The sequence below is a fragment of the Streptomyces sp. CNP082 genome (assembly GCF_059570535.1).
In genome coordinates, this window is record NZ_JCANSZ010000058.1 from 1 (window position 1) to 44767 (window position 44767).

Here is a 44767-nt window from a genome sequence, read left to right on the forward strand (position 1 = left end):
CCTACCTGCGCAGGCGAGGCATCAAGGCAGTGATTCCGGAGCGGATCGACCAGATCAACGGCCGTGTCCGCCGAGGTGAGAGCCTTTGCCGCCTCGACCGGGCCACCTACCGCCGCCGCAACCTCGTCGAACGCTGCTTCAACAAGCTCAAGCACAACAAGGCCCTGGCCACCCGCTACGACAAACGAGCCCGCCACTACGAAGCCCTGGTCACCATCGCCTGCCTACAACTCTGGCTCCCCTGACATTGCGGACACAACCTAGGGCCTCGCGGTCGGCGGCGGAAAGCGGCTCCGAGAGCTCGAACCGGCCCAGGTCCGGTCCGGTCCAGCCCTTGAAACGCCGGCAGGACGCGCACCACATGTAGCTGATGAACGAGGGCGTGGCCCGCTGGAAACTGCGGTAGGCGTACGTGCGGACCGCGACCTTCCCGCAGGCGGGACAGCGCCGCTCCGACTGGTCCTCAAGGAAGTCGGGCCCCTGCAGCAGTTGCCGTTCCTGCTCGTGATCGAAAGGCCGCATCGTCACCTCACTGCCGACCCCGGCTGTGGAACTGGTCGAGCATCTGCCTGCCGCAGCGCATCCCCCACAACGTCCGCGACGTCGTGCAACTCCCGCGCCGGTTGCCCGACCGGCTGCGGGTCACCCGGCGTCGGATCGTCATCGCGGGTCAGACGGTCTCGGAGGCGGGTTCCAGCACGGCGTCGAGGCAGCTCGGGTCCAGCCGTACAGCGAGGGAGAGCGGTCCGCTGCCGTCCTGGAAGATCCAGTGGATCTCGGTCCAGACCTCCAGGGCGAGTGCCTCGGCCGCACGTCGGCGGGCCCGTTGGCCGTACTGCTCGCGTACGGAGGGATCCGCGCCGCGGTTCTCGTCCCGCTCCAGAAGCCGCAGGTCAGTCTCCGCCAGCTCGACGAGCGCCGTCGCCCGCTCGTTCCGCGAGTGCAGCGTGAAGACGAAGTCCTCTGCCCGGCGGTGCTCGCCGACGCGGTCGGCGGCCGTCGCCAGCGCCCGGTACGCCTCGCCCGGATAGGGCACCGTCCCCGCCTCAAGTGCGGCCTCGGCCTGAGCCAGCAGCGAGCGGGCCCGGCCGGTGTCCCCCGTCTCGGCCAGCGCGGTGGCGAGTTCGGCGAGCGCGTACGCCCGCTCGTGCCCGGCGACCACCATGTGGGCCAGCTCTTCGGCGAGGTCGTGTTCGCCCAGCCGTCCCACCTCGCGGGCGAGGAAGGCGAGTTCCTGGCCCCGGCCGCCGGCGATCGCAGCATCCTCGATCATCACCGCGAGTTCGTCTCGCTCACAGACAGCCGCGGCGACCCTCAGGAGCTCCCTGATGTTCATGCTCCGGGTCGCTCCGTTGTCATCCTCTGCCGCCAGGTCCAAGGCATCGTCCACGAAGGACCGCGCCAACTCATCCTCGCCGAGCTGCGCCGCCGTCTTGATCAGCTCCTCCAGAAGCAGCTTGTACTCCACGGCCGGACTGATCCGGTCGAGCGGGTCGGTGACCGCCTGGAGCCGTTCCGCGCAGACACGGGCCGAGCGCTCCGCGGCATAAAGCAGCAGCCGGGCGCGGTCGGGTTCACCGCCGCGTGCCGCCGCTGCCGCCAAAGCGGTGAACGCCATGCCGTGCTGGTAGGCGTCGGCGATGGCGTGGGCGAACCGCTCCAGCCGGCTGAGGCTGAGGCCGGTGGTGGCGGGTACCAGCTTGGCGAGCCCGGAGACCGCTGCGCACTGCTGCGCCGGGTCGTCGATGGCGGCGAACGCCTCCCGCGCTTCGGCGTGTTCCGCGGCCAGCGTGGCGGCACGGACAAGCTGAGCCACGGCCCGATCGTGGTCGCGCGTTCTCCGCACGGTGTGGATGGCCGGGCTGGCAGCGCGGATCAGCTCCCCGGCGCGTTTGTGATCTCCGGCCAGGGCGGCTTCCTCGGCGAGGGCGCTGAGACCTCGTGCCTGGCCGTCCGGCGTGGCCAGCGACCGCAGCACCGCCTCGGCTCGTCCGCCGTGGCACGCCGCGGACACGGCCGGTACGAGGCCGTCGAGTACGGCTCCCCGCTGGCCACGATCGGGGATCCTGGCCGTCTTCTCCGCCAGGAGATCGATCAGTCCCGCCAGGCGCGCCGCGTCTTCAACTGTGTCCGGCATATTCATGACGCGCAAGGCGGCGACAAGACTGCCGGCCTGCAACGCGGGATCGGTGTCCGAGCCCATCGAGTCCTCGCAGGCCATGACGTACAGCCGAGCCCTGTCGCGCTCGCCCGCGTCGGTGGCGGTCCTCGCCATCTCGGCGAACGCCGCCGCTGTGCTCCCCGGCAGCGGGAGCGCGCGGGCCAGCCGCTCCGCGTCCCGGTAGTCGCCGTTGGCGGCCATGGCCATGACGATGACGATGTGGTCCCAGGCCGGTGGAATGGTCCTCCCCGGCATGGGGTGGGCCCGGGCCAGGGCCTCGGCCCGATCGTAGTCGCCTGCCTGCGCGACGCGCTCCACCAGCCAGTCGAACTCCGAGATACCCGCGGCATCGTCTGCCGCGCACTGGTGCTGCTCGGCGAGGTCCCAGTCGCCGTCGTACGCCGCGAGCAGGGCCAGGAGGTGGGAGTGTTGTTCCTCGTCCCCGACCGACCGGCTGAGTCGGGCGGCGGCGGCCCGCAGGGAGCGCGCCTGGTCCCGGTCGCCGCGGTCGGCCGCGACCGTCGCCACATTGATCAGCACCTCCGCCTGGTACGCGGCGGCGTCTTCGTCGCTGCCGGAACGGGCGTGAGCCTGCGCCCGCTCATAGTCGCCCCGCTCCGCCGCGGCCACGGCGCACCGCCCGAACACACCGTCCGGGCCGTCGAGATACGCCGGATGCAGGTGGGAGGCGAGCCTTTCCGCTCTTTTGTGGTCCCCTTGGGATTCGGCTCTCACGGCAAGGCTCGTGATCAGCTCCCCGGGCAGATGCTCGCCCAGGGCCAGGGCCTCGGCCCGCTCGTGGTCACCGGAGAACTCGGCGATCCACGCGAGTGTTCGGTTGCGGGTCTCCTCGTACGTGATCAGCTCCGCCACTGCTTCGGCGCGCGCCCGGTCGCCGTGCTCGGCGATGGTCCACGCGAGTTCGCTGAGCGCCTGGAGTTGCCGGCGGTCGTCGTCGACCGAGCGGGCCAGCGCCTCCGCGTGGGTGCTTTCGCCGAGCCGCTCCCACACGGCGGGCAGCGACGCGGGCATGTGGGCGTACCGGCGGGCGAGTTCGTCGCGGCGTAACGCCAGGCGGAGCGCCAGCGTCAGGTCCGGGGCGGGCTGGCGCACGTTGAGGTCGTGTGCCATGCCGAGTTCGGTGAGGGTCAGGAAGTCGTTCCCCGTACGCAGCCGCAGCCGCTCGTTGCGGCGCCGGTCACCCGCGCAGCGGGCCAGCCGCCGCACGTCGTCCGTGGCGACGAGGAGGTGCGGGTAGTCGTGCAGCAGGTAGCCGGGGGTGTCCTCCGGCCAGCCGCTCGCGTGGCAGGCGTCGGCCCACGCGTGCAGCCGGGCGCGGCCCTCGTCCAGTTCGGCGCCGAGGCTTTGTTCTGCCGTGGCGCGCAGCGTGTCGTGGCTGAAGAAGTAGACGGGAGGCTGCCCGTCAGGACCCGGCCGGCTGGCGAGGCTGCGGCCGAGGTCGCGTTCCAGCAGGTCGGTGATCTCCAGCGGGGAGCGCCCGGTGAGGTGTGCCAGGTCGGGGCGGGTCAGACCGCCGCCGGCGGCGGTGATCAGCCCCATCACCTCCCGCCGCGCGCCCGGTTCGCCCAGCACCTGCCGGAGTTCGCGGCGGGCGCCGCGCTCCAGGCTGCGGGCGTGCGGGGAGGCGGACAGCTCCCGTACCGGGCACGAGAAGAGCGGGTGGTCGTCTCGTACGTCGTCCGGCAGCGGCGGGTGCGGTCTGCTGGAGACCAGCACCCGCATGTTCTCCGGGGGGTTGAACGGCAGCAGGGAGGCGATGCTGGCCAGGCCCGTCTCGGCGGCGGTGTCCTCGTCCAGGCCGTCCACGACCAGCAGCAGCGTACGGCCCGAGGCGCGCGCCTGGCCGGCCGCCGCCTCCAGCATCGGGGGCAGCAGCCTGTGCGGCGGGGTCGTGGCCGGGTCCGCGTCCCGGTCGGCCAGGTGGGGCAGTTGGCGGGTGACGGCGGTGAAGAACGCCCCGCTGTGGTCCTCGCCGCGCAGGCGGCGGGTGACGAAGAACGACACCACGTCCACGCCGCCCGGCGGGTGCAGCGCGAACCAGGACAGCAGCGCGGTCTCTCCTGACCATGGCGCCGCCTGCCACCACAGGTAGGGCTCGTCGCCCGCGCAGAACTCCGCGAGACCGGCCAGTTCCTCCTCCCGGTCCAGCAGCCGCGCCGGGGCGAACGTGTCCCGGACGTGCGACAGATGGCGTACGACGGAGTCGGGCCCGGCGGGCGGTAGGACGTCCGGCAGGATGCCCGACAGCGCCGGCCCCAGCAGCTCCGCCAGCCGTTTCCGGTCGTCCGGCTCCAGGGAGGCGACGCAGCGGTCCACCCTGCGGGCCGTCAGGCTGCCGAGACCGCCGGGGTGGTGATGGTTCGTCAGTACGCCGATGATCCGGTCCCCGCACCAGAGGGCGGCGCCGGACATCCCCTCCCAGGGCGAGACCGGCCCGGCCGGACCGTCCGGCGGACGGTCCGGGGGTGCGGCCACGGTGACCTCCAGGGTGCCCTCCCGCCGGTTGGATCCCACCGCCACCCGGCCGTCCACCTGGTGGGAGTCGCGGTACCAGCCCCCTGCGCCGTCACGGGCCTTCAGCTTGAACCTGGGAAAGCCGACCGCCCGGACCTCCAGCGTGCCCGTACGGTCGCCGACGCTGCCGAAACGTACGCCGGGAAGCGCGTCGTCCTCGCCGCCCGCGCGGGATTCGATGACCAGGACCGCGATATCGTGTGCGGCCGACGCCCACCCCACGGTGGCGTGCGTGCTCCACTCCGACGGCCGGTCGGCGTCGAACCGCACCCGTACCGCCCGCGCCCCGGCGACGACGTGCGCGGCGGTCAGCACCGCCGCCGCAGTCACCCGGTATCCGGAACCGCGCCGTTCGGGGCCCTCGCCCGGATCCACGATGATCTCGGCAACCCGATGGGGATCCACCACTGAGTCCACGCCCGTCTTCTTGATTTCTGCCAGAACCCTCGAACTCGGGCCAAGCACTCTACCGGCGCCGCGGCTCCGGGACGCCGGGAACGAGCCGGAACCGTCCGCACGCAATCCCCCACCCGGGTTACGCCTGCGCCGCCGTCGCCTTGACGGGTGAATCGAACGTACGGAAGCGCCGACCGCACTTGCCTACCGCGCCCCCATTCGCACCTGTGCTCGACCTGTCGCCCGGCCCGTCCCGTATCGGCCCGGTGACCATCCACGTTGTCCCGGGTGCTCGACCCGGTCCCTACCTGAGGAGCAAGCCGTGAATCCCGTACGTCCCTGTCCCGCCGCCCACCCCGCGTTCGAAAATCCTCCCGCTCAGCACGTCAAGCCCGCGGTGCCCCCGCGCCCCGCCGCCGCACGCCGCGCCCCGTTCGCGTCCGCATCACGACCGTCAACGAGGTGGGGCGCTTGAGCGGCGCGAAAGCCCCGACCCCGACGGCGGACACAGCGGCGGACACGGCGGCCGTTCCCGCCGCCCGCCCGTCGGCTCCCCGGCCCTCGGCCCCGCCCGAGCTGGACTACCACGGGCGCAAGCACGGCCGGGCCCTGGACGACGCCACCTTGTGGGACATGGCCCGCCGGATCCCGACAGCGCTCGCCCAGTCGGCCCGGCTGGCGTGGTCCGTGGACCGCCGTATGACGCTCACGGTCCTCGTGTGCCAGGTGCTGTCCGGCCTGGGCACCGCCGTCATGCTCACCGCGGTCTCCAAGGCGCTGCCCCACCTCACCACTGCCGACGCCCGCACCGGGCTGAGCCGGGCCTGGCCGGCGCTGACCGTCGCGGTCGTTGCGATGGCGCTCGGCGCCGCGATGTGGATCCTCGCGGACTGGGCCACCCGCCGCCTCAACCCGCAGATCGCCTCCGCCGTCGACCTCACCCTGGTCGACCTCCATATGAAGGCCGAGCTGTCCGCGTACGACACCGCGGGCTTCACCGACCGCAGCCGGGCCGCGGAGATCGGCGCCCTGCGCGCGGTCGACCTCGCGGACGACGCCAAGACGATGACCAACGGCCTCATCCAGCTCCTGTCTGCCGCGACCGTCCTCACCTCCCTCCACCCGCTGCTCCTGGGCGTGCTGCTGCTGTCCGTCCTCCCCCGGGGCATGGGCGGGGTGATCGCCGCGCGCATCGACTACCGGGTGCACGACCGCACCATCTCCGCCCGGAACGTACGCGGAATGATGCGCTGGTGGCTGACCACCCCCGACCTCGCCGACGAACTGCGCGCCAACACCATGCGCCCCTACCTGTACTCCTGGTACCGGGTGATGTGCGACAGGGTCGAGGGCCGCGAACTCCAAGGGGCGCGCCCGTACCTGCTGGTGACGCTCCTCGCGTCATCCCTGGCGGGCCTGTTCACGCTCGGCATGTGGACGGCGCTGGCCGCGCTCGCCCTCTCGGGAGCCATGTCCACCGCCATCGCCGGCACCGCCGTCGTCGCCTCGCAGACCGCCGGACGCGCCCTCAACTCGATCGTCCGGTACGGGGCCGTGCTGTTCCACCACGGCCTCTACCTCAGCGACTACTACGCTTTCACCGGCGAGGTCCGCGCCATGACCACGGCCCGCGGCACCGTTCGGGCCGGGGCGCCGCGGCGGATCCGCCTGCGCGAGGCCGCGTACACCTACCCCGGCAGGGACACCCCCGCGCTGCACCCGGTCACCCTCACCCTCAACCGCGGCGAGGTCGTCGCCCTGGTCGGCGAGAACGGCGCCGGCAAGTCGACCCTGATCCGCATGCTCACCGGACTGACCGTGCCGACCGGCGGCACCGTCCTGTGGGACGACACCGACCTCGCCACCGCCGACGCGGAGTCGGTCTGGCGGCACGTCGGCCTCGTCCCGCAGAAGAACGGGCACTGGCCGCTCGCCGCCCGCGAGAACATCACCCTGGGCCAGCCCCGCGAGCACTCCGACGACCGCGTCTGGGACGCCGCGGACCACGTCGGCATGACCCCGGCGCTCCGCGCCCTCCCGGACCGGCTCGACACCCTGCTGGCCCGCTCGGTGTGGGGCGGGCACGAACTGTCCGGCGGGCAGTGGCAGCGCCTGGCCTGCGCCCGGGCGATGTACCGGGAGCCGGCGGTGCTCGTCCTGGACGAGCCCACCAGCGAGATGGACGCCCGCGGCGAGCACCTGATCTTCCGCAGGCTCCGCGAGCTGGCCCCCGACCGGATCACGGTGGTCGTCACGCACCGCCTGGACAACGCCCGGATGGCCGACCGCGTCATCGTCCTCGACGGAGGCCGCCTCCGCGAGGAGGGCACGTTCGACGCCCTCGTCGCCACGGAGGACAGCCTCCTGCGCGAACTGCACGACCTCGCCCAGGACCGCTGACCCCCCTCCCGCCCCCCGCCGCGGCCACGTACGCAGCCGCGCACGTCAGCGGGCGTGCGGGTCCGCGGTGTTGAGGGTGGCGACGACCTGGTCGTAGTCGCCGCGAACCTCGCCGTAGCGGAGGAACTTCACGCGCTCGACGAGGATCTCGCGGGCCCCGGGGCCGGCTTCGAGCAGCGCCATGGCCTCGTCGGCGAACTCGTCGAGCGGCATGGCGAAGTCCGACGTCTCCTGGCCCGGCATCAGCGCCGTCCGGACCGACGGCGGGACCAGCTCGACCACCTGCACGCCGGTGTCCGCGAGCTGCAGGCGCAGGGTCTCGCTGAGCATGTGGATGGCGGCCTTGGTCGCGTTGTACGTGGGCGTGATGCGCAGCGGGGCGTGCGCCAGGCCGGAGGAGACCGTGACGATCGCGGCCCCGGGGCGGGTCTGCAGGTGCTCGGTGAGGGCGGCGATCAGCCGGATCGGGCCGAGCACGTTGGTGACGACGGTCTCTTCCGCGTCGGCCAGGAAGCCGGGGGTGCGCCAGTCTTCCGCGCGCATGATGCCGGCCATGGCGACCAGCACGTTCAGGTCGGGGTAGCGGTGCAGGACGTCCTGGACGGCGGAGGTGATCGAGGCGGCGTCGGCGGTGTCGATACGTACCGTGCCGAAGCCGTGCCCGGCCGCCAGCTTCTCCAGCAGCTCGGTGCGCCGCCCGCCGATGACGACGGTGTTGCCCTTCGCCTGGAGCCGCAGGGCGAGGGCGAGGCCGATCCCGGAGGTGGCGCCGGGGATGAAGATCGTGTTGTCGGTGGTGTTCATGCAGCCACCGTGCGCCCGCGGCGGCGGGGGCGGGAGAGACCTCCGGATCGGGGGACCGGCGATCCCTGGATACGCGGGCTGCCGGAGGAACAATGGAGGGGTGAACCGTGCTGCCCTCGCCGACTTCCTGCGCCGCCACCGTGAGGCGCTGCGCCCGGCCGACGTCGGTCTCGTGCCCGGGGTACGCCGCCGGACCCCCGGGCTGCGGCGCGAGGAGGTGGCGGCGCTGGCCGGGATGTCCGTGGACTACTACGTGCGGCTGGAGCAGCAGCGCGGTCCCCGGCCGTCGGACCAGATGCTGGCCGCGCTCGCCCGGGCGCTCCGGCTCACCGCCGACGAGCGCGACTACCTGTACCGGCTGGCGGGGCAGAACGTGCCGCGGTCGGTGTCGCTGGACACCCATGTGGCGCCGGCGCTGCTGCGGGTCCTGGACCGGCTGGAGGACTGTCCGGCGCTGATCCTGTCGGCGCTGGGCGAGACGCTCGTGGCGAACCGGCTGGCGACGGCGATCTTCGGCGACCGCTCGCGGCTCACGGGCTGGGCGCGCAGCGACGTGTACCGGTGGTTCACCGACCCGGCGACCCGCGAGGTCTACCCGCCCGAGGACCGGGCGGGCCAGGCGCGCAGCCTGGTCGCGTCGCTGCGCGCCGCCCACGGCGTGTCGGGGCCGCGGTCACGCGCGGGCGAGCTGGTGCGGGTGCTGCTGGCGGAGTCGGACGAGTTCCGGGAGCTGTGGGAGCGGCACGAGGTGGCCCAGCGGTTCGCGGACCACAAGGTGCTGGTGCATCCCGAGGCCGGGGCGATCGAGGTGGACTGCCAGGCGCTGTTCACCGAGGACCAGTCCCAGGCGCTGCTGGTCCTCACGCCCGCACCGGGCAGCGAGGCCGAGGAGAAGATCCGCCTGCTGGCGGTGCTGGGGCACGAGGAGTCCTCGGCGACCGCGGGCGAGTAGGACCGGGCGGCGTACGCGCTGGTCAGCGGTGTACGCGCCGACCGGCGGGCTTCGGCGACCAGGCGTCAGCCGGCGGCCCGCTCCCCGGACGCCGCCGGTGTGCAGACGAGAATGCTCAGCGGGCTCGGTGTCGCGATGATCTCGTCGAGCCGGAGGCCGGCCTTCCCGAGGAGCTCGCGGAACTCGTCGGCCGTACGCTCCGCGCCGTTGAGGTTGATCAGCATGTTCAGGTCCTGGAACTTGCTGAGGTCGGGTTCGTTCGCGGGCCGGACCACGCGCGTGATGACCAGCAGCGTCGTGCGGTCGGCCATCGCGTCCCGGCAGGTGCGCAGCAGCCGCGTGGCGCTTTCGTCGTCCCAGTCGTGCAGCACCGACTTCATGATGTAGCAGTCGGCTCCGGGCGGGATCGTGGAGAACATGTCCCCCGCTATCGCCTGGCACCGGTGTCCAAGACCGTTCGCCACGAACTGGTCGCGGGCCTCGCGGGTCACCTCAGGGCGTTCGAAGAGGATGCCTTCGACGTGCGGATACCTGTCGACGATCGCGGCCAGGAGGTTCCCCTGCCCGCCGGCGACGTCGACGACCGTGACGGCGCCCGAGAAGTCGTAGCTGCCGAGGATGGCGCGGACCTCCGCGGTGGAGAACGCGCTCATCGACGACTGGAACAGGGCGTGCGCGTCCGCATTCGTGGCCAGGTACTCCCACATCGGCATCCCGAAGACGTGGTCGAACGCCGGCTCGCCGGTCCTGACCGTGTGGCCCAGGTTGCCGAGCGTGGGCCACTGGAGTTCCGAGCCGACCAGCCGTGCGATCGGCTGCAGCGACCCGGGAACGTCGGAGCGCAGCAGCTCGCCTGCGGCGGTGAGTTCGAAGGAGCCGTCGTCACGTTCGCGGAACACTCCGATGCCGGCCAGAGCGCGCAGCAGCCGGCGCAGCGCCTGGGCGTCACACTGGGTGGACCGGGCGAGGTCGGACGGCTGCCGTGGCGCCCCGTGCAGGTGGTCGGCGATCCTCAGATCGGCGGCGACCGCGATGCACTGCGACGCGTAACACCCCATCAGCAGCGAGAACATCTGCTGCCGGGGACCTGCGGCAGGAGCGGTCGGGCCGCCCGCGCGCGCCGCCGGCGGGGATTCCTTGAGGCCACCGTGCTCTGAGGTCATGGTGTTGTTCCGATCACTGATCCGGTCGTCGTCACAGGTCCGCAGAACAGTTCCGGGAGAGAGAGCGGCTGCGCGGCACGTCTTCCCGCGGGGGCGGGCGGGCCGCGCCGGACTGACTGCCGGCGGGGTGATGCCGCGCAGCCGCGTCGGTCTCGCTTGCTCGTCTTGCTCGTCTTGCTGGTCTTGCTCGTCTTGCTCGGTTCCCCGTCTTGGCGCCGGCGGGTCAGGCGGAACGCTGATCCCACAGGCCGATGGCGTTTCCGTCCGGGTCGGCGAACACGGCGATGTTGCCGAATCCGGGCAACTCGGTGGGCTCCATGACCCTCGACCCGCCAAGCTCCTCGGCCCGCTTCAGCGCGGCACCGAGATCGGTCGCATGGAAGTACACCCGGATACCGGGCTCGCCCATGGCCGGGCCGATCCCGCCGGTCACGGAGCCCTCGCCGGACTGGGTGTCGACGAGGGCGTATCCCCCCATATCGGGAATCTGGTTGACGTTCCAGCCGAACATGTCGGCGTAGAACGACTGGAGACGCCCCGCGTCCTCGGACGAGGTGATCTCGAAGTACGCGAGCGGCTGGCCCATTTCTCATCCCTCCCAGATTACTATTTTTTCTTAAGTCAGTCTGAACTTACCTTACGGCCCTGCGATCCGTCAACGCTCCCCGGGCTCAGGGGAGTCAGCGTGAGCCGGCCGGAGTCCGTATCGGTGTCGACTCTGACGGTGTGGCCTGGCTTGACGTGCTCGGCGAGCACCAGCTCGGTGAGCGGATCCTCGATGTGTGTCTGGATCACCCGGCGCAGTTGCCGCGCCCCTTCCCTCGGGTCGTGCCCGCGGTCCGCCAGGTGCTCGCGCGCAGCCGCGGTGACCTCGATCGAGATGCTGTTGGCGCGCAGGCGCTGGTCCAGGCCGTTCAGCAGCAGGCCGACGATGGCCAGGACGTCGGCACGCGACAGCTCGGGGAAGACGATGACGTCGTCGAGCCGGTTGAGGAATTCGGGTCTGAAGTGCTGTTTGAGTTCGACGGTCACCACGTCCTTCAGATGCTCGTAGCGATGGCTGCCGTCGCCGTCGGCGAAGCCGAGACGGCCTCTGGCGAGGTCGCGCGAGCCGAGGTTGGTGGTCAGGATGATGACCGTGTTGGTGAAGTCCACGCGCCGGCCGGCCGAGTCCGTGAGGTGGCCGTCGTCGAGCACCTGCAGCAGCGTGTTGAACACGTCGGTGTGGGCCTTCTCCACCTCGTCGAACAGCACCACCGAGAACGGCTTGCGGCGGACCCGCTCGGTCAGTTGCCCGCCCTCGTCGTGGCCCACGTACCCGGGTGGCGAACCGACGAGGCGTGACGCCGTGTGGCTCTCGCCGAACTCGGACATGTCGAACCGGACCAGGCTGTCCTGGTCGTCGAAGAGGAACTCGGCCAGCGCCTTGGCCAGTTCGGTCTTACCCACGCCCGTCGGGCCGGCGAAGATGAAGGAGCCGACCGGCCGGTGCGGGTCCCGGATTCCCGTGCGGGTGCGTTTGACCGCTTTGCTGACGGCCTGGATCGCCTCGTCCATGCCGACGACCCGCCGGTGCAGCCGGTCCGCCATCTGCCCGAGCTTCTGCGACTCGTACCGGGACATCGCCGACACCGGCACACCGGTCTGCTGCGACACGACGATTGCCACGTCGTGGGCCGCCACCTCGGCCGACGCCGGATCGAGCCGGAGCGCGACCTCCGCCGCGGCCTCGTCGATCAGGTCGATCGCCTTGTCGGGCAGGAACCGCGTGGACAGATAGCGGCAGGACAGGTCGACCGCGGCCTGGACCGCCTCATCGGCGATCGTCACCTGATGGTGCGTTTCGAACAGCGGCTTCAGTCCGTTCAGGATCTCGACGGCGTGGGCCGGGGTGGGCTCGTCCACGCTGATGCGCTGGAAACGCCGGTCGAGAGCCGAGTCCTTCTCCAGCGACTTGCGGTATTCGCTGTGCGTGGTCGCCCCGATGAGCTTCATCTCGCCGCGGCTGAGCATGGGTTTGAGGATGTTCGCGGCATCGATCGACCCCTCCGCGGCACCCGCGCCGACCAGCATGTGTATCTCGTCGATGAACACGATGATGTCGCCGCGGCCCAGCACCTCCTTGAGGACGTCCTTGAGGCGTTCCTCGAAGTCGCCCCGGTAGCGCGAACCGGCGACCATCGACGCCAGGTCGATCGCGTAGAGCTGTTTGCCGGCGAGCGAGGGGGGAACCGCGCGGTCGACGATATTGCGGGCCAGCCCTTCCACGATGGCCGTCTTTCCGACGCCGGCGTCCCCGAGCAGCACGGGATTGTTCTTCATACGCCGCGAAAGCACCTGAGTCAGCCGGCGGATTTCCGCGTCGCGGCCGATGACGGGGTCGAGTCTGCCGTCGGCGGCCTCCCGGGTGAGATTGACGCCGAACTTGTCCAGGAGCTGCGATCCCGCCGGCCTGAACGCGGCCGGTTCGGCCGCGGCGGGCTGGAGTTCCGCCGGTGCCTCCGCCGCCATCGCAGCCATCGCCTCCAGGAGTTCGGAACGCAGGTCCACGGGGTCGAGACCGAGGCTGAGCAGAATGTCAACGCTGAGGTTCTTCGACGTCTCGGCGAGGAGGGCGAGCAGGATGTGGGCGGGCTCGACCACGGCGTCACCGCGGCGCCCGGCCTGCCGCGCCGCGGCGCGGAGCACCTCGGCGGCCTGCGGGGTCGTGGGCAGCTCCGCCGCCGGACGGGGCTCGGATTCCCCGAGGATGAAATGGACCCGCTCATGGAGGGTCTCCACGGACGCGCCGTTGTCGCGGAGCACACGTGCGGCCGGCCCGTGCGCGTGATCGGCCAGGCCGAGGAGCAGGTGTTCGGGGCCGACGTAGGGATGGTTGAACCGTTGCGCCTGGCCTTCGGCCAGGCTGAGCACGTGGTCGGCGGCGCTGCTGAACGTGTCGTCCACAGGTCCTCCCCGGCTACTGGTCGATAAGGCTGGACATGATGTAAGGAGCGGCCTCGATCTGGAAGTCCATATGGGGTGCCAGTTCATTGACGGTTCCCTCAAGGGCGATCAGGCACAGCAGCGGGAACGTCATCTCAGGCTCGGCGTAATAGCCGTTGCTCTGCTGGATCTGGAACAGCCGCGCGGCGAAACGGGGCACCGAGAACTGCGCGACATCGAGTTCCGCGGACTCCTCCACGAGCCGGACGACCTCCGCTTCGAACCGGGCCAGGTTCTGATCGTGGCGGCCGGCCCCTTTCGTCGTACTGAGCAGGATCCCTGCGCACTCCTGCCCGCGGCCGGTCACCATGCCGCCGAAGAACCGGGTGAAGCGCTCCCGGGAGAATCCGCTGAGCATGTGCGCGAACCCGACGTCGAGCAGTACGAGTCGCCCGTCCGGGAGCAGGTACGCGTTTCCCTGATGCAGGTCGATATGCACGAAGCCGTGCACGAACACGAGCTCGTACATCGCGCGGACCAGCGTGGTGATGCCCTCGTCGCGCAGGTCCGGTGCCGCGGTCGCGAACGTCTGGCGGTCCAGGCCGTCGATGAACTCCATGGCGAGCAGTTCGGAGGTGGAGTACTCGTCGACCGGCGCCGGAATCACGACCTGTGCCTCGTCCGCCAGGAACCCCCGGAGCTGCGCCAGCATGGTGCGTTCCCGTTCCAGGTCGAGCTGGTTGAGCACGGCGGCGCACAGATCGTCGACGATGGCGACGACCGGGCTGGAGCGCATCCACGGGGTCTTGGCGATCAGCCTCGCGCACCAGCGCAGCATGGCTGTGTCGACCGGCACCGTCTCAGCCGCGTCGGGCCGCCGTATCTTCAGCGCCACGGGAGCGCCGGGCTCGGGCTCCCACCGGTACACGCAGGCGATCGACCCGCTCGCCACGGGTCCCTTCGCCACCGCCGCACGGGCGCTCGCCGGCAACGGCCGGTGGGAACGTGCCAGCACGGCAAGCGCGTCGGCGGCGCTCATCGCGGCGACGTTGTCCTGCAGCCGCGACAGCCGCCGCGCGAGCCGCGGACCGATGAGGTCGGACCGGGTGGCCAGCAGTTGGCCGACCTTGATGTAGGCGCCGCCGAGCGACTCGACGGCCCGTACGAGGGAGTCGGCAGCCGCGTCCCGCGCCCGTCGCGGATGGATGAGCGCGGCGCCGGCCACCCTCGCCGTCGCGGTCGCCACAGCCGCCAGCCGGGCCGTGGCACGCACGGCGTTGCGGCCCCGTACCGCGCGCTTCATGCCGGCCCCGTGCCGGAGAGCTGCCGGTCCGCCTCGTCCAGGAGCGGAGGGGCGTCCTTGATGCCGGGGTGCCGCGCCAGCGCCAGCACCGGGGTGACCCGTTCGAAGACCGTCGGCTTCCTGACGCCGGCCCGGCCCACCCGGATCCGTACGGGCATGCCGTGGTCGGCGTCGCTGCCGAACTCCTCGACCTGCCAGGAGCGTTCGAGGACGTCGTTCCTGTGCACCGTCCGGCCCACCGGCGTCGACCGGTCGGCCACGTGGAACTCGGTGACCGCCACGCCGTCCGTCCGGTAGACCACCTGGTCCGACGCGCCGAGCGACGCCGCCCACGCGGACTCGTCAGACGCCGCCTGGGCACAGGTCTTCGGGAGCAGGCTGGGGCAGACCGTGCGCATGAGGTCCAGATAGCTGATGTCGGTCAGCGGGAGGCAGTCGAACATCTGCGGGCGGTCGATGGCTCTGGGGGCGCGCATCGTCGGGATGAAGGTACGGATGCGGCAGCCCCCGGGCCGCGTCAGGTCTTCCCAGATCGCCACCTCGGTGCCGCTCAGGGTCTGCGGGGCGTCGATCCGCACGGCGGTCAGGAACCGGTGGCCGGCCGCGGCGCGGGCGAAGGTGTACCGCATCACGCGATGACCTATCGAGGAGGAAACGCCGAATGTGTACGCCGTGAGCGGGCCCGCGTCGAGGTTGGCGCGGGCCCGTCCACTGTCTTTCACCGCCGGTCGTTCCTGGCTCAGGCGGTGATGGTCGCGAACTCGACCGGCTGGGTCGCGTTCTTCACCGGGATGTGGTGAAGCAGGGCGCCGATCTCAAGGTCCGCCGCCAGCAGCGTGCCGACCCGGCGGTCGCCGTCGTACAGCGCGTACGACGTCGACGTGCGGGACACGTCGCCGATCGGGGGAACCATGTTGACGCGCGACTCGACGTCGACGCGGGTCTCGCCCGTGTCGATGATCGTGCCGAGGTTCTCGATGTCGAACCGCGGGTACAGCGCGGTCACGCAGTTCTTCATCGGGGTGATCTCGGGGTCCACCGGGCCGGGGACGAGGTTCGGCGACACGGTCGCGCCTTCGCTCTTCGACGGGGTGTTGGTCACCCTGACCTGCCCGAACACGTCGCTCTCGCCCACGACCTGCAGCGAGAGGAACTGTGCGCCGATGGTTGCCGTACGCCACGTGAGCTCGGTCTCGCCCTCGGCGCCGATCCGCGGCTCGTGCCGGCGGTAGACGCCGATGCCGTGCAGGTCGACCAGGTCCTCGCCGAGGCCGTCGATCGACACGTGGATGCGCTCGCGGACGGTGAACGCCTCAAGCGCGGCCGGACCCAGGGTGTAGGGACGGATGGTGTACAGGTCGCCGCCCCACGCGAGGTCGTGACCCTTGACCACGTCGGCGTTGTGGAGCGCAGCCGCGCCGTCGCGCAGCTCGTTCATGAGGCTCATCAGATCCTCCAGGTGAAGTTCTTCGCGGACTGGTTGAACCTGTTGTGTTGTGTCTGGGGCCGAGCGTGGATCAGGACTTGTCCGCCAGCGACTGCATCAAGCCCTCCAGGGCGTCGATGACGTAGGCGAGGTCGATGATCCGCTCAGGCAGTGCGGTCGCGTTCGCGGTCCGGTCCTCGAGTTCGATCGCGAGTACGTCGACGAGTCGCTCAAGGTTGTTGTGCGCGATGGTCACCGGGAAGTAGCGGAGCTGGTCGGCGTACTTCGGGTCGGCCATCGGCGGGCCCGGCTCGATGCCCTGGTCAGGTCCGTAGGCGGCACGCCAGGCTTCCTGGACGGCCCTCTCGTAGGTGAGGAAGGAGCCTCGGAAGTAGGGGAGCCAGATCTCGCGGAGATCGCGTGCCGGCATGCGGCCCCTGACGAATTCGGTGGCCGCGGGCACCACCTTGGCACGGTATTCCTCAAGCAGAGCCGTGGTGTCGAGATCGTGAGGAGCGACGATGTCGGTCATGGCGCTTCCTTCCGCGGTCGTCAGGCGGCAGCTACGCACCACTCACTAGATCACTGTTTTTTTCTATAGTCAACAGGTAACTACTGACGATTTGCCGCGACTTGCGGACGATCAGCTCGCCGGCGGTGGCGCACTGGCGCCCCCCTTCACCCGGCTCCCCCGGCACGCTGATCGCTGAGCAGGCAGAACCGATCAAGCGGCGGTCAGCGCAGATCGTGGAAGAGGGCTGGTCACCGGGGTTCTTCGAGGTTGCTGAATGTTCCGGTGAGCCCTGTCTGCGCACTCTTTGAGGTTCCGAAGGCCCCGCACAGTCGGTAGAACATAACGTAGCGACCCGAGGGGAGGCTTGCGTTGCGCTCATCCCAGCACCGGCTCGCCGCAGGCACCGTGTCAGCCGTCGAACGGCATACCTTCACCCGCGCGCTCGGTCACTTCGTCACCGGGCTGACCATCGTGACCGGAGCGACGCCGATAGGCCCCGTCGGCATGACGTGCCAGGCATTCTGCTCGGTATCGCTCGACCCGCCGCTGGTCCTGTTCTGCGCCCGGAACGGCTCGACGACCGGCCAGGTGATCGGCGACCTCGGTGCGTACAGCGTGAACCTGCTCGGCAGGGACCAGCAGTGGATCGCCGAGCGCATGGCCGCCTTCGACGCCAGCGGGGACCGGTTCAGAGGCATCGACTGGCAGCCGAGCGAGCTCACGGGATGCCCGCTCCTCGCCGGCACGCTCGCCTACGTCGACTGCGTGCTGCGCGACGTCCATCCCGCCGGCGACCACAGCGTCTACGTCGGGCAGGTCATCGGCGCGGGAAGCAGCGAAGCCGACGCCCACCCGCTGACCTACTACCGCGGCAGCTACGGGTAGGCGGGTTGACTCGGCCAGACAGCCGCACTACGGTCTCAATAACTAAACATATAGCTATCTACGGACAGGCAACGGCCGGAGTTCCGGCAGAGCTCGGAGTGGCAGATGACCAACATCGCCGAGTCGGCCAAGCAGAGGTTCGGTGAGATGAGCGCGCTGTTCGCCGACCCGTACCCGCTGTACCGGCACCTTCGTGACGAGGAGCCGGTCAAGTTCTCGCCCGAACTCAACGCCTGGGTGGTCAGCCGGTACCACGACATCAGAACGGTGTGCGGTGACCCGGAGACGTTCTCCTCCCGGGGGCTGACGCACCCCTTCGACGATCCGCACCCCGAAGTCGCGAAAGTGCTGGCGACCGGCTACCCGATGGTGCCGATCGCGATCAGCACCGACGGCGAGGCGCACACCCGGTTCCGCCACCCGTACCTGCAGGCCATGGCCCTGTCCCGGACCGGCGAATTCGGCTCGGCCGTCGACGGCGTCATCGGCAGGCACCTGGACCGCATCGCCCCGTGGGGAAAGTGCGATCTGATCGCCGATCTCGCCCGGCCCGTCACCGTCGAGGTCATCCTGCGCTTCATGGGCATCTCGGCGGACCACATCGAGGACGCCGCCCGGTGGAGCAGGGACCTCGTCTCGTTCCTCTTCTCCCCCGCCGAGCTGGACGAACGCGTGCGGCAGGCCCGCAGTCTGGTCGCCTTCCAGCACTTCATCGCCGACGAGATCGAGGAGCGCCGGGCCCGGCCCGCCTCCGACGTCATCAGCGTCATGGTCCGCGAGCAGCTCCCCGACGCCGTACCCCTGTCGATGAACGAGCTGGTCAGCGCCCTGTGCGGGCTGGTGATGGCGGGGCACAAGACGACCATCGACACCGTGGGCAACGGCATGGCCGTCCTCCTGTCCGAGCCCGCCCGGTGGGCACGCCTGCGTGCCCACCCGTCGACCATTCCGGCCGTCGTCGAGGAGATCCTGCGCTACGACGCCCCCCTGCAGGGTCTGTGGCGTACGACGACCCGGGACACCGCCCTCAGCGGCGTACCGATACCGGCCGGCAGCAGACTGTTCATCCTGTTCGGCTCCGGCAACCGTGACGAGGATGCGTTCGAGGCCCCCGACCAGGTACGCGTCGATCGCACGCCGAACCGGCACCTGTCCTTCGGGCACGGCGCGCACTTCTGCATCGGGGCGCCGCTGGCGCGGACCGAGGTGCAAAAGCTCCTCGCGGGCCTGGCGGACCGGCTCCCGGACCTGTCGCTCTCGCCGGAGTTCACCGGCGAGCGGCACACGCCCGTCCTCGGCTTCCACGGATACACCCGACTGCCGGTCGAATGGTAAAGCCCCCCTTTTGCCGACGAGGCTAGGAGCACGTCATGCCACACATCACCATCGACGCCCGCATGCCCGGCATCTTCGGGCTGTTCAACTACCGCCCCGAAACCGCCAAGCCGCTCCTGGAGTTCTGCGAGGCGCTGCTGCGCGACGACAACTCCCTCTCCCGCGGCGAGCGTGAGCTTATCGCGGGCCACGCGTCCAACCTCAACGCCAGCCCGTTCTGCGCCAACGGGCACTTCGCGATCGCCGCAGCCCAACTGGACGACGGCGAAGCCGTCGCCGATGCGGTCAGGTCACGTTCGGCCGACGCGGCGGTCAGCCCGAAGATGAAGGCGCTGCTCGACATCGCGACAAAGGTGACCGCCGACGGCAAGACCGTCCAGGACGCGGACGTCGCCAGGGCACGCGAGGCCGGCGCCACGGAACGCGAAGTGCACGACACTGTCCTCATCGCCGCCGCCTTCGCCATGTTCAACCGCTACGTCGACGGACTGGGCGCCGTGGTGCCCGAGGACCCGGACTTCTACACGTCCATGGCCGCGGGACTCATCAGCCAGGGGTACGCCTCCGGTACCCACTCCAGGACCGAGCGCGCACCGGTCTAGCACCACCTCGCTTCGTACGCCGCACGGCTCACGCGCGGCGGCGGCATCGAACGGATCAGAGTGGGAGATCACCAATGTGCGGAATCACCGGCTGGGTCTCGTTCGATGCGGACTTCGGTGACCGGCGGGACGACGTCATCGAGTCCATGACGTCGACCATGGCGCGCCGTGGCCCGGACGCGGCCGGAACGTTCGTCCGCGACCACGTCGCTCTCGGCCACCGGCGGCTGGCCGTGATCGATCCGGCGGGCGGCCGGCAGCCGATGGCGGCAACCGAGGACGGCCGTGAAGTCGCGCTCGTCTACAGCGGGGAGATCTACAACTACACCGAGCTGCGGGCCGAACTGCGGGCCCGCGGGCACAGGTTCGGGACGAGCAGCGACACCGAAGTGCTCCTCCGGGGCTACCTGGAGTGGGGAGAGGCGGTCGTCGAGCGGCTCAACGGGATGTTCGCGTTCGCGGTCTGGGACCAGCGGCGGGAGCGGCTGGTCCTCGCGCGGGACCGCTTCGGCATCAAGCCCCTGTACGTCTACCGCATCCCCTCGGGGATCGTCTTCGGGTCCGAGCCGAAGGCGATCCTCGCCCATCCGCTGGCCGACCGCACAGTCACCACCGACGGGCTGCGTGAGCTGTTCGCGATGACCGGCAAGCCCGGCTGGTCGCTGTGGCGCGGCATGGACCAGGTCCGGCCGGGCACGACGCTCACCGTCGAGCGCAATCGCGTGACCCCGCACACGTACTGGAGCCTTGAGACCCGGCAGCACACCGACGACGCACCGGCCACGGTCGCGCACGTACGCGAACTGCTCGACGACATCGTCGAGCGGCAGCTCGTCGCGGACGTCCCCCTGTGCGTGCTGCTGTCCGGCGGTCTGGACTCCAGCGCCCTCACCGGCCTCGCCACGGCGACCGACGCGGCGAAGCGCCGGGCGCTGCGGACCTTCTCCGTCGACTTCGAGGACCAGGAGTCGACGTTCACGCCCGACGAGATCCGCGACACCCCCGACGCGCCGTTCGTCCGGGAGGTCGTCGATCTCGTCAGGACGAACCACCGCAGCGTCGTTCTCGACCAGCGCACCCTCTCGGATCCGGGTGTGCGCCGCGCCGTCGTCGGCGCCCGCGACATCCCCGCCGGTCTCGGTGACATGGACAACTCGCTGTATCTGCTCTTCCGCGCGATACGCGAGCAGTCCACCGTCGCCCTTTCCGGCGAGTCCGCGGACGAGATCTTCGGGGGGTACATCTGGTTCCATCACCCGGGCGCGGTCAACGCCGACAACTTCCCCTGGCTCGCTTTCCGCAGCGCCTTCACCGCCGACCGGTTCGCCCTGCTGAACCGTGACCTGAGGGCGAAGCTGGAGCTTGAGGACTTCATCGCCGACCAGTACGCCGTCTCCCGCAAGGAAGTCGACCACCTGCCCGGAGACGACGACCGCGAACGGCGGATGCGGCTCATCAGCCACCAGCACCTCACCCGGTTCCTTCCCATGCTGCTCGACCGCAAGGACCGTGCCTCCATGGCGGTCGGCCTGGAAGTCCGCGTTCCGTACTGCGACCACCGCCTGGTGGAATACGTCTACAACGCGCCGTGGTCGCTCAAGACCTTCGACGGCCGCGAGAAGAGCCTGCTGCGCGGGGCCTCCAGCGCCGTCGTGCCCCGGGCGGTCCGCGACCGGGTGAAGAGCCCGTATCCGACGAGCCAGGACCCCGGGTACGCCGCAAGCCTCGTCAGCCAGTTGTCCGAGATCCTCGCGCATCCTGACGACCCCGTCTTCGCGATCGTCGACCGGCAGTGGGCACAGGCGGCCACCGAGATCCCGCCGGAGACGATGCCCTCAGACGTCCGGGCGGGTCTGGACCGGATACTGGACGTGTACCACTGGCTCGACATGTACGCGCCCGACCTGCTGCTGTAGACCCCGTCAGGGCGTGATCGGCCGGTGGCTCCGCACGGGCCCCCGCCTGGAATAGCGCACCGTTTTCGCGAGCGCGGACGGGCTCAGCAGCGCCGCGGGGGACTTCACCATGTTGGCCACGTCCCACAGGCTCGTCGCGAGGGTCCGGTCATGCTGGCCGGCCACCACGCATCTGGTGACGTACCGATTGATCATGTTCGTCGGCCAGGGCCGGTGGCCGCGGGTCTCGGGATAGACGAAATCGGCTCCGGTGGCCGTCGCCCACGCCGGCGACACCGCGCGTGCGGACAGCCGGTAGAAGGTACGGGCGAACTCCGGATCCGTGACGTCGGACCGCGCCAGGGCCTGCCGCAGCGCTGCCGCCTGCACCGCGGCGGACGTCATGCCCTGCCCGTACAGGGCGTTGAGGCAGCACACGGAGTCGCCGACGCACACGAAGCCGCGCGGATGGGCCGCGAGCCGGTGGAACATCCGCCACTCGTTTCCGCGCAGCCGGTAGCGGACCGCCCCGCCGACAGGCCGTTCGTCCTCGATGATGGACGCGATTCTGTCGGTGGGCAGGGTCCGGGCCCAGCGGAGGTATCCGGCAAGGTCGGCCGGCGCTCCCTCGCCGTGCAGCCCGGCGAGGGTGATGATCCATCTGCCGTCCTCGATCGGCATCGCCGTGCCGAACCGTCTCCTGGCCTTCGGGTCGCTGATGACGAAGTATCCGGCGGCGCCGTCGGTCCGTACGCTCGCCGGCCTCTCGAATACGCGGGTGGTGTACCGCACATGGGACTCGACGCGCTGTATCCCGGGGCTGGGGTATCCGAGCCCGTTCAGCCAGTGGTCGGCTCGTGACCGCCGCCCGGAGCAGTCGACGACGAGATCGGCGTCGACCGCCGTTTCCCTGCCGGACGGGTCGCGCACGCGGACCCCGGTGACGGCGCCGCCGCTGCTGACCAGACCGACCGTTTCACCGGTGCGGAGTCCGACCGCCTTGCTGCCCCTGACCCGCTCGCGTACCAGGGACTCCAGCAGCGGGCGTGAGCAGGAGATGATCGGGGCCGCGTCCGGGACCGCCGCGCGGTAGCCCCTGTGCTGCCACCACCACACCCGGTCCATGGGCATCACGACCGCGCCGTGGCGGACCAGGTCGTCCGTGAGGCCGGGGAAGAGGGCGCCCAGGATCTGCTCACCGCGGCGCAGCAGCGTATGGGGGTGTCTGGCCTGCGGGACGCCGCGCCGGACGCTGCCCGCGGTGTCCAGGTCGTCGCGGTCGATCACGACGACCTCGTCGCATTCGCCGGAGAGTACCTGCGCTGTCAGCAGGCCGGCGACGCTGCCGCCGATGACCACTGCTCTGTGCACGGTGACCCGCCTCCCGTCTCAGCAGCGCTCACGTGCGGGCAGGCCGGCGAGACTCCCGGTGGTCTGGATGAAGTTCTGCCAGCTCAGCATGAAGGAGTCAAAACGGGAAAGGTCGCGGAAATTGGAGACCGGTCCGAGGGAGATACGCAGCGCACCGCCGGTCTGAATGCCGACCTCGTGCCGGTAGTGGTCGACCGAGTACTGGCCGCTGCTGAGCCGGCCGGCGCGCAGCAGGTCGTCGGTATGGAGGCCGAACGCGGTCTCGCCGACGCCGGGATTGCAGAAGCAGCCGGTTCTCAGCGCGATGTTCATGTCGACCGACCGGCTCTCGACGAGGCGTTCGTCGACCACGCGGCCGTTGCCGTCGAGGATGTTGAACGCGATGGTGGGGCCCCTGTCGACGACGTCGCCCGGGCCGTAGACGACACACAGCGGCATACCGTTGTCATGCTTCAGTTCGGCGAGCCGATTCAGCGTGTACTGCAGCAGGCTCGTCATGCGTGCCCGCGCCAAAGACCGTTTGACGACGTTCGTGACGTAGTCAAGGCCGATGTCCACACCGACGGCGCCGAGGAAGTCCGGCGTGCCGTCCTCGAACCCCTCCGCGTCCGGCGCGAGCGCGTGCCAGCCGCCCATCGCGCTGGATGCGATCACCGTGCCGCCGGAGAACCAGGGGCGCCGCAGGCCGGCCAGCGCCTCCCTTCTGGCGACGAGGCAGCCGATACCGGTGGGCCAGCCGAAGACCTTGTAGAACGACAGCGGCACGAAGTCGGGTTTGTGCCGGGCCAGGTCGAGGTCGTGCGACAGCACGAGGGCCGCCGCGTCGAGCAGCACCCGCCAGCCGTGGGCGTGGGCCACGTCTATCCAGTCGAGCGAATGGCGTACCCCGGAGAAGTTGCTCTGGGCCGGGTACGCGAAGAGCGACGGGCCGTCCGTACCGCCGGCGAGCACCCGGGTCGTCTCCTCGGCGTCGGCTCTCAGGTCCGCGCCGAGCGGTACGGTCGTGATCTCGGCGCCCAGCCGCCCGGCGTACTCGCGGATGCCGAGTACGGAGTTGTGGTTGTCCTGGAGGAGGCCGAGCCGGGATTCCGCGGTGAAGGGGAACGCCTCCGCGACCAGCCGGATCGCGGCGGAGGCGTTCGCGCAGAACACCACGGTGTATTCGTCGGGCGGCCCGTTCAGGAAGTCGAGCACCGCCCGCCGCGCCGCCTCGATCGCTTCCGTCGAGCGCCGCGAGGGCAGATTCACCGAGTGCGGATTGCCCCAGATGCCGTCGCAGACGTAGTCGCGGTATCTGTCCAACTGGTACCGGCCGGGAAGCGCGCTGCCGGTGTAGTCCAGGTACACCTGGTCGAGACGGTCCAGTTGGGAGAAGTCCCGGGCGCGCACCTCGTCGAGATGGTCCGCGGCGGCATACTGCCCGTAATGGTGCGCGAAGTCCGCGTAACTCAGCTCGGTGGCCGGCATGACGGGCTCCTCTCAGTTCTCGTTGGCTCGGCTGTCCTTCGCACCGCCGGCAGCTCAGCCCGGTGACCGAGGGTCTCCGGTGCGGCGGATGAACCGGAGCGAAGGAAGTTCGAGGTCGGTATGGGGCAGAGTTCCCGGCGGCGGGTCCGGGCGCCGGCGCGCGAACAGCCAGGGCTGCATGAGCGCGGCGGTGTCGGTCCCGCTGACCGACGCGGCCACCGCGAGGAACTGCGGCAGCGATCCGTGGCGGTGGCGGTGGTCGGCACACCAGGTGCGCAGGCAGCGCATGAACGCCTCGTCGCCGATCGACCGGCGGAGCACGTGCGCCGCCATCGCGCCGCGTTCGTAGACCTGCGTCGACAGGAGGTGGGCGGGTGAGGGATCGCCGGGCGGAATCCGCCAGTAGTCCGGGTTTGCGGCCCGCAGGTGATAGAAGCTGCTGAACAGCTCGTCGGTGGTGCCCTCGCCGTTCTCCTCCGACCACATCCAGGACAGGTAGGTGGCGATGCCCTCGCTGATCCAGATGTCCTTCCAGGTCGAAACGCTGACGGAGTTGCCGAACCAGTGGTGGGCCAGCTCGTGCGCCACGACGTACGAGTCGGGGCTCTGGCGGAAGAAGTGGTCGCCGTAGATCGGATGGGTCTGGGTTTCCAGCGCGTGGGGGCCGGCCATGCGTGTCACCACGCCGCCGACGGCGTCGAACGGGTAGGGGCCGAGGAGCGTTTCGAGCCACCCGCACACCGCCGGCGTGGTCTCGACGGCGGCGCGGGCCGACGGTGCGACGTCGTCGACCCCGGCGCCGTAGGCGGACACCCACTGCAGGCCGCGGTCGTCGAGGGTGCCGGTCTCGATCCGCATCCTGTCGATCAGCAGCGAGTAGAGGTACGAGGCCACGGGCTCGGCCGCCACCCAGCGGAAGCGGCTCCCCTGTGCGGTGTGTGCGTACTCGACGAGGCGGCCCGGGGCGACGGCGGTGAACCCGCGCGGCACGGTGATCGTGAGATCGTAGGTCGCCTTGCGGGACGGGTGGTCGTTGGTGGGATACCAGAACGCGGCCGCGTGCGGTTCCCTCGCGGCGAGCGCACCCAGGGGGCTGTTCAGCCAGGATCGTTCGCCCCGGATCTCCACCTCTCCGGGCGCGCCCGCGTACGTGATCTCGATGCGGTGGCTGCCGGCGCTGAGACCGCCGCCGGGCTCGATGACGAGCTTTCCGGGGACCGCCTTGGGGGCCAGTGCGGCGCCGTCGACGACGACCTCACGGGCCGGCAGTCCGAAGTCGAGCGCGATCGCCGGCACGTCCATGCTGACGGCGATCTCCAGGCGGGCCAGTCCGTGCAGCACGCCGCCGGCGACGTCGAAGCCGGCTTCGAGCGTGTGGTGGCTGATGGTGAACAGGTCGGATCCGTCGACCGGGAAGTAGGGGTCTCCCACGCCCGCCAGGTCCGAGCCGGCCAGTTGCGAGGAGTCGGCGTGCCGGGCCGCTTCGGCCAGCACCTGGTCCACTTCTGTCTGGTCGGTCATGGCCGGGATCCCTCGATCGTGGTGGTCTGTGCTCCGGCACGTACCGCGGCCTCACAGACGGGCGACTGCTTCGACCGCGTTGTCGACGTCGGTTTCGGAGTTCGCGATGGTGGCGGCGAGCCGGGCGTACGACCGCGGGTACGGGGTCGCGGCGGCCCGGATGTGCCGTGCCGCCAGCCCGGTGACGATGTCGCGGGGGTCGGCCCCGGCGACCTCGAAGCAGACGATGCCTGCGCTCATGTGCTCGGGCAGGGGGGTGATCAGCCGGACTCCGGGAAGCGCGGCAAGACCTTCGCGGAGGCGGGTGTTCAGGCTGAGGACGCGGCGGCAGATCTCCGTCTTCCCGATGCTGTTCAGGAAGTCGATCGCCGCGGGAACGGCGTACAGGTACTCGTAGGCGACGAAGCCCCCGGGAGAGACGAACGAGGCCCGCGTCGGCGGCAGGTGTCCCCGGCCGGCCCAGGTGCCGAACACGTCCGCGTCGAGTTCGAAGGTGGGGATCGTCGGCTCCACGTACCGCCAGCTTGCGGTCTCACCCCAGATGAAGCCCGTGCCGCGGGGGCCGTGCAGCCACTTGTGGACTCCCGACACGAAGAAGTCCGCGCCCAGGCCGTCGACCGGCTCGTCGAGGACCCCGCAGCCGTGGACGCCGTCGACCACGATCAGCGGATTCGGGCGCGCTCCGTACCAGGAGCGGATCGCATCTGCCGCCTTGCGTACCGGCATCCGCACCCCGCTGCCGGAGTACACCCAGCTCAGTCCGACGACGCGGGTGCGGGCGGTGAGTGCACCGAGCACGCGGTCGGTCAGCTCGTCCTCGGTGACCTCGGCGCCGTCCTCGTAGAGCGAGACGAAGCGCACGACGGCGCCGCATTTCTCGGCTTTGCGCCGGGCCGCCTCGTGATGGGAGTAGTGGTCGTGTTCGGAGAGCAGGATCTCGTCGCCCGGGTGGAGTTGCAGTCCGGCGTAGAGCAGGCCCAGTCCGGCCGTTGTGCTCTGTACGAGGGCGAATTCGTCCGGCCGCGCCCCCACGTACGCGGCGAGGGCGGACTTCACCTGGAAGATCCTGTTCGCTTCGCCGGATTCCAGCGCGGCGAGTTCGGCCCACTCCGGCCGCGCGTCGATGCGGCGGGCCAGCTCCGTGATCGCGTCGCGCACCGGCTTCGGATGCGAGGACAGCATGAACGAGGTGAAATCGGCCCAGCCCGGCTGGAGACCGAAGTTCGCCCGCACCCCCGCCCAGTCGATGCACTCGGTTGTTGTGCTCTCTCGCATCGTGAGGTCGGTGTGTTTCTGCATAGGCAGACCCTTCCTCCGCGAGCACGGACCTTGGTAGGTCACTATATGTTAGATATAGTGGCATGCCATGGTGTCGCCCGCAAGACATGGGGCGCAGCGGCCTGCCCCGTGCAGGAGGGAGCCGGAAGTGCGTAATCAGCCGACGGAACCGAAAGCAGACACCTCCGCCGCGGAAGTCCGCGAACACGTCACCCGTCTCGATGCGGCCCTGGGGTTCATGGCGGCGACGCTGCCGCCCGCGCCGCCCCGGCCGGCCGCACCCTTCGCCGGCGAGCCGCTGCTGGTCAAGGATCTCGACCTCAAGCTGGCCGGTGCGCCGCTGTGGCGCGGGAACCATGCCCTGCACAAGCACGGCGCCGTCTCGCGCCACGACGACGGCATGGGACGGCGGCTGCGGGAGCTGGGGTTCGACATCCTCGGGCGCACCAAGGCCGCCGAGTTCGGGCTGGCGGTGACCACCGAGCCGCTCGCCTACGGTCCGGTGCACAACCCGTGGGATCACGAGCGCAGCGCCGGGGGATCGTCCGGCGGCTCGGCCTGCGCGGTGGCGGCGAGAGCGGTGCGGGTCGCCCACGGGACGGACCTGGGCGGGTCTCTGCGCATTCCGGCGGCTCACTGCGGGGTCTTCGCGCTGAAGCCCGGTCTCACGGGGCCTGCGACGACGCCGGCGTTCTCGGCGTGGAACCAGCACGGGTTCCTGACCAGCAGGGTCGACGACCTGCGCCGGATGCTCCCGGTGCTGGGCCGCGGCAAGGCGTCTGACGCCGGCGGTTCCCGTACGGCTGATGCGCCGCGGCGCGTGCGGGTCGGCGTACTCGCGTCGGCGGTCAGCGCCGCGGTCGGACTCGGCGGCGGCTGCGCCGAGGTGGTCCAGCGAGTGGCGGACAGGCTGAGTGACCTGGGGCATCACGTGGTCCCGGCCCATCCCGGCGCCCTGGAGCAGTTCGACCAGTTCACGACGAAGACCACCCCGGTGCTTGCGGGTTGGCTCAAGAAGGAGGTGGCGGACGCGTCGAAGGATCTCGGCCGGCCGCTGACCGAAGCCGACATGGAGCCCGCCACCGCCCACATGCTGGCCATGGCGACCGTGGCGGCGCCCGCCGCCGTCAGGGACACGGCGCGGTGGCTGGGCGGGCTGGTCACGGACCTCACGGCCTGGTGGGACCGGTTCGACGTCCTGCTCAGCCCCACGGTCCCCGTGCAGGCACCGCGGCTCGGGTGGATGAACGATCCCGCCACGGCGATGCACCGCACCTTCGGCATGATGCAGTACACCGCGATGTTCAACGCGAGCGGACACCCGGCCGTCAGCGTTCCCTGCGCCGGGCCGGGAGGCATGCCGTACGGCGTGCAGCTCGTCGGGAGGCACGGAGCCGAGGCGGACCTGCTGGACCTCGCGGGGCAGCTGAGCCCCGGCGAGGCACCGGCGCCGCCGGCCGCGTAGCCGCCTCCCGCGCCCCACCCGCCAGGGCTTCCCCACCTCACCCAGCCGAGGTCGCTACCATAAAAGGACCTGACGTCGACTGACAGTTACACGGTAAAGTCCGCTGCGCGGAGGTGAGGGTATATGGGAACGAAGCGATATCGGCAGCTATGCGCTGTCGCGGCGGCGCTCGACGTCGTCGGGGAGCGCTGGACCCTGCTGATCATTCGTGACCTGGTCACCGGGCCGAAGAGATACAACCAGCTCCTCGGCGAGACCCTGGTGGGTATCGGTCCTAACCTCCTCGCCTCGCGGCTGCAGATGCTGACCGATGAGGGACTGATCGAACGGGTGCCGGTGCCCGGCGACGGCCGTGGCGTCGAGTACCGGCTGACGGAGAGCGGCAAGGCGCTCAGACCCGTCATCCTCGGTCTGGCGTCATGGGGTCTGTCGCACATCACCTCGTATCAGCCCGCCGATCTGGTACGCGCCGAGTGGGGCATGCTGGCGGTGGAGGCGATGGTGGCGGCCGGGCCGGCACCGGAGGTTGACGAGGCGTACGAGTTCCACATCGGCGACCACGTCTTCTCCGTGCAGTGCGAGAACGGCACCGCCAGCGTCGTGGAAGGACCCGCCCCGCAGGAGGCGTCGCTTGTCGTCCACTCCGATCCCGAGACGTTCATACGGATCGGGACCGAACAGGTCAGCCCGCTCGACGCGGTGCTGTCCGGGAAGATGTCGATCATCGGCGACTCGATGGCGCTGTCGCGCTGTCTGAGGCTCCTCGGGCTCAGTCTCAGCCCGGGCGGGGACAAGCCGCCCGCCGGCGAGGGTCTTGTCGAGGCGGTGTCCTGACTACGCTGAGTTGTAGGGGCTGTACGGTTCGAGCGCCCGGCGCAGGCACTCGGGGACACGGGCCGGCCTGGCCTGGTCGCCGTCGCCGCGCATGCACGCGACCCGTTGCCGGCCCTTGGCGACCAGGTGCTCGGTGTCGTCCTTCTCATCGATCCTGACGTAGGCGAACTCAAACTCGATCTGGGTCTGGGTGAGGTCGACGAGCGTCATGCGGATGGACAGTTGGTCGAACGCCGTCACTTCGGCGAAGTACTCGCATGCGCACTTGATGGTGAAGAGCTTGAGATCGTGTGCGATCTCGTCCAGGACCCCCGGGGCCTTCTCCTTGAGGAACATCTCCCGGCAGCGGCCCTGCCAGCGGAAGTAGTTCACGAAGTAGACGTTGCCCACGAGGTTGGTCTCCTCGAAGCCGACGAGGTGCGGGATGTCGAAGCTCTGCCGCACGGTTCAGCCCTTCTCGGTCACGGCGATCACGATCACCTCGTCCGGGGTGGGCGCCGCCAGCGTGGCGGCGAACGTCCACACCGAGTCGCGGCCATGGCGCAGCACGAGCCAGCCGTCGTCGAGCGCCCGCCCGTCCAGGATCAGCTTGGGCCGCGTCACGGTCACACCGAGCTTCATGACCGCCTCGCGGGCGCTCCAGACCCTGGTCGCGGCGACGGCGAACGACTCGTTTCCCGCGGTGCTGCACATTTCCGCGAGCGCGACGCCGGACAGCCCGAGAAGCTCGCGCCACTGCGCCATGGTGCGGCCCTGGACCGCTTCGATGTCGCAGCCGACGGGACGGGAGGAGGCGACGGCGGCGGTGAGACCGGGGCCGTGGGTCGCGCTCATCGGTTCGGACGTCTCGGGGCGGCCGTCGGGGCGGTGCTGCAACGCCACCGGATGTCCGAACGCGGCTGCCAGGGCCCGCTCCGTGGCCTCTCTGCGGCTCGGCATGCGCCGGGCCCCGCCAGGGCTGTCGGCCGTCCCCGCCGGGCGGTCCCTGACGACGGCGAGACGCAGCGGTTCGGGAAGCACGTTGTCGAGATAGCGCTGCAGGTACGGACCCAGCAGCTCCGGTGTCCAGGAGCGGCCCGCGTGCGGTGACGGGACGGCGGTCAGTTCAAGCGACTCCCAGATCGCGACCGGTGCGCCCTGCGTGTCGCGTACGACGACGTCGTAGACGTACGTACTCCCCTCGTGGGCGCGTTCGGCCGCCACCAGGGTGACCTCCCCGGCCCCCTCCCGGAGGGGGAAGGACCGTACTCGGCCGGCCTTCGAGGGCAGCAGGGTGGAGTCGGGGACGCACACCTGCAGCGCATGCATGAACGCGTCCCGCGCGGCCGGGTCCGCAAGCAGCAGCTCGCCCGGCAGCACGGGAGAGAACCACCGGCTCTCGGAGCAGCGGATCCGCGCGACGCACCGCCGCGCCGCCACCAGCCGGAAGTCGGTCACCGAGCGGAACCGGGGGCCGTGGAACATGATCCGGTCGTAGTAGTCGGCTTCGATGTCCATCGTCACCGGAGCGAGGTCCGCGGCCCGGTCGGCCGTCTTGAGCAGCGGATCCCAGCGCCGCGTCCCGGCGGTCGTCTCCGGCACCCGGCGCAGGCACCGCCCGCGGAAGTGGTCGACGTGGAAGAGCGTTTCGGCCGACCGGATCGCCACCTGGACCTCGTCGCCGGTCCGCAGTGCGGCGAGCCGGATCGTGGTCGGCTCCTCCGCGGAGACCGTGATCGGGCGGTTGAACTCCATGTCGCGGAACTCGACCGGGCCGGTGTCCCCGAACAGCGCGGCTGCGGCCTGGGCCATCGCCTCCATGCCCATGACCGCCGGGAACAGCGCCTGCCCGGACAGCCGGTGGTCGTCGAGGTACGGGTCGGCCGTCACGGAGAGATCGGCCTCGGCGATCAGCTCGATTCCGGGGAAGTGCAGCACCGGACGTTCGAGGAAGCGCAGCAGCGGCAGCTCGGCCTTGTCGAACGCAAGGGTCGGGAGGCCGCCGGCCCTGCCGAGCACCACCACGTTCGACGGGGAGGACCGGGTGCGCAGCAGCTCCAGCAGGACGGCGACCCCGGCGTCCGTGGGGATCGGCTCGATCCCTTCCCGGGTCAGTGCACCGAGCACCCCGAGCCGTTCGCCCATCCCGGTGCCGGACCACACCGACCACTCGATGTTCAGGCAGCGGCAGTGCGGCAGCCGTTCACCGAGCGACTCGACCGCCCCGCGCAGCCAGTCGTTCGCGGTGGCGTAGTGCCCTTCGCCGCGCAGCCCCGCGCGTCCGATGATGCTGCCGAACCCGACGACGAGCCGCAGGCCGGAGAGGTTCACGTGGTCCAGGAGATGGCGGAATCCGTCGACCTTGGTGGCCACGGTCTGCTGGAGTTCGCCGCTGGTCAGCGAACCGATGGCGACCGGCGTGTTGATGCCGGCGCCGTGGAGGACGCCGGTGATCTCGCCCAGTTCCTTGCGGATCGCCGCCGTGGCGGCGGCCACCTGCTCCGCGTCGGTGACGTCGGCGGAGTAGTAGCCCACCTTGGTGCCCGAGTCGCGCAGCCGGGCCAGGTTCGCCGCGACCTCCTCGTCTGCCGCGGCATCGGCCCGCCCGATCAACGCCAGCGTGCAGCCCGTCTCGCCGGCCAGGGCGGCGGCGCACTCGACGGTGATGCCGCGCGCGCCTCCGGTGACGACGACGACGTCGCCGGCACCGAGCGGACAGTCGTCGTGCCCGGTGGCCAGTTCGCGCAGTACGGGTTCGGTACGGCGGGCCTGCTCGTCGTACGAGACCTCGCGGAAGGAAGCCGTGGCGGCGGCCTCGGCGCAGACCAGACGCGCCGCTTGAGCGGGCACGACGCCGCCGGCGAGGTCCACGATCGTCGTGCGCACCGCCGGTGCCTCCAGATGGACCGTCTTCGCCAGCGCGGAGGCGCTGTGGTCCCGGTTGACGACGACGAGCCGGGTACCGCGCTCGACCGCCAGCCTGGCCGCGTTCACCATGCGGGCGTACATGACGGCGGGCTCCTCATCCCCGGACGCGCCGCTGACGAGCAGGACCCCGTCGCCGACAGGTGCGGCCTCCAGCCGCTGCCGAACCGTGTCCGCAAGCCGTTCACCGGGAGGAGCGAACACCTCCCAGGTTCCCGGCTGTTCCTCCTGCGAGCCCGGCGGCAGCGGGGAGGGCACGTGCTCGACCGCGAACGGCCGGACCCAGGTGCCGACACCCGCCAGGTCGTCCCCGGCTCCACTGTCCGCTCCGTCACCGGCCGTGCGGGCGACGTCCTCGATCGCGTCCGCAAGCTCCGCGATGGTGGCCGTCGCCACACTGGTGCTCGGCTCCAGCATCGGCACGCCCAGCGTCTTGACGGCTTCGCCCATCAGCTGAGTGATCGTGATGCTGCTCAGATGCAGATCGTCGAGCGGGCGGGTCCCGGGCTGGATCTCGGCCATCGGCAGCTCGACCCGCGCGGCTATCAGGTGCCGCAGTGTTTCCAGCGGGCTCTGCGCGTCGGTGGAGACGCCGGTGCGGTCGGCAGCCTCGGGGGGCCGGGCCCCCGCCGCGGGGATGTGCGAGACGTCCGGCGCCTGTTCGCAGGGGCTCTCGATGAAGGTGAAGTGCTTGTCCAGCGGGAGGGGCCGGTGGAACCGCTCGGCCGCGAGGGCCGCCACGTCGGGTCCGGCGCCCAGCACGTAGCACGCCGCGAGCGTCCGCAGGATGCCGGCGACCGACCCGTCGTCGGTGTCCATCGGGACCACCGGCACGGCCGGGCACACCTCGCTCGCCAGCCCGGACAGGATCGTGCCCGGACCCACCTCGATGAGCAGCTCGCAGGTCGCGGCGAGCTGCCCGAGGGCGTCGGCGTACCGCACCGGCGCCACGACCTGCCGTTCCAGCAGCTCGACGACGCTCGATCCGGGCTCTACGGGTCCGGCGGTGACCGTCGAGAACACGCCGGCCCGCTTGACCTCACCGACGTGGACCTCGTCGAGGTACCCGCGCAGCTTCTGCGCGGCCGGGGCGACCAGCGGCGAGTGGAAGGCGTGGGAGACGGCGAGCTTGGCGCAGTGCAGCCCGGCTTCCCGCGCCGCGTCGACCACCGCGTCCACGGCGTCCACGGGGCCCGCGACGACGGTCTGCTTCGGCCCGTTGTAGCCGACGATGGTGGCCCGGGTTCCGGTGAGCAACGGCTCCACCTGCGCCGCGGAGGCGCGGAGGGAGGCCATCGAGCCGGTCTCGGACGGCGCCGCTGCGGATGTGGTTTCCGCAGGTCCCGAGGTGGCGTTGCGCATGGCTTCGCCGCGGAACGCCGCGACCTCGACGACGGACGTCTCGTCGAAGACTCCCGCCCAGTACAGGCAGGTGAGTTCGCCGAGGCTGTGTCCGACACAGCCGGAGGCCAGCACTCCGGCACGGTCGAGGATCCGCAGTCCGGCGAGGGAGGCGGTGACGATGCGCGGTTGTGCGTCCTCGGTGGCGGCGCCCGGGGGACGCGTGCCCACCTGCCGGTAGAGGTCCCCGACGACTTCGAACCTGCGCGCGGCGGCGCCGCCGTCGCCCCGTCCCGGGGCGCCCTGGCCCGGGAAGAGGAACCCGATCCGGGGGGCTGCCGCGGGGTGGGCCAGGAACTGGCCGCGCTCTGGCGCGAACACGTATGTCTCGCCTGCCGCGACGGCGTCGGCGAGGGCGCGGAGACTGGACGCCGCCGCCGCGGGCTCGGATGCGACGACCGCGGCTTTGAACGGGAGTTCGGCGTCGGTGCGGGTGAGTTCGGCGGACAGGTCGCCGAGTTCGGCGTAGGAGCACACCGCCGCCACGTCTGCGGTGCGGCGGAGGCCGGCCTGGAGGTCGTCGAAGCCGGCCGCCGACAGCACCAGCAGCTCGGCGTCCTGGGCCGTGTGCGTCAGATGCCTGTTGACGGCGGCGGGAAGGGAGGCCGCCGGCGTGGTGGACTCCAGCACGACGTGGGCGTTGATCCCGCCGAACCCCAGCGACGAGGTGCTCGCGCGGCGCGGCGGATCGCCTGCGCCGTTGCCCGGCGGGCCGGACGGCTGCGGTGCCGGCCACGGCTGCGCGGTGCGGGGAAGCCGCAGCCGGGTGCCGGGGGCGGCGAGTGCCGGGTGCGCCTCGGCGTTGCCGGCCACGGGCGGGATGGTGCCGTGGTGCAGGGCGAGGGCGGCCTTCATCAGACCGGCGACGCCGGCGGCTGCCTTCGTGTGCCCGATGTTGCCTTTGACCGTGCCGAGGTAGACGGGCTCGCGGGTGGCGGGCCTGTCGGCGATCACGCGGTTGAACACGTCGAGTTCGGTCTGGTCGCCCAGCGCGGTGCCGGTGCCGTGGCCCTCGAAGTAGTCGACGGTCTCGACACCGAATCCGGCCATCTGGTAGGCGCGTTCTATGGCGAGCAGATGGCCGTCGGCCTCGGGCCGGGAGATTCCGCCGTGGCCGTCGGAGGACACGCCCCAGCCCGCGATGGTCGCGTAGACGCGCAGGCCGCGGGCGATTGCGTCTTCTTCGCGTACGAGCACGAGGATGCCGCAGCCTTCGCCCGGCCAGAATCCGTTGGATTTCCGGTCGTAGACCTTCATCTCCGAGGTGGCGAGTGCGCCGGTCTTGGCGAAGCCGACGAGTTCGAACGGGTCGATGGAGGTGTCGACTCCACCGACGACGGCGGTGTCGATCTGCCCCGCGGAAAGGGCGTTGCCGGCGTTCGCCACGGCGAGCAGAGACGACGAGCAGGCGCCGTCCACGATGAAGCCGCCGCCGCCGAAATCGAAGTGGTTGCAGATGCGTCCCGCGATGGTGTTCGCCAGGCCGCCGGCGAGGCTGTCCTCGTTGATGCCGGGATAGGGGGCCTTGTACCGGGTCTCGTATTCGTCGAGGAATCCGGCGATCTCGTCGACCGTCCAGTTCTTGGCCTCCAGCGCTTTCGCCAGGGTACGCCGCACATAGGGCCACCTGAGTCTCATACCGGTGGCGCGGGTCATGTCCCCGGTCAGGGTGTTGCCGAGGACGACGCCGGTACGGGCACGGTCGAGCCTCGCGCCTTCGGGGAAACCGGCGTCTTCCAGTGCTGCCGCGGCGGTGTCCAGGGCCAGCCAGTGCGCGATGTCGGTGGACCGGTACACGCTCGCGGCGACGCGGTGTTTCGTACGGTCGAATTCCCAGCCCTCGATGACCGCGGCGTGTGTGGCGTAATGCCGGTCCGGCGCGGCTGGGTCGGCCGCGTAATAGTCGGCGGGGTTCAGCCGCACGTCCGGGAGGCGCCGGAAAGCGCGGCGTCCGGCGAGGACGTTCTCCCAGAGCTGTCTCGGGTTCTCCGCATCGGGGAATCTGCAGGCCATCCCGACGATCGCCAGCCGTGCCATGGTGCTACGCCTCCCGCGCGCCGGGCTGACCGGCCGGGGCTGCGGACGATGCGGTCGCGGCTTTGCGCTTCGCGATGAGTGCGCCGATCCACGCGGAGATTCCGCGGATTGCGCACACGATCGTGAGAGCGAAGAACAGCGTGTAGACCACGTTCAGCGCCAGCAGCACTCCGTAGACCATCGCCACCGAGGCACCGAACATGAACTGGGCCCGCGGCTTGAACGGCGTGGTGCCGGGGTCGGTGATCATGTAGTTGGTGAACAGGAGGAAGGCTGTGCCGGTCATGGTGCCGAGTGCGGCCATCAGCGCGACGTCGAGCACTTCGTGCCGCACGATCGCCTGGATCACGAATCCGCCGAGCCACCCTATGATCAGCGGCACCTTGCGGGTGAGTTTCGCGTTCAGGACCGTGCCGGCGGTGGCGAGGATGACGGGAACCGCGATCCGGAACAGCGAGTTGATGTTCTCACCGAACTGATACGGCGGCGCCACGCTGACCCAGGAGCCGAAGCACAGCAGCGTGACGCTGATGCCGAGGTTCGACGGGTTCAGGTAGTGGCGCATGCGGCCGCCGATCGGCGCCTGGAACACGTACTTGCCGGTGACGGCGACGGCGACGCCGAAGAGGACCGGCCAGAACTGGTTGTTCGCGTACAGCAGCATGTTGACCGCGAGCGCCGTGATGTGCGCGGGAAGCAGGAACTCGTACACTCCGCGGAATCCCCGGCCGAGGAAGCGGGGTGTGCGGCGCTGCGCCCACGCGCTGAGCGTCTCGAAGGCCATGTCGATGGCGTACGCGCTGGCGACGGCCAGTATCGGCCACAGGGGCGGCTGTTCAAATCCCAGCAGGGTGTAGCCGACGATGTTGAAGACCGTGATGGAGATGGCGAAGTTGCGCAGCGCGAGATAGCGCGGGTCCTTTGCGGGCGCCTGGGCTGCCGGCGGTTTGGCCTCGGGGCGGGGCGGCTGGGCGGGCGGCGGTGCCGGTGACGGTGCGGTCTCTTCGGGGAGGGGCGGGTGTTCGCGGACGTTCCGGCCGAGGCGCTTGGAGATATGGGTGGTCATCGGACGCTGACCTCCTCGGCCGTGTCGGTGAGCATGAAGGTGTGCGTGCCCGGGTCGAGCCGGAGGTTCTGCTGGTGGCGCTCGCCCTGATTGTCGAGCCACGCGACGGTGGCGGTCACCGGCCGGTCGTCGGCGCCCAGGCCGAAGTGCACGTCGAAGCCCCGCTTGCCGCTGTGCCCGCTGCCGCCGTCGAGCTGGCTCTGCATCGTGCGGCCGTCGGCCGTCCGCACGGTGACCTTCGCGTTGTAGGCGGGTGTTCCGGCTGCTGACAGGTCGCCCGCAGGCTCGTCGGCGGGCCGGTACAGGTGGAGTTCGAGATAGCTCCCCATCTGCGGAGAATCGTTCCTGTAGAAGGCCGGCGCGCCCCACTGCCGGGCGACGGCGAAGTCCAGCGTTCCCGTTCCGCGGGTGTCGCCGAGGGCGATGCCGCGCGTCGGGGTCTCGGAGTCGATGCCGACCTGATCGGCGATGTCGACGTACTCGCCGGAGTCGGCCGGTGCGTACACCGCCATCGGCTGGTGGCCCGCGATGTCGTCGCCGGGGCCCACCTTGGGCCACATGCCGGGCTCGCGCAGCAGGACGTCGTTGCTGGTCGCCAGCTCCTGCAGCCACGCCCAGCGGTTGTGCTCGTCGCCCTGGACGAAGCCGGCGGTCTGCAGGACGTTCAGCTTGCCGGAGTTCCGCAGGTCGGCGCCCTTGATGTCCCAGGTCCACCCGGTCCAGGCCAGGCCGAGCTCCTGGGCCCGCTGGGAGAAGGGGGCATGTCCGGCGTCGAGTTCGGCAGCCATGTCGTCGGGGGTGTCGGCGTCGTTGCGCCACACGTAGTTGCTCTCTTCGAGGCCCCACGCCGTCGTGATGTTGCTGGCGATCATGTCGAACTTGCCGCGCCGGTAGAGGTCGACGAAGTCCACGCCCATTCCCTTGAAGGAGTCGCTGCCCAGCACGAACGACTTCGGTGTGGTCCAGCCGCGGTCCCCGGTCGCGGTGCTGAACCGGATGTCGCCGCGCGTCGACTCGTTGGAGAACAAGTGGTCGTGGCCGAAGTCGTTGGCGGCATAGACCTCGGGCAGGAGATCGCCGGTGAGGTCGCCGCCGCCCAGGGCGAGGGTCCATCCGGTCGCGTCGTCGTACGGGATGGCCTTCTTGTCCTCGGCGTACACCGGTTTCCCGCTGTCGTTGCGTACCCACCGCAGCATCCGCAGGCCGCCGCCGTTCTTCGCGTTCGACATGGAGTCGTTCATGACGACGTCGTCCTGGCCGTCGGGGTCGAGAACGGCGGAGTTCGGGAAGTAGTTGCCGATCAGCAGATCGGGGTGGCCGTCGCCGTCGTAGTCCGCGACCGATACGGCGTTGGTGTTCCACTGTTCGCCCGTGTAGCCGTCGACACCCTGGGTGGAGGGCACGACCTCGGTCGGGCGGTACGCCGGTGCGGGACCGGACGCCGATGCGTCGGCCATGAACAGGATGGGTGTGCGTCCCCAGTAGTAGACCAGCAGGTCCATGCGCCCGTCGCTGTCGAAGTCGCCGGGCGCACAGCCCATCGGCGCCATCGTGGAGTCGACCCGGAGCGGGGCGGCGTCGAGGACGTACGGGGTGAACCGGTCGGCCGCCGGAGTGGTCGGGGTGTGGGTGACGATCACCGAATCCGTGCGGGTGTCCACGAGGCACATGTCATCCGCCCGGCCGTGCCCGGTCAGGTCGTTGATGGCGACGCTGGCGCCGACGGACGAGATCCACGAACGGATGTCCTGATAGGCGGGGTTGACCTCGCGGACCGTCTTCTTCGGAAGCTGCTCGTAACCGGGCGGCATCGGGATCGACATGGGCGCGAACTCGTAGCCCTTCGCGACCCCCGACGGATCCGGGGTGGCGACCGCTGCCCGGGTCACCGCGAACAGGGACGCGGCGAGCAGGACCGCGCAGAGGGCAGGTGTGAGCTTTCGGAAGCGCTCGTTCATGATCCGTCCTTCACCGTGTCGGCGTCGGGCTGTCGAGGCGTCACGCGGGAGTCGGTCTCGGGAGCCGCCGCGGACGAGCGAAGTGGCCGGTCGCCGCCGGCTCCTGCTTCGGCGGCCCAGGGCTGCATGATGCGGCGACGCCACACCTCGAACGCCGCCTGTCCGTCGACCGTGGGTCCCGACGGGCGGGTTCGCCTGGCAAGCGCGGCTGCCTCGGTGACGTGAAGTCCGGTCATCGCCCGGACCGCGGCCTCGGTGTGCGGCTGTGCGATGTGTGCACGTGTACGTGCCTCCGCCGCGAACACCGACCCCTGCGCAAGGGCGGGCCGGTGCCTGCCGGCGCGCTCGGCGAGTTCTGCCAGTTCGCCGGGGGCCACACCGCCCGCGTACGTGGCGGCCAGCCCGATTCCGGCGAACAGATCCTCGTGCCGCTCCGGCGCGAACGCGTCGATCAGCCGCAGCGCCCGGTCCGGATCGGCACCCGCGACGAACCACAGGGCCCGCCCGATTCCCTGATCGACCGCGTGGGGGGCGTACTCCGGGTGGTCGCCCGTGGGCAGGGGTGGACGGGGGTCGGCGTACTGCCGCTGCACGTACCTGTCCGTGTGGAAGAAGGCCTGGTGGAAGCCGTAGCCGTCCAGGGCCAGCCACGTGAGGGTGGGGTCGGTCAGCCCGATCGCCGCCGCCCGCCGCAGGGGGCGGGGCAGTCGGGCGAAGGACCAGCCGACGCCGACGTGGATCATGTAGATGTGCTCGTCGGCCGCCGCGAGGAGGTCGGCAACGTGGTGGCGGTGGCCCAGCGGCAACGCGTCACGTATGCCCATGGCCATGGCCGCGCCTTCGAACGCGAACCCGCGCCGGGCGCCGTCGATCTCCGCCAGCGCTGCCGTGGCCTCGGCCGCGGTCGCACTCTGGGCTGCGACGCCGAACCCTTCGATGAACGAGCCGCCGGCGGTCTCCAGGCAGGTCCTCGCATGCGGATCGCGGTCGGGGAAGCCCCGTGTGCGTAACGACGCCTGATCCGCGTCCGGAGTGAGCGATATGCGACGGATGTGTCCCAGCCACGAAACCATGCCAGCACCTCGCGCTCGCTTGACTACGCCACGTCACCATGAGACTGGCATCGAACGGGACTCGAGCGCTTCTCTCTCGTTGCTCAATCCAAAAAAAGTTAGTAATCTCTCTCACGGCCGTTGATCGGCCAGCGCGGGGAACGGCGTTAGCGCTGGCCAGGCGATGGCTCGCGTGGCCGCGTTACAGGGAGTCACGGAGTGTGGCGTCCCAGCGCGTGGTGCAGGGATATGGACTTTCTGGTTCCTGTTCCGGCAGGGGCCAGCCGACTGGCCGGGCTCTGCGGCGCCTGCACGCCGCCCCTCATCGCGCAGGTGCTTGGACCGGACGGGCACCGGGTTTCCAGCGTCGCGCTGCCCCGCGGCGCCAGGTCCTGCATCACTTGGTGGGACACCACCTCCCCCACGGAGGGAGGCCGGTAGCCGCCACTGACGCGAGCTACCCACAATTCGTCATCACCGCACCGTCAGATTTTTCTGCGGGAAACGTTCCATATGGACCTCTGAGATTTCAACGGGCGGGTGGACCCGGGTGCGTTTCATTTGTGAAATGCAGCCGCCCGGCCCGCTCGACGGGCGAAAGAACCAGAACACCGTCCCGGCAGCGCAGATTGCCCCGCCCCCGGTGGCGAGCTGTGCCTTCTTCGAGAAACACACCCGGTAGATCCACTGGCAAGTATTCGATCAGGAGATCGGAGGGGGAGCCATGTCTGATCCGGTTGGGGACAGCATGATCTACATGTGGGAGAACTGCGGACACCCGCTCAGCCTCGGCGACATCGCGGCGTTCGTGCGGTACAGCAAGTTCCACTTCGCCCGGAAGTTCCGCCGAGAGGCAGGGTGCTCACCTGGGCGCTTCCTCTGCGCGGTCCGGATGGCACGGGGCAAGCAGTTGCTGTCGACAAGCATGGCGACCGTGTCCGACATCGCGTCCGCAGTCGGCTACCAGAGCCTGGGCACCTTCACCACGCGGTTCACCGAAGTCGTCGGGTTCACCCCGTCCCAGTACAGACGCTCCTCTCGCGCCGATCTCACGCCCTTCGACCTGGCCGCCCCGGGAGTCATACACGATGTCAGCCATCGCGGCTGCGTCACGGGCCGGCTGATCGGCACGCCGCGAAACCGGCCAACGCGCACCCACGTAAGCGTGTTCTCGAGTACGAGGCCGCTTATGCCGCCTGTCGCCGCGGGGTTCGCAGACCCCGAGGGCGGGTTCTGCTTCGGCGGTCTGCCGTGCGGCACGTGGCTGATGCGGGCGATTGTGGTCAAGCAGGGATCCGAGGACTCGTTAGCGGAAGTACTCGTCGGCGTGAGCGAGGAGTTCGACGTCCGGCCGGCCGACGAGATCAGCGCCGACGTCGTGCTCCAGGAGCCGACGGCGGGGATGGTGCCCGCGCTGCTCTCGGTCCCGGGGCTCGACCGCTACCTCTCCAGCCTCCTGCGGAGCAGTACGCGGCCTGACTGCTCACGGACCTGACCAGGTGGGAGCCCGTGGCGGCCGGGGACCGGCCGGCCCGTCACGCCCCCCGCACCGCACCGCTGCGGGCTCCCGCCAGGACCTCACCAGCGGCAACCTCTGGCCCTGGCTTGGGGTTGACCCAAACGTAAGTCCTCACTAACGTAACAATTCGTTAGGGAACTGAGGGAACTGTCCTTGGCCGTTCTGCTGAGGTGCCAGACAGGAGCAGGGTTGATGCAGCCAGCACGAGACACCTTTCCCAAACAGCAGGTGGCCTGGACGATCGCGCTTGCCGCACTCACCAACTTCATGGTGAGTCTGGACAATCTGGTCGTGGCGACCGCGCTGCCGACGCTGCACGAGGATCTCGGAGGTGACGCGGCCAATCTGAGCTGGGCGGTCAACGCGTACACGCTGGCCTTCGCGTCACTGATCCTCACCGGTACGACCCTGGCCGACCGCTTCGGCCGCCTGCGGGTGTTCTCGATCGGCCTGACGGTGTTCACGGCCGGCTCCATCCTGTGTGCCGTCAGCCCGTCGCTGAACTTCCTCATCGGCGCCCGGGTCGTGCAGGGCATCGGCGGCGGGATCGTGCTCCCGCTGACCCTCGCGTTGATCACCTCGGTGACCCCGCCCGAGGAACGGGGCAAAGCCATCGGCATCTGGGGCGGCGTCATCGGTATTGCCGTCGCGTCCGGACCGGTCGTCGGCGGAGCGATCATCGAGGGCTTCAGCTGGCACTGGATCTTCTGGCTCAACGTCCCCATCGGCCTCGGCGTCATCACGTTTGCCCGCATGCACGTGCCGGAGTCCTTCGGCGGCTCCAGGAGGATCGACCCGGTCGGCCTCTTCATGGCCACCTCCGCGGTCCTGCTCATCGTGCAGGCGCTGATCCGCGGCCCGGAGCGGGAGTGGACGGACCTCACGATCCTCGGCGGGCTCATCGCGGGGCCGCTCCTGCTCGTGGGTTTCGTCCTGTGGGAACGCCGGACGGCAGAGCCGATGATCGATATCAGCCTGTTCCGGAACCCGAACGTCTCCGCAGGATGTGTATCCAACTTCATCCTCAATGCAGGAATGTTCGGTCCGGCTTTCCTCCTTACCCAGTACATTCAGCTCGGACTGGGAAACAGTCCCATCGAAGTGGGTGTACGCCTGCTGCCGTGGACCGCGCTGACCCTGGTGATTTCCCCGTTCGTCGGTCAGTTGGCGGACAAGATTGGCGAGCGTTACCTGGTCACCGTCGGCCTCCTGCTGCCAGGGGTGGCATTTCTATGGATCGGCGCGGAATTGTCCGACTCCGCGGCGGGATACGGCAGCCTGTGGCTTCCGCTCCTCTGCGCCGGCGTCGGCACCGCGATTGCGTTCCCCTCAGTCTCCTCCGCGGTGATGCGTTCTGTGACTCCCCAGCAAGCCGGGATGGCATCCGGATCCAGCGAGACGTCCGCGTACGTCGGCGCGGTATTCGGCGTCGCGATGGTGACCGCGTGGTTCGCCGCATTCGGGGACTACGGAACTGCTGCTAGTATGGCCGAAGGGATAGGTCCCGCGTTGGTCGGGATTGGTGTGCTCAGTGTCATCGGAGCACTTGTTGCCGTACTAGTCATCCGACAGCAGAAGATGGCGGCGCCTGACCATGACAAGGCTTTCGAAACATCCGGATGAGGTATCGACCAACGCGGTCCTGCGCGCGTTCTCAGACGAAAATCGCCGCACCATGCTCGAACTGGTGGCCAGCACGGAGATGTCCGCCGGTGAGATCGCGGGGCACTTCACGGTCACCCGCCAGGCCGTCTCGCAGCACCTTCGCGTACTCAAGGAGGCGGGACTAGTCGAGGAACGCCGTGCCGGAAGAAACCGGCTCTACCGCACCCGGGCCGACGGAATCGCGATACTGCACCAGTACTTCAACAACCTCTGGTCCAACAGCCTCGCACTCGCCAAGGAAATCGCGGAAGAAGCCGAGGCCAACGCGCACAGCGACAACGACAGCAACCGCGGCAGCGGCGGCGAGAGCGACCAAGGCGACGAACCGGACAATCGAGAGAAAGGGATGTCCGGCTAGGGCGCGGACGGTATCCTGACGGCGTCGCGAACCGTCGAGGTGGGCCGAGAGGCGCCGGCGACAGCCATGCTGAACAGGGAAGTCGAGCGCTCGGACCAATGTGCCGACTGTCCAGGGGATTTACCCAAAGCGGACATGACGCCAGGACGCTCGCCGTTTCCGAACAACATCGAGGGCCAGGTGGATGAGTTCAGTAAACGCTAGGCACCCGGGTGTCGTAGCCGACGAGCACGTCGTGAGGGCGAGCATCGTGGTGAACTGCAGCCAGGAATCGACGTTCTCGACCTTCGTCGGCCGGGTTGCGGACTGGTGGCCGCTGCAGTCCTACTCGCTGGGGCGGGATCAGATCAAGACGGTCGTGGTGGAAAAGCATGTCGGCGGTCGCATGTACGAGGTCCTGCCGGACGGCGAGCGCGACTGGGGTTTGATCACCAGATGGAATCCGCCGCATGGTTTCACGCTCCGGTGGGATGTACTCCCCGGCCCCTCGACCTACGTTGAACTGATCTTTGAGAAGCTGACCGACCATTCGACACGCGTATCGGTCGAACACACCGGCTGGGAGAACGTCGACCCGTCCCTGCTGCCCACGGACTGCAACTACGGGGAAGGCTGGCGCGTCACCCTGGACCATTTCGCCGCAGAATGCGCGAAACATGAGGCACGCTCGTAATCGCGGACTCCGCGACCGGTTCAGTCGACCGGGTCCGGCAGCCACTCGCCTTTGAGTATCACCGTCCGGCCGGAAAACTCGTGAAATCCGTTCCACACCTGAATCCGGCGCGGGAGCAGCCTGATATAGACGTAGCCCGGCATCTGCCGCGGGTCGTGGGAGACAGCGGCAAAGCGGTCGGCGACGTCCGTGGCGACCTCCGGCACGAGACCGTCGAGAACGGTATCGACCATCACCACATCAGCCGTGGTGCCCACCGCCACACGGGCCCGCCCGGTCTCCCGGAGGTTCCGTACGGTTCTGCTGCTCTCACCGGTCGCGGTGACGATGGCGTCGTCGTCGCCGACGAACGCCACCGGGATCAGATGCGGCCCGGAGCACCCGCCGGTCGACAGCCACATCTGGAACTCCTGCCGAAGCCGCAGGCGGGCGGCAGCCAGGCGTTCGTCATGGGTACGAGGCGTTGGCATGCCCGGACAACGAGCACCCCGGCGGCAAGTCACCCGATCTCCGACGGCAGCGCGCAGAAGGACGGGTCCCCCGCCGACGCTTGCGCCCCCCGGCACGAGTCCCAGGCCACAGAGGCCAAGGAAGGAGTCTGACGCGCTCCCGTGACCCCAGGTCAGCGATCCAGCGCACCTTCGGTGCGCGCCGGGGGCGTGGTAAATCTCGTGGCGCGCGCCGGAAGTGCTTCTGTCCGCTCTGACGGGGCTGATGCCGGTCCGGGATGCTGGTGGGGTTCGTTCCGGCCGAAACCGATGCCTCTGTGATGCCGGTGAGCTCGCAGGTCAGCGTGGTGCTGGGGGCCTTCCACGGGAACCGTGGAGTGTTGCTGCGAAGCACGTGCGTCAGAATTCCTGATTCACCCTGGCCCTCCCGGAACGGCGTACTTCTCGGCCGTG

Annotated in this window: 31 protein-coding genes and 1 pseudogene; 13 read left to right on the forward strand and 19 right to left on the reverse strand. The window is 70.0% G+C overall.

Annotation, left to right across the window (positions count from 1 at the left end; translation table 11 throughout):
- Positions 1–245 (forward strand): annotated as a pseudogene (locus tag B124_RS31050) (IS5/IS1182 family transposase); the annotation flags it as partial.
- A 425-nt stretch (positions 246–670) separates the two neighbouring features.
- Here B124_RS31050 and B124_RS31055 read toward each other — a convergent pair.
- The gene (locus B124_RS31055; protein WP_496506330.1) at positions 671–5113 is read right to left on the reverse strand and encodes a trypsin-like peptidase domain-containing protein; all 4443 of its coding nucleotides are present in this window, start codon (positions 5111–5113) and stop codon (positions 671–673) included.
- A 612-nt stretch (positions 5114–5725) separates the two neighbouring features.
- Here B124_RS31055 and B124_RS31060 point away from each other — a divergent pair.
- Complete coding sequence (locus B124_RS31060) at positions 5726–7492, forward strand: ATP-binding cassette domain-containing protein (RefSeq protein WP_496506360.1); 1767 nt, start codon at positions 5726–5728, stop codon at positions 7490–7492.
- Between the two features lie 45 nt (positions 7493–7537).
- On the opposite strand, the gene B124_RS31065 is transcribed toward B124_RS31060, so the two are convergent.
- Positions 7538–8296 carry an SDR family oxidoreductase gene (locus B124_RS31065; protein WP_496506331.1) on the reverse strand — a complete coding sequence of 253 codons (759 nt, stop codon included), beginning with the start codon at positions 8294–8296 and terminating at the stop codon, positions 7538–7540.
- Positions 8297–8396: 100 nt separating this feature from the next.
- Here B124_RS31065 and B124_RS31070 point away from each other — a divergent pair, with 100 nt between their 5' ends.
- A complete protein-coding gene (locus B124_RS31070) occupies positions 8397–9248 on the forward strand; it encodes a helix-turn-helix transcriptional regulator (protein WP_496506332.1) in 852 nt (283 codons plus the stop codon).
- A gap of 65 nt (positions 9249–9313) precedes the next feature.
- Here B124_RS31070 and B124_RS31075 read toward each other — a convergent pair whose 3' ends face one another.
- From B124_RS31075 to B124_RS31105, 7 genes are all read right to left on the reverse strand, one after another.
- A complete protein-coding gene (locus B124_RS31075; RefSeq protein WP_496506333.1) occupies positions 9314–10411 on the reverse strand; it encodes a methyltransferase in 1098 nt (365 codons plus the stop codon).
- Positions 10412–10634: 223 nt separating this feature from the next.
- On the reverse strand, positions 10635–10997 hold the full coding sequence (locus B124_RS31080; protein WP_496506334.1) for a VOC family protein: 363 nt from the start codon (positions 10995–10997) through the stop codon (positions 10635–10637).
- Between the two features lie 35 nt (positions 10998–11032).
- Positions 11033–13357, reverse strand: a complete 2325-nt coding sequence (locus B124_RS31085; RefSeq protein ID WP_496506335.1) for an ATP-dependent Clp protease ATP-binding subunit — start codon at positions 13355–13357, stop codon at positions 11033–11035.
- A gap of 13 nt (positions 13358–13370) precedes the next feature.
- The gene (locus tag B124_RS31090; RefSeq protein WP_496506336.1) at positions 13371–14639 is read right to left on the reverse strand and encodes an ABC1 kinase family protein; all 1269 of its coding nucleotides are present in this window, start codon (positions 14637–14639) and stop codon (positions 13371–13373) included.
- The gene (locus B124_RS31095) at positions 14636–15361 is read right to left on the reverse strand and encodes a hypothetical protein (protein ID WP_496506337.1); all 726 of its coding nucleotides are present in this window, start codon (positions 15359–15361) and stop codon (positions 14636–14638) included. The genes B124_RS31090 and B124_RS31095 overlap by 4 nt, the downstream gene beginning before the upstream one ends.
- A 17-nt stretch (positions 15362–15378) precedes the next feature.
- Positions 15379–16086: a DUF6073 family protein gene (locus B124_RS31100; protein ID WP_496506338.1), complete on the reverse strand. Its 708-nt coding sequence runs from the start codon at positions 16084–16086 to the stop codon at positions 15379–15381.
- 70 nt (positions 16087–16156) lie between these two features.
- Entirely contained in the window at positions 16157–16597 is a 441-nt protein-coding gene (locus tag B124_RS31105) for a hypothetical protein (RefSeq protein ID WP_496506339.1), read from the reverse strand.
- A gap of 351 nt (positions 16598–16948) precedes the next feature.
- On the opposite strand from B124_RS31105, the gene B124_RS31110 reads away from it, so the two are divergent.
- The 4 genes from B124_RS31110 (at position 16949) to asnB (ending at position 21317) form a co-directional block, all read left to right on the forward strand.
- A complete protein-coding gene (locus B124_RS31110; protein WP_496506340.1) occupies positions 16949–17464 on the forward strand; it encodes a flavin reductase family protein in 516 nt (171 codons plus the stop codon).
- A gap of 105 nt (positions 17465–17569) precedes the next feature.
- Entirely contained in the window at positions 17570–18799 is a 1230-nt protein-coding gene (locus B124_RS31115; RefSeq protein ID WP_496506341.1) for a cytochrome P450, read from the forward strand.
- A gap of 35 nt (positions 18800–18834) precedes the next feature.
- Positions 18835–19401 (forward strand): carboxymuconolactone decarboxylase family protein, encoded by a 567-nt coding sequence (locus B124_RS31120; RefSeq protein ID WP_496506342.1) that lies wholly within the window; start codon positions 18835–18837, stop codon positions 19399–19401.
- 74 nt (positions 19402–19475) lie between these two features.
- The gene (gene asnB / locus B124_RS31125) at positions 19476–21317 is read left to right on the forward strand and encodes an asparagine synthase (glutamine-hydrolyzing) (RefSeq protein WP_496506343.1); all 1842 of its coding nucleotides are present in this window, start codon (positions 19476–19478) and stop codon (positions 21315–21317) included.
- Positions 21318–21323: 6 nt separating this feature from the next.
- On the opposite strand, the gene B124_RS31130 is transcribed toward asnB, so the two are convergent.
- Genes B124_RS31130 through B124_RS31145 form a run of 4 tightly spaced genes read right to left on the reverse strand, consistent with a single transcriptional unit; the run spans position 21324 to position 26954 of the window.
- Positions 21324–22667: an FAD-dependent oxidoreductase gene (locus B124_RS31130; protein WP_496506344.1), complete on the reverse strand. Its 1344-nt coding sequence runs from the start codon at positions 22665–22667 to the stop codon at positions 21324–21326.
- An 18-nt stretch (positions 22668–22685) separates the two neighbouring features.
- The gene (locus B124_RS31135) at positions 22686–24134 is read right to left on the reverse strand and encodes an aminotransferase class V-fold PLP-dependent enzyme (RefSeq protein ID WP_496506345.1); all 1449 of its coding nucleotides are present in this window, start codon (positions 24132–24134) and stop codon (positions 22686–22688) included.
- A 54-nt stretch (positions 24135–24188) separates the two neighbouring features.
- On the reverse strand, positions 24189–25655 hold the full coding sequence (locus B124_RS31140) for a M1 family metallopeptidase (RefSeq protein WP_496506346.1): 1467 nt from the start codon (positions 25653–25655) through the stop codon (positions 24189–24191).
- A gap of 51 nt (positions 25656–25706) precedes the next feature.
- Positions 25707–26954: an aminotransferase class V-fold PLP-dependent enzyme gene (locus tag B124_RS31145; protein ID WP_496506347.1), complete on the reverse strand. Its 1248-nt coding sequence runs from the start codon at positions 26952–26954 to the stop codon at positions 25707–25709.
- A 127-nt stretch (positions 26955–27081) separates the two neighbouring features.
- Here B124_RS31145 and B124_RS31150 point away from each other — a divergent pair, with 127 nt between their 5' ends.
- Both B124_RS31150 and B124_RS31155 read left to right on the forward strand, forming a co-directional pair.
- A complete protein-coding gene (locus B124_RS31150) occupies positions 27082–28398 on the forward strand; it encodes an amidase family protein (protein ID WP_496506348.1) in 1317 nt (438 codons plus the stop codon).
- A gap of 123 nt (positions 28399–28521) precedes the next feature.
- Positions 28522–29232 (forward strand): winged helix-turn-helix transcriptional regulator, encoded by a 711-nt coding sequence (locus tag B124_RS31155; protein WP_496506349.1) that lies wholly within the window; start codon positions 28522–28524, stop codon positions 29230–29232.
- On the opposite strand, the gene B124_RS31160 is transcribed toward B124_RS31155, so the two are convergent.
- The 5 genes from B124_RS31160 to B124_RS31180 are packed head-to-tail and all read right to left on the reverse strand — an operon-like array spanning position 29233 to position 39671.
- Positions 29233–29676, reverse strand: coding sequence for an acyl-CoA thioesterase (locus B124_RS31160; RefSeq protein ID WP_496506350.1), 444 nt, complete (start codon positions 29674–29676; stop codon positions 29233–29235). It lies immediately after the preceding gene.
- Between the two features lie 3 nt (positions 29677–29679).
- Positions 29680–35574: an SDR family NAD(P)-dependent oxidoreductase gene (locus tag B124_RS31165; RefSeq protein WP_496506351.1), complete on the reverse strand. Its 5895-nt coding sequence runs from the start codon at positions 35572–35574 to the stop codon at positions 29680–29682.
- A gap of 4 nt (positions 35575–35578) precedes the next feature.
- Positions 35579–36640 carry an enediyne biosynthesis protein gene (locus B124_RS31170; protein ID WP_496506352.1) on the reverse strand — a complete coding sequence of 354 codons (1062 nt, stop codon included), beginning with the start codon at positions 36638–36640 and terminating at the stop codon, positions 35579–35581.
- Positions 36637–38598, reverse strand: a complete 1962-nt coding sequence (locus B124_RS31175; protein WP_496506353.1) for a CRTAC1 family protein — start codon at positions 38596–38598, stop codon at positions 36637–36639. The genes B124_RS31170 and B124_RS31175 overlap by 4 nt, the downstream gene beginning before the upstream one ends.
- Positions 38595–39671: a DUF1702 family protein gene (locus B124_RS31180; RefSeq protein ID WP_496506354.1), complete on the reverse strand. Its 1077-nt coding sequence runs from the start codon at positions 39669–39671 to the stop codon at positions 38595–38597. The genes B124_RS31175 and B124_RS31180 overlap by 4 nt, the downstream gene beginning before the upstream one ends.
- 727 nt (positions 39672–40398) lie before the next feature.
- On the opposite strand from B124_RS31180, the gene B124_RS31185 reads away from it, so the two are divergent.
- The 4 genes from B124_RS31185 to B124_RS31200 all read left to right on the forward strand — a co-directional run bounded on the left by B124_RS31185 (position 40399) and on the right by B124_RS31200 (position 43865).
- Positions 40399–41145, forward strand: coding sequence for a helix-turn-helix transcriptional regulator (locus tag B124_RS31185; protein WP_496506355.1), 747 nt, complete (start codon positions 40399–40401; stop codon positions 41143–41145).
- Positions 41146–41361: 216 nt separating this feature from the next.
- On the forward strand, positions 41362–42792 hold the full coding sequence (locus B124_RS31190; RefSeq protein WP_496506356.1) for a DHA2 family efflux MFS transporter permease subunit: 1431 nt from the start codon (positions 41362–41364) through the stop codon (positions 42790–42792).
- Positions 42764–43192 carry an ArsR/SmtB family transcription factor gene (locus B124_RS31195; RefSeq protein ID WP_496506357.1) on the forward strand — a complete coding sequence of 143 codons (429 nt, stop codon included), beginning with the start codon at positions 42764–42766 and terminating at the stop codon, positions 43190–43192. The genes B124_RS31190 and B124_RS31195 overlap by 29 nt, the downstream gene beginning before the upstream one ends.
- A 235-nt stretch (positions 43193–43427) precedes the next feature.
- Complete coding sequence (locus B124_RS31200; protein ID WP_496506358.1) at positions 43428–43865, forward strand: SRPBCC family protein; 438 nt, start codon at positions 43428–43430, stop codon at positions 43863–43865.
- 20 nt (positions 43866–43885) lie between these two features.
- Here the strand turns inward: B124_RS31200 and B124_RS31205 are convergent, their stop codons facing one another.
- Complete coding sequence (locus tag B124_RS31205) at positions 43886–44335, reverse strand: pyridoxamine 5'-phosphate oxidase family protein (protein ID WP_496506359.1); 450 nt, start codon at positions 44333–44335, stop codon at positions 43886–43888.
- Positions 44336–44767 lie beyond the last annotated feature (432 nt).

What these genes read in the sequence shown, in the direction of transcription:
- B124_RS31065 (WP_496506331.1), bottom strand. Translation starts at nt 8,296, where the DNA reads ATGAACACCACCGACAACACGATCTTCATCCCCGGCGCCACCTCCGGG.
- B124_RS31080 (WP_496506334.1), bottom strand. Translation starts at nt 10,997, where the DNA reads ATGGGCCAGCCGCTCGCGTACTTCGAGATCACCTCGTCCGAGGACGCG.
- B124_RS31120 (WP_496506342.1), top strand. Translation starts at nt 18,835, where the DNA reads ATGCCACACATCACCATCGACGCCCGCATGCCCGGCATCTTCGGGCTG.
- B124_RS31115 (WP_496506341.1), top strand. Translation starts at nt 17,570, where the DNA reads ATGACCAACATCGCCGAGTCGGCCAAGCAGAGGTTCGGTGAGATGAGC.
- B124_RS31180 (WP_496506354.1), bottom strand. Translation starts at nt 39,671, where the DNA reads ATGGTTTCGTGGCTGGGACACATCCGTCGCATATCGCTCACTCCGGAC.
- B124_RS31090 (WP_496506336.1), bottom strand. Translation starts at nt 14,639, where the DNA reads ATGAAGCGCGCGGTACGGGGCCGCAACGCCGTGCGTGCCACGGCCCGG.
- B124_RS31170 (WP_496506352.1), bottom strand. Translation starts at nt 36,640, where the DNA reads ATGACCACCCATATCTCCAAGCGCCTCGGCCGGAACGTCCGCGAACAC.
- B124_RS31155 (WP_496506349.1), top strand. Translation starts at nt 28,522, where the DNA reads ATGGGAACGAAGCGATATCGGCAGCTATGCGCTGTCGCGGCGGCGCTC.
- B124_RS31145 (WP_496506347.1), bottom strand. Translation starts at nt 26,954, where the DNA reads ATGCAGAAACACACCGACCTCACGATGCGAGAGAGCACAACAACCGAG.
- B124_RS31175 (WP_496506353.1), bottom strand. Translation starts at nt 38,598, where the DNA reads ATGAACGAGCGCTTCCGAAAGCTCACACCTGCCCTCTGCGCGGTCCTG.
- asnB (WP_496506343.1), top strand. Translation starts at nt 19,476, where the DNA reads ATGTGCGGAATCACCGGCTGGGTCTCGTTCGATGCGGACTTCGGTGAC.
- B124_RS31060 (WP_496506360.1), top strand. Translation starts at nt 5,726, where the DNA reads ATGGCCCGCCGGATCCCGACAGCGCTCGCCCAGTCGGCCCGGCTGGCG.
- B124_RS31195 (WP_496506357.1), top strand. Translation starts at nt 42,764, where the DNA reads ATGACAAGGCTTTCGAAACATCCGGATGAGGTATCGACCAACGCGGTC.
- B124_RS31165 (WP_496506351.1), bottom strand. Translation starts at nt 35,574, where the DNA reads ATGGCACGGCTGGCGATCGTCGGGATGGCCTGCAGATTCCCCGATGCG.
- B124_RS31185 (WP_496506355.1), top strand. Translation starts at nt 40,399, where the DNA reads ATGATCTACATGTGGGAGAACTGCGGACACCCGCTCAGCCTCGGCGAC.
- B124_RS31100 (WP_496506338.1), bottom strand. Translation starts at nt 16,086, where the DNA reads ATGAGCCTCATGAACGAGCTGCGCGACGGCGCGGCTGCGCTCCACAAC.
- B124_RS31135 (WP_496506345.1), bottom strand. Translation starts at nt 24,134, where the DNA reads ATGCCGGCCACCGAGCTGAGTTACGCGGACTTCGCGCACCATTACGGG.
- B124_RS31205 (WP_496506359.1), bottom strand. Translation starts at nt 44,335, where the DNA reads ATGCCAACGCCTCGTACCCATGACGAACGCCTGGCTGCCGCCCGCCTG.
- B124_RS31075 (WP_496506333.1), bottom strand. Translation starts at nt 10,411, where the DNA reads ATGACCTCAGAGCACGGTGGCCTCAAGGAATCCCCGCCGGCGGCGCGC.
- B124_RS31105 (WP_496506339.1), bottom strand. Translation starts at nt 16,597, where the DNA reads ATGACCGACATCGTCGCTCCTCACGATCTCGACACCACGGCTCTGCTT.
- B124_RS31190 (WP_496506356.1), top strand. Translation starts at nt 41,362, where the DNA reads ATGCAGCCAGCACGAGACACCTTTCCCAAACAGCAGGTGGCCTGGACG.
- B124_RS31140 (WP_496506346.1), bottom strand. Translation starts at nt 25,655, where the DNA reads ATGACCGACCAGACAGAAGTGGACCAGGTGCTGGCCGAAGCGGCCCGG.